This window comes from Tychonema sp. LEGE 07196 (assembly GCF_963890365.1).
GTDB lineage: Bacteria > Cyanobacteriota > Cyanobacteriia > Cyanobacteriales > Microcoleaceae > Microcoleus.
On record NZ_CAWPRX010000190.1, the window covers coordinates 1 to 45,845 of the forward strand.

Sequence of the window (45,845 nt, forward strand, 5' to 3'; positions counted from 1 at the left end):
GGTGGTTCTTCTGTGGGTGGGGAGATTTGGGGGAGCTCGTTAGCGCAGCCCTCGAAGAGGATCGCCCTTCCTTCCAATAGCTGCTGGCGTGCTGTTTGCAGGTTTTGGGCGATCGCCCAACCCTCGGACTGGAGGCGTTCTAAAGTCAAGTCTGGAAAATCGATCAAATCTCTCAGGGGTGCGGCGACTTTCCCAAAATCCGGCAATTGCAGCATTCCAGCCAAACCGGAGAGTTGATAATAAACCTGGTTGAGGGCGGTAACGCTTTTTGCTAAATCTGCCTCAGAAGCTTGGGAAAGTTCGGTTTCCAGGCGATTGAAGATTGGCGGCAATTCGTGTTCAAAAATCAGTTTTAGGGTTTCCGGGGCTGCCGATCGACTGGCGACGGGAACTGGTGGCGGTTCTGGCTTGCCGTACTTTGCCTCGAACTGGGCGTGAATTTGGGCGAGATCCTCCAAATTTGACCTTTGATCTGGAGTGCTGACATCTGAGTGATGAATGGATTCGACAGAAATCTTTTTGAGAGTATCCACCCCTTGCAGTAAAACACTTACAGTGGTCGCTTCCAGTGCCGACAAGTCCGTGCGATCGCGCAAAATGACAAAACAGTCCTCTAGGGTGTGAGCCGCCGCCGACACGTTTTGAAAGCCCAACATCGAACCCGCACCTTTAATCGAGTGAGCGGCCCGAAACATTTCTTTAACCGCCGCTTCTCGCTCTTTCAAATCCGAGGTTTCCATCGCCAGCAGGTGCGTCTCCATCGACTGGAGAAACTCGGTGGTTTCTGCGGTAAAAGCATCTATTAATTCGTTTAAATCATCGTCATTCATATTAAATTAGTCATTAGTTAGTAGTCATTAGTCATTAGTCATTAGTCATTAGTTATTAGTCACTTCTTAGATGATGTCCGGTTCATTTCAACCCGCCCCTCCCCACCGACAGAAATGCGATCCTCTTCTGCAAGCTTCGCTAACGCACTTTTTGCCTTGGGATGGGGCGGGTTTATGTAGATTATCGGTGGGAATTAAACATTATTCGTGAATCCGCCCTACAGGAATTATGCTATTTAATGGAATTTGAGACGACCAATGACTAATGACTAATGACTAATGACTAATGACTAATGACCAATGACTGATGACTAACTGCGGAAATTCGCCACCGACTTTTGCAATTTTGCAACAGAACCGGACAGATCGTCCAAAGAAGCTTTGACATCCGAACCCTTTTGTGCAGTTGTATTAGCAATCTCGTTGACTTGCTGCATACTGTTAGAAATTTCCTCAGCGGAAACAGTTTGCTTGGCAGATGCGCGAGTAATATTCTGCACCAAAGCATTCATTTCTCGACTAACTTCGATGATAGCATTGAGGTGAGTTTTAGCTTCGCTGGCTAGTTTTGTGCCTTCGACTACCTCCAGCGTTCCCGATTCCATTGCTTTCATCACGCGGCTGATTTCTTCTTGAATTGTACCGACAATTTCCGAGATTTCTTCAGTAGCGCCGGCCGATCGCTCTGCCAACTTCCGCACTTCTTCGGCGACAACCGCAAAGCCCAAACCTTGTTCGCCGGCTCTGGCTGCTTCAATCGTAGCATTGAGAGCTAACAAATTCGTTTGGGAAGCAAGTTGAGAAATCGAAGTAACAATTTTGCCGATTTGCTGCGAAGATTCGCCCAAACGCTTCATCATTTTTGAGGTTGAGGCGATCGTCAACCGGAGCTCGTTAATGCCTTCGACAGCGCGATCGACCGCCATACCGCCGACTTCAGCAGTGTGAGAAGACTGCTGGGCGACTGTTTCAGCCCGCACCGAAACATCTCGCACGTCGCGGATCGAATTCACAATCCGCTCAATTTCCCGCATGATGGCAGATATTTTTGTTGCTTGAACTTCCGCTTGTTGGGTGAGTTGGCTGGTATTGGTGATTGACTCGCCGGTGGCAGATGTTACCTGTTCGGCTAGATTTTGAATTCCTGTTACCACCTTCCGCAAAGAACCGATTAAGAAGTTGAAAGAATCCGCAACAGCACCTAAAACATCGTTGGTAACTTCCGCCCTGACTGTCAAGTCGCCTTGAGCCGCGCCTTTAATTTCTCCCAACAATTTGAGGACTTGTTGAGTCATAGAATCGGCTTCAGCTTTGCGTTCTGCTGCCAATTTTTCTAGCCGTTCTTCTGCCTCTTTGCGTTCGGTGATGTCAAAGCGGATGGCGATATATTTGACTATTGTGCCGCTGGTATCGAAGATGGGGGCGATCGTCGAATCTACCCAATAAAATGAGCCATTTTTAGACTGATTTTTGATTTCTCCTTTCCACACCAAGCCGCGCGAAATTGTCATCCACATTTCAGCAAAAAATGCTTTGGGATGGTAGCCGGAATTGATAATGCGGTGGTCGCGGTGCAGCAGTTCTCCCATGCTGTAACCGGAGATTTGAATGAATCTGTCGTTGACGTAGGTAATCATGCCTTTGATGTCAGTTTCGCTGACGATCGCAGCTTCGTCTAGGGCATTTTGCCGCGTTTTGAGTTCTTGCAGCAAGCGTTGCTGTGTCTCGGCAAACTGCTGCATCTGCTGCTGGGATGCTCTTTCCTGGGTGACGTTGCGGCAAACTACTACACCGCCTTTGATTGCTCCCGTTTCGTCTTTAAGCGGCCTGCCGCTAATTTTTATCCACAAACCCTCCGGCTGGGCTGCATGGCGGGTGAAAACATCTACGTCGTCTGATGATTCTCCTCGAATTGCGCGCGCTAAAGGTATGTCGGCGGCGGGATAGGGAGTGACTCCATCTGGCAAAAATAAGCCGTATTTTCCCGACCACTCATCGGGAATAGTATCGGTGGAACCCAAGCCAAAGATATTTTCGGCTGCGGGGTTGAATAAAACAAAATTGCCATTTTCGTCGGCAGCAATTACGCCGTCGCTAATGCTGTCAATTAACAGTTGCAAAAGATTGCTTTGACCTCTAAATTTGTCTTCAGAACTGGCTAATTGGGCTGTTGTTGCTTCCAGTTGGGCGATCGCCTGTTTGCTTTCGGTAATGTCGCGGGCGACTGCATACATGATCTTTTCTTCTAGTAGCGGTCGCGACTTCCACGACAGCCATTTGTAGGAACCGTCTTTGCAGCGATAGCGGTTTTCAAAAGCGATTACTTCGGCTCCGCTAGCTATTTTTGCCGTTTCTGCTAAGGTTTTTTCGCAGTCTTCGGGATGGACGAAATCGAGAAACAATTGGTCTTGCAGTTCCTCTACGGTGTAGCCGAGGGTTTTTGCCCAAGCAGGATTGAGGCGCTTGAATTTGCCTTCAAAATCGGCGATACACAGCAAGTCGAGGGAGAGGGTGAAAAACCGATCGCGCTCTGCTTCGGCTTTTTTGCGATCGGTAATTTCGATCGCCACACCGCCGACACCCATCGGTTTGCCGTCCTCTCCGGCCAAAGGAAAGTAAGAAGCCAGCCAATCTCGGATTACACTCGGTTGATTGACGGTTGTTCCCGATACCTCAATGTTTAAAAATGATTGGTTGTTTGTCAGAACGCTCTCCAAAATCGGCTGCAGAGTATCGACCATTTCGGGTATCACTTCACTGACGGTTTTGCCGAGGTGTTCGGCAACTGACGGGCCGGTGGTTTCCGCTAATTTCTCGTTGACTTGCACGAAGCGCAATTGGTCGTCAAAGATAAACATGGCGGCCGGGGCGGCTGTAAAGAATGCGTCAAAGCGGGATTGACGCAAAACTAATTCTCGTTCTAGAGCTTTGCGATCGCTAATGTCGCGAGCTTCTGGAATCAGCAGCACGACTTTGCCGCTGTCGTCTTTGATGGGTTTTAGGGAGAAGTCCACAGTCATCACAGCACCTCCAGCAACCAGCACGTCGGCTTCGTAGCGGACAAATTCGCCGGCGGCGGCTGTGACGACTGCAGCTTCGACTTTTTGCTTGGCTTCTGGGGAAATCTGCCACCACAGATTCTCGGCAAACTGCGTGCCCACGAAGTCTTCGCGCCCGAGTCCGGCGGCTGTCATGGCTGTTTGGTTGGCTTCTAAGACGGTGCCGTCGGGTTCTAGCAGCCCGACTAATTGGAACGATTGGTCGAAAATGGCTCGGAACAGTCTTTCGCGATCGCGCAGCATTTCTTCAGCGTGTTTGCGATCGCTAATGTCGCGGCTAACTGTGGCTAGGGCCACCGCCTCGCCTGTTTCTGGGTTTTTGACTGTAAACAGGGTGAAGTCAACGGGAATGTTTTCGCCTGTTTGAAAGTTTCTAAACAGGAATTCGCCTTGCCAAAAACCTTCTCGCACAGTGGCGGGCAATATCTCTTCTTTGAGAATTTTAGCGTTTTCTGGTGTGAAGAAGTCATACATATTTTTGCTTTTAACTTCGGCAATATTTTGCAATCCCGCTAGCTTAATTCCAGCGGCGTTAATATATGTTGGCTCTCCCTCCATTGTTGCTATGCCGATAAAATCAGAGCTGCTTTCGACAAGCGAAATCAATCTTTGATTTTCGACTTCAGCCAGCTTGCGCTCTGTAAAGTCGTTGTTAATTTCTAAAATTGCCTTGGGTTTTCCCTGTTCGTCCCGCTGTAACGTCCAGCGACTGAATACGGTAATTTTTGTGTTGTAATTGGTGGTGTGAATTAGTTCTCCTTCCCAATAATTATGCTGTTCTAGCTGTTCTAAAATTGATGCTAAAGGTTGGGTAAATATCGTATCGAACAGGGTGTGAGTAACTTGTCCTAAAGCTTCTTGCTTTTTCCAGCCGTAGATTTTTTCAGCGCCTTGGTTCCAGTAATCGATCGTACCGTCTAGCTCTCGAATAATCAAAGCATCGCTGGCGAGGTCGAGCATTTGCAAGTTCTGCTGCAAGGCTTGTTCCGCGCGCTTGCGGCTGGTGATGTTGCGGGCGATCGTTGACATAAATTCAACTTCTCCGCTCTCGGATTTGTGGACAATAATTACTTGAGAAACTGGTATTTCTTCGCCGTCTAAAGTCTGCCAAATTGTCTCGCCGCTCCACGTTCCATCCCGACTAGCTGCGGGGATGCCGACGTTTGTAACAGTATCGACACTTTTGGGCGATGTCAGGTCGGAAATTCTGATGTCGGCTAAATTTGCGTCCTTCCCAACTTTTAACATTTCTCTGGCGGCCTGGTTGAGATAGAGGGTGCGCTGCTGGCAGTCTACCACCCCTACCCAGTCTGTTGTGGCTTCTAGGATGGCTTTGAGCCGCAGTAGCTGCTGTTCGGATTCGCGGCTTTCTGTGATATCGCGGGCGAAGCCGAGCATTCCTATAGTATTGCCTTCTGCATCTTTGAGCGGCAATTTCTGGGTGTCGAATACGTGTATTTTGCCGTCGGCTAAGGTGGCGGAGTCGTTGGGGGCCGGCGCGGTTTTGTTGTCGGTGCGGAAGTTTTGGATTTGGTTTTGGGAGTCTGTTTGGGCGTGGGTGTTGCTGAAGATGCGATCGGCCGATATGCCAAGTTCTAAATCATCTTTGCCGATAATTTCTGCTGGGGTTTTGCCGAAGGCGGCGGCGAAACCTGCATTGACTAGGGCGTAGCGGCGGTCTTGATTTTTGACGAAGATGCAGTCTGGGGTGGCGTCAATTACTGTCCGCAGCAAACGTTGGGAATTTTCTACTTTTGCGAGTGTTTGCCGCATTTGTTCTTCCATTTCCACGCGCTTGGTGATTTCTCGAATCGCGCAAACGAGGACTTTGCTGCCGGAGGCATCTACAAAGGTAGATTTTTTGACGGAGAGAAACTGGGTATTTCCGGCTGGGCTTGTGATAGTTTCTTGGGTTTCAATGCTCGTATTTGCCAAAAAGACTAATTGATTTTTTTCTTCATATATATCTGCTTCTTCTTTCGGCAAAAAGTCGCGGTAAGCTTTGCCAATTAGTTCTTCTCGGCTGTGGCCGATGTATTGACAAAAGGCATCGTTTAATGTTAGCCATCTGTGCTGTTCGTCTTTGACGTAAATTGGGTCAGGGATGGTGTTAAGGATATTGTTTAAAAATTGTTCCGAAGCTTTTAATTGCTCTTGAACAGCGGTGCGATCGCGAATCTCTTGTTGCAATTGGGCGTTAGTTTGCGAAATTTGCTCGGTTCTTTCCTGGACTCGCTGCTCTAGTTCTGCAGTTAGCTGTTGCAAGGCCGCTTCTGTTTGTTTGCGTTTGGTAATTTCGCGGCCTTCTACAAGTATTTGATAGACTTGTCCAGTTTCATCTAACAGGGGTTTCAAGGATATATCCATTACTATCAACTGGTTATTGAAGCCGGTAATTTCGTATTCTTCCCGCACAAATTGGCCGGTAGAGACTTGTTGAATGTTGGTTTTTATTCGCTGCTGGTTGGTTGGGGATGCTGCCCACCAAGCTGTGTGCCAAAATTTCTGTCCCAGCACTTGTGATTCTGGGAAGTTGCCTAATTCTAGCGCTGTCCGATTTGCTTCGATCAAAGTACCGTCTGGCTCTAATAATCCGATGATTTGAAAAGCTTGGTCGAAGATGGCTTGAAATCGCTGATTAGTTTGGCTGAGGGCTTGTTCTGTTGCTTTTTTGGACTTGAGAATTTGGGTGGAACCTACTAAGAATTGGTAGCGGTTGGATAAACTCAAAAATGCGATCGCCGGAATGACAGTTATCCAATCGGAGATAGTTTGCACCACGGGGGAGTGCGGCAGTCCCAGGTATTCGGCTGCGTGGCCGCTGTGGCCCAAAGCGCAACTCAAAAATATGCCTGCTGTGACTGTGGCGAAGATGTCAAACCCAAATTGACGGTTTCGCCACAAACCTAAGCTGATCAGGAAGCCGATCGCAAAATAACACAAACAAATGATGCAATTGGCAATCCCAGTTAGCATCGATGGAGAGAAGTCAGGTAATGTAAAAGTGAATGTCGTGGCGATCGAGCTATAGAGAAGTTTCATGATAAAATTTATAGTGGGCAACTCAAATGTGGGCGATGGAACGATCAATTTTAGATTTTAGATTTTAGATTGACTCCATATTCTTCCTTCTTCCTGATGACGTTGGACGGAAAGATCGGGGGGAGGACAGCAAAACATGACTAATGACTAATGACTAATGACTTCTTCCTTCTTCCTTCTTCCTTCTTCCTTCTTCCGATGGACTTACATCCGTTACATCCGTTACATCCGTTACATCCCGTACATTGCTCGTTGCCGAACTTCCTTCTTCCTTCTACTTACCAACGATCGGAATGGGCGATGGCTTCGACATCGACTATCATGAGCAAGCGTCCGTCGGAATTGTACAAACCTTTCAAAAAAGGAGCTAAGTCAGGGCTGACATCTATCGCCGAGACAGTGCGATCGGGATTTAGAGATAAAACTCCTTCGACGCGGGAGACGGCCAATCCCATCCGCATCTTCGACAATCTCACGTCTCGCGGATCTGGCGCTTCCACCACTAAAATGCGGCTGCTTGGGTGGTGAGTGTCAACCGGTTCGAGACCTGCAAACCCTCCGAAGTCTGCGGTTGCTAAGATTTCGCCCCGCAAGTTGGTTAATCCCAGCAAAAACGGCAGGGTGTTGGGAACCGGGGAAATCGGTTGTTCGCTGAGAGAAAGCACTTCTCGCACAGCTTCTAATTCTATGGCGAACAGACTGCCTCCTTGACCGAAGATAAGAAATTGTTTTGTTCCACTTGTCTGATTCCCCGCTACGGTGGGAGCAGTTGCTTTCATTGTAGATTTTTTGTTTATAGTCTAGCTTACAAATTAGGATTTTGCTTTGCCAGGAAAGGGGAGCATCTCACGAGAGGGCAAAAACCGTCTTTGAGGAGTGCGATCGTCCAGATTCCTAGATTTATACCTATAGCGATCGCTCCGATCGCACTTTGTGTAATAGGGAGCATCTGGTGTTTGGCATTTATAGTACCAGTTTAATATCTCGCCAGTACAATACGCGATTTCTTGAGGTGCTCGCACGCTCAATAAAAAAAATGTTTTTTGCAAAACACCAGATGCTCCTGCGTAATACCCTGTCCGGTCAATTACCCAAATAAAAAAGGTTAATAATGCGGAATACAGTCCGCATTACGAACCAATCTGAACTCCGTTAATCGACCGGAAACTATATTAAATAAATCGCGGGTTTGACAATTAATCAACTTGCGATTATTAAAAGTAAAAATTTTAAGAAATTGTGAAACCCAGTTTTTTAAATAAAACGGGGTTTCTAGCTATAATGTTTTTTGTGAGAGCTATTGACTACTCTCAGCGCTGAAGCGACTGAGATTCCAAGAATCACTTCTTAGAGTTTCTGCTTCATAGCACCAGCCTTAACAGATTTACTCTGTTCGGGTCTTACAGTCGCTCCACAGACATTCACCGCAAGCCCTGCGGCAAGAATATTTTTCGCAGCATTCACATCTCTGTCGTGATGTGTACCGCACTTAGTACAATCCCACTCTCTGACATTTAAAGGCAACTTATCTACGATATAACCACAGTGTCCACACCGCTTCGAGCTAGGGAACCATCGGTCAATTTTGACGAGTGTTCGTCCATACCAATTGCACTTATACTCAAGTTGCCTGACGATTTCACCCCAACTAGCATCACTAATTGAGAGAGCAAGTTTTTGGTTTTTGACCAGATTCTTCACCGACAAATCCTCGACTGCAATCACTTGGTTTTCACGAACCAGTCTAGTTGTCAATTTGTGAAGAAAATCCTTACGAGCATCGCTAATTTCGGCATGAACTTTAGCGACTTTCAGCCTTGCTTTGTGGCGATTGTTAGATCCCTTTTTCTTCCTACTAAGTGCTTTTTGAGCTTGACGCAATTTACGCCGTTTTGCTTTAAAGGTTTTAGGATTAGCAATCTTCTCGCCATTACTCAAAGCCATCAGCGTCGTAATACCCAGATCCAAACCAATTTGATTAGGAGATTCAGGCAATGCAGCTATTTCAACATCTACCAACAAAGAAACAGTCCAACGTCCAGAGGGCGAGAGCTTCACCGTAATTGTTGATGGTTCTGAACCTTCAGGGAGTTGACGACTCCAACGGATATTTAAGGGTTGAGTACATTTTGCTAAAAATACCTTGCCATCTTTCCACTTGAAAGCTGACTTGGTAAATTCAGCATTACCTCCGTGATGCTTTTTCTTGAAGTTAGGGTATTTCGATCTTCCTGTAAAGAAATTAGTAAAAGCGGTTTGTAAATGCCTCAAGCCTTGTTGTAATGGGACACAGCTAACTTCATTGAGAAACTGCAAGTTTTCCTGCTTTTTCCAATTGGTTAGCATTGTTGAAGTTTCAGCGTATCCGACTCGCTCTTGTCGTTCATACCATGCTTCTGTCCTTGCAGCTAAAGCGCGGTTGTAAACTAATCTAGCGCAACCCATCGTTCTTCTCAGCAGTGTTTCTTGCTCAGAAGTTGGATAGAATCGGTACTTGAATGCTTTTTGTGTCATACTCACATTATAGCATTTATTCCGTGAATATAGTCAGCTAAAAAGATTAAGGGCAATAAATTGCCTCGCTCGTTTCCCTCTCAGGTCTGAAGACACACTCGTTTCCCACTTACCGTATTATTTTTATGAAGGCTATATATTGTGTTCAGGCCGAAAGCAGGCGCTGCACGATGTTGACGAGTTGCTGAGCTTCAAAGGGTTTGCTGACGTAAGCGTCTGCGCCTAAATCGGTTCCCCAAGCTTTATCAATGTCGGTATTTTTATGAGTACAAAATACTACTGGTAAATTGGCAGTTGCGCGATCGCCCCGCAATTCTCTGATCACTTCAAATCCGTTCATTCGCGGCATCACTACGTCTAAAACGACAAGATCCGGGGGTTTTTCTCGGATCAGGGCGATCGCTTCTTCGCCGTCGCTAGCCCGGATCGCGTCCATTCCGGCATCTTGAAGAATGCGGCAGATGATTTCGAGTTCGCTGGGAACATCGTCTACTACTAAAATTTTTGACATAATTCCATACTTCCTTGCTGTTGTTGACAGCCGACAATTCAGGATTGAGAAGCTGGCGCGATGAGTTTCGCCCCGCGAAAGCTATGGTTGTTTGGCTGCACCCCGCCACCGAACAAATTAATTCACTTCTAAATACAATATAGCCGATCGTACTGCCGCTGCGGGCAGAAAAAAGTTGAGTTAACGAACAATATACGAGATGCAAACGGATTTTGAGTAATTTGGCAATTGGGATTTGGGATTTGAAATTACCCACTATTAGTTACCAAATTTAAACTTCAATAATTACTTGCAAATTACCGCACTTTTTAGTAACCAGACAGGCTATTGATGAACCCGATCGCTCAAATTCCCAATCCAGCAAATTTGAGCGAATTCTTAAGTTGTACCGCGACAGTTTGTTAATCGATTTTGGTAGTAGAGACTCGATAATTCGCCGTTGGTTTTTGGGAAAATCGGGGACTAAATTTAACATCATTTGCAAGAGTTGAAAATACTGCCGATTGCCCAAACTTGGGGCTAACAAGCTACAGGATACTGCACGGGGCGATCTACATTAAAATTTTTTGCGCGATAGATATTTCCTGCGGTAGGTTTTGCTGGCAAGTTCTCTGAACTGATAACTTATTATCGCGTACAGTTAATTTAATAACATTTTAAATATTTAGTCCATAGTACCTAAGATGGAGATTTTCACATCAGCCGATCGCACTTTTTGCCTTTGATTTTGATATGACAGGGCTACTAAACCGCAAACCAGCTTAATTGACTTCTACCGAAAAAAAGAATCCTACGCAATCGAGGCATTTTTCCCAGTAGCATCTTCCCTTAATATCAAAAGTTGTGTAAAATACTGCAATACAAGGGCTGACGCGCTGGCGATCGCCAAAACCGGCTTTTTCAACTCGCTCGCACGCACTCCCCTGAAATTATTCTCAAAAAAATCTCGGTTGATGCGCCGCCAAATAAAAAATGCTAATTCAGTAATTTAATTGGGATAATTTTATAAATATGAGCGTTCAGTTTAGCGAGATTCAACTCCCTTCAATTCCCAGCCAGCAACAACCAGAAAAAATAAAAAACGCTGGCAATTTTGCCCATCAAAACAAGCCCAATGTACCCGAAGTGAAGGGGATATCGCGGCGAGGGATGACTGAAATTATAGCAGATATTCAGAACGAGCGAGGTGACAGCATTACTCCTCTGGAATGGACTTATTGTCTTTGGGCTAAAGCTGAATGGGACACCAAAAACCCCGATCGCGCCCCAGAAATATCCCAAGCTATTTGGCTGGTAGCTCAAAACAATGTCCGCCTGAAACAGCAGTTGCTGTGGCGATTGGCTCTGCACCACAGCCAGCAGTTAGAAAATCCTGTTTCCAGCAATGTTCCGGTGCTCGATCGCTCTTTGGTAGAGTGCTTTGCCGAATTTGCCAGCACGGCGGCGGGTATCGATGCTTTACCAGTACAAATTATTAAAATCCTGACTCGCGATAACTCTGATTACGAGCTAGCAAAGCTCTGTTGGCAATATCTAAAAACCCCAACCGAACTGTTAGCAAAAGCTCAGTTACCCGCCACAATCCCCGCAGCCGATCGCGCTCGAGTACATCTTGCGGGAATTTTTGCTAAAAATCAGGTTTCCGATTTGTCGGGCGTAGAATGGCTGCTGCGCTGCTTGAAGGAAATGCCACCAGCGCCGCAACTTGCAGCAGTTGAAGAGTTGTTAGTGAAAATTTCGAGCGATATTCTCAAAAATCAAAGACCGAAATTGGTTGAGTGGGTGCGAGATGAATATTATCCCAAATTGCAGTTAGTTTCGGCTCCCGCGCGAGAGTCGCTGATTCGATGGATTGGCGCACTAAATTACAGTTATTTCCAGAAAACAATTGATTTGGTGGCGCGGATGCTGCGGCTGTCTGATGCGGAAATTAAGCAGTTGGAGGAGCGCCGGGATTTTTGGGCAAATTATAGCGATCGCCTGAAGCGGGTGCGGTTGCTTTTGCCGCAGTCGTCTGCGAGCGCGATCGGCTACCAGTTGCAGTTTGATGTGGATATCTTACCGGAGGATGGCGCTCCTGCAACTGAAGTCTGCATTTTTGAATTGGAGGAGTATTGTGCGATCGAGTTTTTCCGGGGCACCGGGGCGGAACTTCGGTTAATTGGGCGCAGCAAAGAGAGCGATCGGCTGTTGTTTGTCAAAAAAGAACTTTCAATTAAGCGCCTCAGAAAATTAGGTGGCGAAGTGCACGATCGCGTTTTTATGTGGCAGAGTTCCTGTGAAAAATGGCTGAAACAGAAAAAGATTCTGCCCAACGATGGAACTAAATCTTTTCAGGGAATGTCGCAGTATTACGGCAAATACGATCCTACAAATGGCTTGAGAATGCCGGAACCTCAAGAACAAAAAGAGCGAGACATTTTGTTAAAAAAGTGGCAGAAGGAAATGCAAAGTTTGTAACGTAAAATTTACGCAAAGTAGTGCGTAGGTTGGGCCCGTCCAACAAACCCTCCGTTTAACTCTCGCCCAACATTTTCGCTACAATTTTCCTTGACCCAAGCCTATTGGGCTACAATCGAGATTGTAGGTTGGGCCCTGGCAGGAACCCTGCGTTTCCGAGCTTTGTTGGGCGGAGTGAAGCGGAGGGTTGACTTCGTTCAACCTGACAGAAGAGCACCATTCTCAACAAGCTCTTAAAAACCGGGTTTCTGAACCAGAGATATAGGTTGTGATGCAGTTTTTGCGGTCAGAAACCCGGTTTTTGCCACAGGTGCTCTTCTATCAGTTCAACCCAACCTACATAGATTTGTTGAGTTTTAGCCTTAACCCAACGCTATTAGGCTATAATCGAGGGTTAGAGAAAGGAACATCGAGAACACGAAAATATGGTTGCCACCCAAAGAAATCTCAACATTGCCGCCCTTGAAGCAGAATACAGTCAAAAAACACCGCGAGAAATCATCAAATTTGCCCTAGAAAATTTTGACAATATCTCAATTTCTTTCAGCGGTGCCGAGGACGTAGTTCTGATCGACATGGCCTCGAAAATTACCAAAAACTTCCGCGTTTTCACTTTAGACACGGGACGGTTGCACTCAGAAACCTATCAGTTTTTGGAGAAAGTCAGAGAACATTACGGCATTAAATTAGAAGTAATGTTTCCCGATGCAGCAGAAGTACAAGCCCTAGTAGATGAAAAGGGATTGTTTAGTTTTTATCAAGACGGTCACAAAGAATGCTGCGGCGTGCGAAAAGTCAAGCCGTTGCGCCGCAAATTAAATACTCTCGATGCTTGGATTACCGGCCAGCGCAAAGACCAAAGTCCCAGTACCCGCAACCATATTCCGGTTATTGAAGTGGACAGTGCATTCTCAACTCCAGACCATGAATTAATTAAATTCAACCCCTTAGCAAACTGGTCTTCGGCAGAAGTTTGGGATTATATTCGCGCTTTGGATGTGCCTTACAACAAGTTGCACGAACGCGGTTTTGTCAGCATTGGTTGCGAACCTTGTACGAGACCGGTATTGCCCAACCAACACGAACGCGAAGGCCGTTGGTGGTGGGAAGAATCGACAATGAAAGAGTGCGGTTTGCACGCTGGTAACGCACAAAAATAGTGCATAAAGTTGTATGGTGCGTCAGATAGAAAATTATTAGTTTTTTGTCAAAAGATTCAGCCCTGACGCACCCTACGGCTTCCTTCTTCCTGATGACGTTGTACGGAAAGCTCGGAGGCGACAGCAAAACATGACTGATGACTGATGACTAATGACTAATGACTACCCTTCGACTTCGCTCTTCGGGTAAAATGACTAATGACTAATGACTAATGACTAATGACTAATGACTAATGACTAATGACTAATGACTAATGACTTCTTCCTTCTTCCTTCTTCCTTCTTCCCTCTTCCTTTTTCCGACGGACTTACATCCGTTACATCCGTTACATCCGTTACATCCGTTACATCCGTGGAGCGAATCCGTTGCCGAACTTCCTTCTTCCTTCTAAAAATTTTTTAAGCCAGGTACTTATGCTCGCCTCAACTAGCGAATTGCTGAACACGGCCCGGAGAAACGCTTATGCGATCGGCGCTTTTAACGTGTACAATCTCGAAGGAGTAAAAGCCGTCATCGATGCCGCCGAAGCGCTGCAAAGTCCTGCGATGCTGCAACTTCATCCCAGCGCCCTCAAATACGGAAAATCGCCTTTAGTCGCGCTTTGCATGGAAGCCGCGCGCAAGTCTGTAGTGCCGATCGCAGTACACTTAGATCACAGTACCTCAGAAAAAGATATTCACCTCGCCCTAGCCGCCGGCATCAAGTCAATTATGGCTGACGGTTCTCCTTTGTCCTACGAACAAAACTTAATATTTACTCGCAAAATGACTGAATTATCCCACGCTAACGGTGCGGTAGTTGAAGCAGAAATCGGCAGAATTAGCGGTACGGAAGACGGTTTGACAATCGAAGAAAAAGCGGCTAAAATGACCGATCCAGTGGAAGCTGTAGAGTTTATTCAAGCAACTAAGGTGGATTTTCTGGCGGTAACTATTGGCAACGTTCACGGCAAATATTTCAGCGAACCGAAACTAGATTTTCCGCGTTTGGCAAAAATCCGCGCTTCTGTTTCGGTGCCGTTAGTGCTGCACGGCGCTAGCGGTTTGCCAGAATCAATGATCGATCAATCTATTAAATTAGGAGTATCTAAGTTTAATGTGAATACGGAAGTTCGCGATGCTTATATGGAGGTGTTGAAAACTAGCAGTTCTTTGTCAGATCCTGATTTGTTGGAGGTTATGCAAAAGGCGATCGATGCTATGCGATCGGTGATTTCTGGCAAACTACAACTTTTTGGTTCTGCGGGTAAGGCTTATTTGCATCAGTCACCTTACGCCGATGAGTTGACTGCAAATAATGTTAGCAATAAATAAGCTGAATTTAATCAAACTATTGTTAAATATCAATTCTTTTGTAGTGAAAATGTTGTTTTTTTATGGAAATCTCAAAAAAAACTGAATTATTCATCACTACGAGCCTGTGTAAAAAGTAGGAAATAAGTCCTTTTTAGGAGTTACAATAAGGTGTGAATTCCTGAATGCAAACTTGTAATAAGAAGGACTGAATGCCTCACTAGGAACCTGTTTACTCGGTGGGAAGGTGAGTCTTCTTTGGGAGTTATACCATTTCTCTAAAATCCTGCAATAGTCTCCGACCCCCCCTAGCCCCCCCGAGCTCGCGGGGGGGGACAAGAATACTGTTGCATGATTTTTTGAAATTGGTATTAGAAGCAGGATTGAAATCCTCACTACGAACTTGTGTTAGAAGCAGGAATTGAGTCTAATATTGACTGATAATTTTGAAAAAATACTAGATTTATGCTAAAATGACTTTAATAGTGGCAAGACAATCGCCAACACCTTTCAAACTTTTATTGGAAACTTTTTTACGTTCTTCCTTGAAGTTAATCTAAAACCTAAAATCGACTGACCCAAAATTCTGTACTATGCTCAACATTCCTCAACTGATTGCTCGAGAACTTGACATCAATCTCTCCCAAGTCAATAATGCTCTGGAACTTTTCGCCGAGGGCGCAACTATTCCGTTTATTGCCCGCTACCGCAAAGAACGTACCGATTCTCTCAACGAAATTCATTTGCGGGATATTTCCGATCGCTTTACTTATTTGACGGAAATTGAAGACCGCAAAAAGTCGATTTTGGAGACGATCGCCTCCCAGGGCAAACTGACGGAGGAATTGCAAGCTAAAATTGAATCGTGTCTGCAAAAAAACGAACTCGAAGACCTTTATTTGCCTTACAAACCGAAGCGGCGGACGCGGGCGACAATTGCCAGAGAAAAAGGTTTGGAACCGCTGGCAGAATTTATTAAGTCTCTGAACAAGCCGACTGCTCAACCTGCCGATATCGCAGCGGAAGCTAGCAAATATGTCTCGGAAGAAAAGGGCGTAAAAACTGCTGAAGATGCTCTTAAAGGTGCTGGAGATATTTTGGCGGAGGCGGTTTCTGAACAAGCTGAATACCGAGCTTATTTGCGAGATTTTTTGATGAAAACTGGGGTTTTTGTCTCGAAAATTAAAGATGATTTCCCGGAAGGAAGCACTAAATTTGAAATGTACCGCAATTACCAAGTTGCTGCGAGAAGTGTTCAGTCGCACAATATGTTAGCGCTGTTTCGCGGGGAAACGGAGGGGGTTTTAGATTTAGACTTGGCCTTTGATGAATCGGCGGTGATGGCTTATTTGGAATCTCAGGAAATTAGAACTAGGATAGCAGCAGTTAAGGAGTTTTATCGATCGACCTTAAAGGATGCTTTCAACCGACTGATGAAGACTTCCTTGATTACGGAAGTGCGATCGCACCACAAAGCCGCCGCTGATATCGAGTCGATCGCCACCTTTGAAACCAACCTCCGCGAGTTGCTGCTGTCTGCACCGGCGGGAATGAAGCCCACACTGGCGATCGATCCGGGATTTCGCACCGGTTGCAAAGTTTCCGCCCTCGACGAAACCGGGCAATTTTTGGAATATCAAGCAATTTTCCCGCACCAAGCCGCAGCTCAGCGACAGCAAGCAGGTAAAATTGTCAAGCATTTAATTGAAAAATATAAAATTGAATTAATCGCGATCGGCAACGGTACAGCTTCCCGCGAAACAGACGAGTTTGTGTCGGAAGTTTTGGCCGAAATGGACAGAAAACCGATTAAAGTCATGGTGAACGAATCCGGCGCATCGATTTATTCAGCAAGCGAAGTGGCGATCGCCGAATTTCCCGACCTCGACATCACAGTCAGGGGCGCAGTCAGCATCGGAAGGCGCTTGCAAGACCCCCTCGCCGAACTCGTGAAAATTGACCCGAAATCAATCGGAGTCGGTCAATACCAGCACGACGTTGACCAAAAACTGCTCAAAAAGAAACTCGACGAAACAGTCGAAAGCTGCGTCAACTATGTGGGAGTTGACTTAAACACCGCCTCCAAAGAACTGCTGACCTTTGTGTCAGGAATGACGGCAACAGTTGCTAAAAATATCGTCAATTACCGCAACGAAAACGGCGCGTTTAAAAATCGCCGCCAACTCTTGAAAGTTCCCAAACTCGGCCCAAAAGCTTTTGAACAAGCCGCCGGCTTTCTCCGCATTCGCGGCGGCGAAAACCCGCTGGACAATACAGCAGTTCATCCCGAAAGTTATGCTGTCGTGCAGGCGATCGCCAAGGATCTAGACTTGCCGCTGACTGAAACAACACAAATATCGGAAAAAATCAAGACTGTAAATATTAAAAAATATGTCACAGAGAAAGTCGGAGAACCGACACTCCGAGACATTATTTCCGAACTAGAAAAACCGGGAAGAGACCCGCGCGCCGAGTTTAAATATGCCACTTTCCAAGCTGGAATCAAAGAAATCTCCGATTTGCAAGTGGGGATGGAATTAGAAGGCATCATCACGAATGTAGCTAACTTTGGAGCCTTTGTTGATGTGGGAGTGCACCAAGATGGTTTGGTTCATATTTCTCAATTAGCCGATCGCTTTGTAGACGATCCGAAACAGATTGTGAAAGTCGGACAAGTTGTGAAAGTGCGGGTTTTGGAGGTGAATGAGAAGTTAAAGCGGGTGAGTTTGACGATGAAGCTGCAAGAAAAACCGCAACCGCAAAATGGCAATACCGCGAGGCTTCCGGCCCCGCGCCGACGTTAAAACTTTGGGGGAAAGCTGCTGAAAAAGGGCGATGGCGTCCCGCCCCGCAAGCTACGGTTATAATTATTTAATCCTCACCAACCTCCCAATTATATGACAGCGAATAAAAGCTGCACCTATGTCTCCCCCGAAGACTATTTAGAAACCGAGAAAGCCCGCCCCATCAAACATGAGTACAGGCAAGGGACAATCTATGCAATGGCAGGGAAAAGCAAACCTCATGTCATTATTATGGGGAACGTCTCTGTACTTTTGAAAAACCATCTTCGGGGAAGTGGTTGTATGCCTTACATGGCACATATGAAAGTTCGGATTGAGACAGCAGATTGTTATTATTATCCCGATGTAGCGGTGAGTTGTGATGAACGAGACAAAAATGCTGCTGAAGATTTCATTCGCTACCCGCGCTTAATTGTCGAAGTTTTATCGCCGACTACAGCGGCTTTTGATAGAGGTGAAAAATTTGCCGATTACCGCACTTCTGAAAGTTTGCAAGAGTATGTATTAATCAATCAAGAAAGAGTTAGTGTAGAGTGTTTTCGACGGAATGCAGAGGGTTTTTGGGTGCTTTATCCTTACACTCAAGGGCAAGAAATTGAGTTAAAGAGTGTTAATTTTAGCTGTGCGATCGAGGCTTTGTATGAAGATGCGATCGAGATTGGTTGATTTTACTTACTCCTGAATCACTGATATTGATATGATTGAACCGCGAAGACGCTAAGGAAGAGAAAAGAAGAAGAAGAAGCTGGTAATTGCTATTTTTTTTTGCTGGCTTTCCAAGTGCCGCCGTAGAAGTAAAAGGGATTATTTTTACTTACGGATTCCCAACATTTAAGACACAGAAAAAACCACTGCCCCGACTCGTCATACCGGGCGCGGTAGAGAGTCGAGGCAGATTGGAAACACCGATCGCAATATTTGATTCTAATTGCTCTGGTCATTGTTACTCAGTTTCAAACAATAGCGGATTCTTGAGGGCGGGCAAAAATCATGCGGCCAGCGCTAGTTTGCAGGGCGCTGGTGACTACGACTCTGGCTTCGGCACCGACGTAGCTGCTTCCTGCTTCTACGACTACCATTGTGCCGTCGTCCAAGTAACCGATTCCTTGAGAGGGTTCTTTGCCTTCTTTACGGATTTTTAGTTCGATTGTATCTCCCGGCAAATAAGTCGGGCGCACCGCATGAGTCAAATCGTTGATATTCAAAACCGGCAGTTTTTGGACGGTAGCTACTTTCGATAAGTTGTAATCGTTGGTGAGCAAAATGCCGTCGATATCCAAGGCAAATCGGACTAATTTTGCATCGACTGTGGCAATATCTTCGTAGTCAGCCGAGTGAATTTGAATCCGTTCTGGATATGTTTCTTTGATGCGGTTGAGTACATCTAAGCCGCGACGCCCGCGCACTCGCTTTTGATCGTTGGCGGAATCGGCTACGAGTTGCAGTTCTTGGAGCACGAATTGCGGAATAATAATTTGACCTTCGAGGAAACCTGTTTCTAGCAGGTTTTCAATCCGGCCGTCAATTATACAGCTTGTATCGACTACTTTGGCAGAGGCTGGCTTGAAAGTTCCTTCGGCTACCAACACCGTATCTAAGCTTTTGGGGTTGATCAAGCGCAGGAAAGCACGGCCGTGGGTTTCTGTCAAGCCGACCCCTGTGAAGCCGAACATGACGCTACCCAATACTGCGACTAGGGGCTTGATGAAGCCGAATTCGCGGGGAATTGGCAGCAGGAACAGCGGAGCCAGCATTAAGTTCGCTACTAGCAGTCCGATGATTAAGCCGATCGCCCGCGTCAGCAGCATCTCCACCGGCATATCCCGGACTCTTTTTTCTACGCGCCGATAGGTTGTTTGAGCCACTAATCCGAACACGAAGCCGATTAATGCTCCAAACGAGCCTAGTACGGAACTTAAACCTTGTATATTTGTAACTTGCTCCAGCAGGTTGTTCGGTAGCAGCTCGACTCCGTAATAGCCGATGCCTCCGCCTGCGATTATGAATGAGATTATTATGATTGCGTCTAGCATTAGTTCTAGGTTAATGAATTTGTTTACATTATATCTTTCCCGTGCTGATAGTTTTTTCCGACGTTGCGGTCGGATATCGCTATCTTGATTCATAAATTTTAATGAACTTATATTTCGCGCCTCTACCGTGAAGGGGATGCGCGATCGAGCAATAGCGAGATTTAGCGAGGTCTGCCGAGGGCATCTACCAGATACCAATACACGAATCTCTGGCTATTCGGCAATTTCTGCCGATCGCCACCGATAGGAGGTGCAACTAAAATAGCCTATGGAACCCAGACCTTTATTGCTGACCAACTGTCATAATATACATAATTATTCATGATGCTTTAATTAAAGCTTGAGATTTGAACTGGGAATTGTGGCTTGAGAGTAATGAACGCTACTACAGATTATTTAACATTTGAATTCAAAAAAAGCGGCCAAGCGGCAAATTCCGGCATTCCGAGTTCGGCTTACCTGCACGTACCTTTTTGTCGCCGCCGCTGTTACTACTGCGATTTTCCGGTTTTTGTAGTGGGCGATCGCAAAAATGGCGAAAATTCCGGCACAATCGTGCAATACGTTGCCGCACTGTGTGAAGAAATTCAAGCAACTCCAAATTTAGGCGCATCTCTGAAAACAGTTTTTTTTGGTGGCGGCACGCCTTCGCTGCTTTCTGTCAGTCAGTTGAGCCATATTTTAGAGACTCTAGACGGCAAATTTGGGATTGCTGCTGGGGCGGAAATTTCTATAGAAATAGACCCTGGTACTTTTAATTTAGAACAGTTGCGGGGATATGTAGCGGCGGGAGTAAATCGAGTTAGTTTGGGAGTGCAAGCTTTTCAGGATGAATTGCTGCAAGCTTGCGGACGATCGCACTCTGTGGCAGAAATTTTTGAAGCAGTAGAAATAGTGCGATCGGCCGGGATTGTCAATTTCAGTTTAGATTTAATTTCGGGACTGCCGCACCAAACTTTAGAACAGTGGGAAACTTCCCTCAAATCGGCGGTAGAAATTGGCCCGACTCACCTGTCGAGTTACGACTTAATTGTTGAGCCTGGAACGGCCTTCGGGCGCTACTTTGAAGCAGGCGCGCAGCCGCTACCGGCAGATGAAACCGCTGCTGAAATGTACCGTTTGGCGCGATCGATTTTGACTGGGGCTGGCTACGAACATTACGAAATTTCTAATTACGCTAAGCCCGGTTATCAGTGCCGCCACAACCGCGTTTATTGGGAAAATCGCCCTTATTACGGTTTGGGAATGGGGGCCGCGAGTTACGTGCAAGGGCGGAGGTTGACAAGACCTCGCAAAACTCAAGAATATTATCAGTGGGTGCGATCGATCTGTGCGATCGCTTCAGCAGCTACCCCAAAAATAGGGGAGGAAACCCCGCAGGATATTTACCCAGCACTCGATCAAAATGTTCAAGTTTCAGAAAATGACATTTTGTTAGAAACGCTGATGCTAGGCTTGCGTTTAGCAGAAGGAGTTAGCCTTTCGGCGCTGACTCAACAGTTTACGCAGCAAACAGTCGATCGAATTTGGGATTGTTTGCAACCCTACTGGCGGCTGCGATGGGTGGAAATCGTGACAGCCGATAGGGCTATTTCCTACGCGATAGATCCGCTTGAGGCAACTTTAGGCGAAGGCGCGAAACTGCCGCTTTCAGGGAATTTGAGGTTGAGCGATCCTGAAGGTTTTTTATTTTCCAATACAATTTTAGCCGATTTGTTCAGCCAGCTAGGCAAGGATAACTAACTGGCGTCTGAGGTGTACTTCCTCAGACAGTAACCGAGGGCGATCGAGCCAGGGCAGCAAATTTAAATTAGAGAAAAATTAATTGCTCCCTGGTTTGATTCCGTCAAAAAAGATATGTTTTCTATCGATCCCTAAACAAAACTTAAAATCGAACTAAGCCTTGAGATAGACGCAGCGAATGAAATCCCGCTGTCATACTTGAGATTGAAGATTTGAAAAAGATATCGATGGAAACTCTAACTCTCAAACGCAACAACCTTCACAGCGAATCCATTCTTGTAACTAGCGTTCCGCCTTGCACTTCTATTTCTAAATGCGCTTTTTGCTGTTACTACAAAGATCCAAAAGGAGCGGTTGGTCACTGTCAATTGTTGAATGCACCCGTGAGGGGAGGATGGAAATCTTGCACCTTAGCAATGTCGCCTTTTGCACCTTCTTGGGAACAGGTAGAAAAGAGCAATTTTTCCTGCAGAGGTATTTATTGATATACCCAAAGTATGTCTATTTTTTATTGTAATATGTTATATTAAGATCGGGATAGCAGCCGATGGATTACACAATTTCACAAACAAGTAAAACAAATGAATTTGACAATGAATGAGGTAATTTCCGAACAGAATACGCGCATTTTGTGTTGGTATCTTAACAATACTAGCCAAGTGCAAATTGCTCGAATTACAAATATTCCTAATTGGCATTTTGAGCGAACGGTGTTTCCGGGAGAACGTTTTTTGTTTGAAGCGGTACCGGAAGCTAAATTAGAAATTTGGACAGCCGCAGAGACTGGTGGTGTGGCGTGCGAACCAATTTTGTGCGATCGACTGCAAGTAGAAGAATTAAGCACCGCTGATTGAACCGGAACAAAAATGGTAGGGTGCGTCAGTTTTGACATCTTAATAATCGTGCCGAAAAAGTCTCATGCTGACGCACCCTTGATTTAATTCCGGGCGTGCGTCAGCATGAGATTGTTGGTTTGTCGCCAAAATAGTCGTAGCTGACGCATCCTACTTATCAGAAACCTGGTTTCTGGCGTGATTTATCGTTAAGCCCAAAACTCCTATAAACCGGGTTTTTTGCCCCACATCAGCCCTAAAACTCTCGGAAATATCGATCTAAGCTAAATTATAGAAAATCCACCGCTCTTCAATCTTAAAACCCGATGTCCCTCACCGAACAAATCCTCTCCCAAGTGCCGGGAAATGCCCTTGAAGGCCTCCAAAAGGTCGATCGACTCTGGAACAACCTCAAACAAAACACCGCACCAGCACCCCAAGCAGTCAAGCACAACCAACAACCCCTCGAAACCCTCGACTTCGACATAGTTATCGGCGGCGGAACCCTAGGAATACTCATCGGAACAGCCTTAGCCGTGCGGGGTTGGCGAGTAGCCCTACTCGAACGCGGCATCCTGCGAGGGCGCGAACAAGAATGGAACATTTCTCGCAAAGAATTAGACGCATTCTTAGAACTAAATTTGCTGACTGCTGCTGAAATAGACAAAGCAATAGCCACCGAATACAACCCAGCCCGCATCAGCTTTGCCAACACCCCCGACATTTGGGTGCGCGACGTACTAAACATCGGAATAGACCCAGTTTACCTCCTCGAAACCCTCAAACAAAAATTTCTCCAAGCCGGAGGCAAACTATTTGAAAACACACCATTTAAAACAGCAACAATTCACCCGAACGGAGTCGCGGTAGAATCGGCAATTACAGATTCACCGACAGCCGAAAATTTATTTAAAACCAGATTATTCTTAGACGCAATGGGACATTTTTCCCCCATTGTCCGCCAAGCCAGACAAGGCAAAAAACCCGACGCAGTATGTTTAGTAGTCGGTACTTGCGCCCAAGGATACCCCAAAAACGAAACCGGCGACATATTTGCATCCTTCACCCCAATGCAAAATCAGTGCCAATACTTTTGGGAAGCATTTCCAGCCAGAGACGGGCGGACTACTTACTTATTTACCTACATAGACGCTGACACAGAAAGATTCAGTTTAGAAACATTATTTGAAGAATATTTGGGCTTGCTGCCCCAATATCAAAACGTCAAACTCGAACAGTTAAAATTCCAAAGAGCACTCTACGGATTCTTTCCCTGCTATCGCCAAAGTCCTCTAAAAATGCCTTGGAATCGCATACTTCCAGTCGGAGACAGCAGCGGTAGCCAATCGCCCCTCAGCTTCGGCGGTTTCGGGGCAATGGTGCGCCACCTCAAACGCTTGACTCTCGGAATTGACGAAGCTTTGACAAGCGAAAGTTTAGACAAAAAATCCCTCGCACTTTTGCAACCGTACCAGCCGAATCTATCTGTTACCTGGTTGTTTCAGCGTTCGATGAGTGCTGCGATGAATCAGAAAATAGAGCCCAATCAAATCAATCAACTTTTGGCTGCTGTATTTCAGGTAATGGAAGAGTTGGGAGAACCGGTACTCAAACCGTTTCTGCAGGATATTGTGTTATTTCCGGCTTTGTCAAAAACCCTGTTTAAAACAGCAATTAGCCATCCTGGATTAGTGATGAAAATTATTCCGCAGGTGGGAATAGCTAATTTGCTTGATTGGATGGTTCATTATGTTAATTTAGGAATTTATACCGGATTGCAGCCATTGGGGAAAGCGGTAGAACCGCAGGTTAAAAATTTATCTGCTGAACAGCAATATTATTTTAACCGATTAGTTGAAGCGTGGCAATACGGCGCGGGAGGCGATTATTAATTATGGATAATTGGGTTTGTAGTGAGGACTTTAGTCTGTATCAAAATCAGAATAATAAAATCCTCATATCGTTTCTGGTTGCATCGGAATAATAAAATCGAGTCAACAGTCAACAGTCAACAGTCAACAGTCAACAGTCAACAGTCAACAGTCATATATGAGTGCAACCGGAATTGATATCACTACAAACTTATACAGGAGCTATAACTGCTAAAGCTTGGGGAATCACTCGGAATGTTGCAGGCGTGTGAGTGGTGATTTCACCGTCGGTATTAATCGAACGGCGTTTGCTAGTATTAATCTCAAATTCTTGAGCGTGCAAGGCGCGAACCTTCGGCCAAGTAGTATGATTTCCTTGCCTCATTGCCGGCAGCAAAGCAAGGATTTCCCACCAATGTTGTGTCTCTAAACTGTACAAGTCTAGTCGCTTGTCGTCGATGGTGGCATCTTCGGCAACTGTCATGCCGCCGCCGTAGTAGCGGCCGTTGCCTATGGCAATTTGAATTGTTTTTACATTAAAAGATTGGTTTTTTACCTTGATTTCTGCTCTGAATGGCCGCGATTTAAAAATTGTCTGCAAAGCAGCAAAAGCATAAGCTAAAATTCCCCAGCGCTGCTTCACATCTTTAGTCAGTCTCTGGGTAATTTCGACGCTCAATCCCAAACTCGCTACATTAAAAAAATGCTGTTGGTTAACCCAACCTATGTCTATAAGCCGAATTTTACCGCTGGCAATTACTTGAATAGCTGCGGATAAATCTGTAGGAATTCCGAGAGTGCGGGCTAAATCGTTAGCTGTTCCCATCGGTAAAATACCCAAGGGTAATTTAGTGTCCATCAAACCTTCGATGGCGCAGTTGAGTGTGCCATCGCCGCCACCGATGATGACTAATTCGACTTGATTTTGGTGGTTCCGAATTGTGTCGGAAATTTCGCTGGCGCTGTCGGTTGATTTTACTATTAATTCAAAACCAAGTGCTTCTAATTTGGCAGTGGCTTGAGATAATAGTTCTTTCCCTCTTCGGGAGTGCTGGTTTACTAAAAGGAGAGCTGTTTTCATTGGAAAATGGGCTAAGAGTTGGGTAAAAAAATTAATTGTGTCACGGTTCGCAGTGCGGAATGGAGTCCGCAATCCGGGAGCGGACTTGAGTCTGCCCTACGAGCCCAAGGAGGAAATGGCTTTATTTAATTGGGATTTATTAGCTGTATTTCTGCTTAACTGCTAATTGAGTTTTTTGTTTTAAGAATATGACAAATTGATGATTTAAATGGATTGATTTAATGTTTTAATTATATTTTACCATTGGTGAGGGATTGACATCAATCTAAAATAATTGATAATTGTAGCAACAGATTGCGGGAGACGATCGCGCTTCTGGGCTAGCTGTCATCTACCTTCTTGAAGCTAAATTAAATTTATGTCTCATATTTTGGAACAAGCGCAAGCCGCTGCCGATCGCCAAAACTGGCCTATTGTAGTCGAATGCTTGCAGCAAGTGACAGCCAACCGCAGCCAGCCACAGGAAAAAATATTTTTAGAACAAGCTGTAAGTTTAGCAATACAAGCCTTGGAATGGGGGGATTTTCAAGACCGCTGGGAAATTGCTAAGGTATTGCCAAATCTGGGAAATGGCGCGATCGCACCTTTAATTGCCGCGATCGAAGACGAAGACGCAGACACCGAACCCAGGTGGTTTGCCGCCCGCATTCTCGGAAAGTTCGAGCGCCCGGAAGTGATTGCAGCTTTAGTAAAATTAGTCAAAAATTCCGACGAAGAATTGAGCCAAATCGCGGCCCAAACCCTCGCCAATTTCGGCCCGACAGCTATAGAATCCCTAGCAACTCTATTGCAGCAGGAAGACTCGCGACAGTTTGCAACAGCAGCCCTCGCCCAAATTCGCCGCCCCGAAGCGATCGCCCCGCTGTTGAGTGTAGTCAAAGACTCTAGAATTGCGGTGCGGCTGGCTGCGATCGAGGCTTTGAGCAGTTTTCACGACTCCCGCATCCCGCCGGTACTGGTAGAAGCACTCAAAGATGTGGCGACATCAGTCCGAAAAGAAGCGGTGAGAGCTCTGGGAGTTCGCGCTTATTTAGATGCAGAATTAGATTTAGTTAATTTGCTCAAACCTTTGCTTTGGGACATCCGATTTGAAGTGTCCCAACAAGCGGCGATCGCGATCGGGCGGCTGAAAACCGATGCTGCAGCGTACAGTTTATTTGAATTCCTGCGAAACCCCGCAACTCCCCTGGAATTGCAAATCGAAACTGTGCGCGCCCTAGGCTGGAGCGAAACTGCTGTTGCTTTAGAATATTTGCAAACTGCGCTGATTGGGCGATCGGTTTTTAACGCACAACCGAGCGAATTCACAAATAGCGATCGAGTGCTAAATGCCAGCGATTCCTTGCAAATTCATAACATTAATCCTGCTGTTTGTCAAGAAATTGCCGCTGTTTTAGGGCGAGGGTCAAAGCCGGAGTTAAAAATAAAAGCTGCTGAAATTGCGATCGGTTTGCTAGAGGGGAATTATCCGGCGGTGCAGCCTGCCCAAATCAAACAATCTTTAGCTTTAGCGTTAGGACAATTAGGTGATATTAGAGCGCTAAACGCGCTGATTCAATTGTTAGGCGACGGCGATAATAGCGTCAGGCTGCACGGCGCTGCAGCACTCAAACGGCTTGGTGCGGCGGAGGTTCGGCAGCACTTAGAAAGTTTAGTTAAGCAAGACAATCTGGAACCGGGATTGAGAGAGGGAATTGCGATCGCCCTGCAAGAATGGTAGGAAAATAAGTCTTGTTGACTGTTGACTGTTGACTGTTGACTGTTGACTGTTATCTGTTATTTGTTAACCAATAGCTGTCAACAAATAACCAACAACTAACAACCAACAACTAACAACCAACAACTAACAACTAACAACCAACAACTAACAACTAACAACCAACAACCAACAACCAACAACCAACAACCAACAACCAACAACCAACAACTAACAACTAACAACCAACAACTAACAACTAACAACTAACAACTAACAACTGACTAAATTGGCAATCGCACCCCAAAAGTCGAGCCGAGTCCTTCCCCTGGACTTTCGACCCAGACAGTGCCGCCGTGGAGTTCCACCAGATGGCGGACGATCGCCAATCCCAGTCCCAGCCCGCCGTAATTGCGCGTAGAACTGCTGTCAGCTTGGCGGAAGCGATCGAACACAAACGGCAAAAACTCCTTGCTGATGCCAATTCCGGTATCGGTGACGGCGATCGTCACAGAGTGAACCGGAGACACAGAGAAAATGGCATCACCAGCCGATCGCGATTCCCCCTCATCCCAGACCCTGATTTCTATGCGACCTCCCCGCGGCGTAAACTTAATCGCATTCGAGAGCAAATTCCACACCACCTGCTGCAAACGAGCAGCATCGCCCCTCAAGGTACTCACTCCTTCGCCGTAATAACTCACCAATTCAACTCCGCGAGCTTCAGCATCAGGAATCAGGGCCTTGACGGCGGTTTCTACAGTCCCAACCAAATTCACCGGGGACAGCTTCAAACACACTTTACCGCTGACAATCCGGGAAACGTCCAGCAAATCCTCAATCATCTGAGTCTGCAACCGCCCGTTTCGCTCGATCGTCTCCAAAGCCACAGCCGTTTTTTCGGGACTCAACTTGCGCTGTCGCAGTATCTGAGACCAGCCCACCACCGCGTTGAGAGGAGTCCGCAACTCGTGGGAAAGTGTTGCCAAAAACTCGTCTTTAATCCGGTTGGTCTCGGAAGCTTCCCGGTAAAGCCGCGCATTGTCGATCGCCACCGCCGCATCCCGCGCCAAATCCGACAGCAAAACCAAATCGCCCTGTTCGCAGCGGCGGCCCGACTCTCCGCACAGCAGCGAAATCGCTCCCAGCGTCCGCCCGCGAGCCATCAGCGGCACGCAGATTGCCGATAGCGGGCTATGGGAACACAGCACCAACAGCAATTCCCTGTCCGGTACCACCGCTTCGAGCGCCCAATTCGGTATTTCGGGGTAAAGTTTCGCCTCCCCAGTCCGCAGCACCTTTGCCACTCCGTGCCTTCCCTGGGGGTCTACCGGCAAGCGCTGGTCGATTTGCCACAGCAGGGCGACTTTGTTCGGATCGGAGTGAGCAACTGCTTGCAAGCGGAGCGAGCCGTCGGGTTCGATTAAATGCACGCAGCACCAATCCCCCAACTCCGGCACTGCTAAATCTGCCAAACCTTGCAGCGCCTGCTGGTAATCTAAGGAAGCCGAGGACAGCAAAGCCAAGGCTCGGGCGCGGAAATCGGCTGTTTGGGTCCATCGGTGGCGATCGTCAATATCCGTACAAGTCCCGAACCACTTGAGGATTTTCCCCTGAGCGTCCCGCACTGGTGTTGCCCGACCCAGATGCCAGCGGTAAGCCCCGTCAGATGCCCGTTTAAAGCGGTATTCCACCTCATAAGTCTCCCCAGTCTGCACCGACTTATTCCAGCGTTCTAGGGTGTGTTCCACGTCATCTGGATGCAAAATTGGCTGCCACCCCCAGCCTTGAGTTTCCTCCAGCGTCATGCCGCTATATTCAAACCAGCCCTGGTTGCAATAATCGAGGGAACCGTCGGGTAAAGCAGTCCAAACTATTTGCGGGATGGCTTCAGCGAGGGCGCGGTACAACTGTTCGCTGGCTTCTGTTTGGCGGCGGGCTACTTGTTCCCGCGCCAAGGCGAGATTCCGCTGTTCTTCGGCTTGTTTGCGATCGCTGATGTCGCCGATCGCCCCGATCAATTTGTAGGGATTGCCTTGAGAGTCAAGCACTGCCATGCCGCGATCGATCCAGTGCAGCCAGCCGCCACCTTGGTTCTGAACGCGGTATTCCTCAAAAAATGGGGCAGCAGAACAGTCTGGCGCGCTCAAATATCGATCGAGCGCAGCCAGGACTCGATCTCGGTCTTCCGAATGCAAGATACTGTTCCAAGCTGCCCTCGTCCTCGGAAATTCGCCTTTTTCGTACTCCAAATGTGCGTCTATCTCACCGAACCACAGCACGATACCCGTATCGATATCCCATTCGTAAATCAAATCGCTAGCACTTTTTGCCGCAATCCGAAACCGTTCTTCAGACTGTCGCAGCACTTCCACAAAATTAAAGCGTTCCGTCACGTCCAAAACCAGAGACAGCACCGATATCAACTGTCCCGAATCGCTGTAAAAAGCCGAATTGTACCACTCGCAGTGGAGCAACGAACCGCCCTTATTATAATTGCTGTTGCGAACTACATTGCAGCGAGTCTGTGGGTTTTTTAAACTATCAATTGCCGATTGTACATCTTCAAAATCGCCATACCCAATAAAATTCCATTCGCTAAAATGCTTGCCTAAAACTTCTGTTTTCTTCCACCCAAAAATCTTTTCGGCAGCCGGCGACCACCCGCTGATGCGACAATTTTCATCCCACTCAATCACAGCTAGGGGTGTATTTTCAAAATGAGAAGTTAGTTTTTGCATCGCGTCGCCCAAAGATGCTTCTACTTGCTTGCGCTGAGTAATATCGCTAAAAGAAATAGCTATACCGTCGCCCAATTTAACCGTCACAATCCGAAACCAGCCGACAATGCCTTCGCTGTTGTAATAAATCTCGGTATCGAGGGGAGTTCCTGTTTCTACAACTTCGACGTAACGGTCGAACAAATTGCGCTCTTTATGACCGGGCAGCACTTCTAGCAATCGCTTTCCGATTAATTCTTCAGGAGTCATGTGCTGAATTTTTGCCGCTGCAGGATTGACGTATTCCCATGCAAAATCCACAATTTTAGATTCGTCGCGAAGGCTGCGGAACACGTTAAATCCATCTATAGATAATTCCTGAAAAACGCGGAAGCGTTCTTCACTTTCTTGTAGCTTGCTTACAGTATCGAGCAGGATTTGCTCGACTCGCTCGCGCTGCGCTATTTCTGCGAGCAATTGCTGGTTAATTTGCTGAAGTTCGTTTGGGGGGGAGGCGGCGGAATTTTTAATGGCCGTGACAGCAGGAGCTCGATCGAGCTTTTGAGTTTTCGGCGCTGTATTTGCCAAGAAAGAGGCCAAACCGTCCCACGCCAAGAATTGTTGAGAAAGCGATGGCATCAGTTCCGCCACAGCCCACAAAGAAATCACAGCCGTAATGGCGGCGAGGAAACTTGAGGGCCAGTAGCTGGGATGCACCAGCATCCAAACTTGCATCAGATGAGTTGTGCCCCGACAGAAAAACCAGGCTCCCAATAACAGAAACCCCCTGCTCAAAGGCAATTTGCGCTGCTTCCAGGCCAAGTATGTCAGAATCGCTGGAATTGAGTAATCAGCCAAGGAAATTAACAAATCGCTGACCGCGTGCAGTCCCATTAACTGCGGTGGCCACTCTTCTAATCCACCTTGGGAAATAAAATTTTGGTTAAATGACATAATCTTAAGAGATAATTGCAGGATTTCGGCTTTTGGGTGCGATCGATCTTACTTGCAGTTGTGTTGCTGACCTGCTAATTTCTAGTTATACACAAAAAACCACAAAATACAACAGTCAATTTAAGCCTGGGATCGAAGTCGAGCGCAGGTTTTTACCTGGCGGCAAGATTCGGACATTTATCAACTGGTCTAGGGAGATTCCGGTACTGTCGCTCCCCCTGAAACAGGAAATTAAATACTATTTTTAAATGCCAAAACTTATCTAAAAATCCCGTGTTTTAACGCAATTTATCGAGCAATTACAACCGCTAAATTTATTCAAGAAATTGAACTACAACTGGCAAAACTATTTAAACAAATCTGGCTTTAATCGGTTTTTTGATAAGTTGGCAAGTTCATAAATCTGTTTAACATCCAAAAAGCGACATTTACTCGGATGGATAAAATTTGCCCGAGCAAGTTGATTCGTAGAACTGACAGAAGAGCACCATTCGTGTGGAAGCTCTTAAAAACCGGGTTTCTGAACGAAAGATATAGGTTGTGATGCGGTTTTTGCCGTCATAAACCCGGTTTTTGCCACAGGTGCTCTTCTGTCAGTAGAACCAACCTTCTCCGCGTCTGGCTGCATCAAAACTGATCTGTACTGTATCAAGGTCTACTAAATTCTTCAACTAAATCGGTTAACGTTACTTACGATCGTTCGAGGAAAATGTCTGAAACCATCTAGAATTAAACATCCATGCGCTTAGAGCAGCTTCAAGCATTTCTTTCGGTTGCTGAAACCGGGAGCTTTCAGCAAGCGGCCCGGAAGTGCGGCGTCACTCAATCGACTATTAGCCGTCAAGTGCAGGGACTCGAAGCGGAAGTGGGTTTGTCGCTGTTTCACCGCGCGGGAAGCGCGAAGCTGACTGTGGGAGGGGAACGCCTGTTACCTCACGCTCGCAAAATCTGTCAGACTTGGCGAAATGCTGCGGTCGAATTGGGAGATTTGCTGGCGGGAAAGCAGCCGGAACTGTGCGTGGCTGCGATTCACTCGGTTTGCGCTGCTTATTTGCCGCCTGTGCTGCAAAGGTTTTGTCGCGATTATCCTGAAGTGCAGTTGCGGGTGACGGCGCTGGGGAGCGATCGAGCTCTGAAAGTTCTCAAAGACGGTTTGGTGGACATCGCGGTGGTGATGAACAACCGTTATTTTACTCAAGCCCCGGAAATGTTGGTTGAGGTACTCTACAATGAGCCGATCGAGGTATTGATGGCGGCAAATCATCCCCTGGCCGAGTACGATCGAGTACCTTGGCCGGAATTGATTTGTTACCCGCAAGTGGTGTTTAAGGACGGGTACGGAATGCAGCGGATGGTGCAAGAACAATTTGAACGCATCGGCGCTAAACTTCATGCTGTTTTGGAACTCAACACTCTCGATGCTTTTCGGGGTGTGGTGCGACAGGGAGAATTGATTGCTTTGCTACCGCATTCAGCTTTGATTGAGGCCCAGGGCGATCGCACTTTAGCAATTCGGCCCATCGTCGCCAAACAAAGCGCAAATCCCCAAGTTTCGACGATCCTCTTCGAGGGCTTAGCTAACGGTCAATCGGCGATCGATCCGGCTTGGACTCGCGAAGTGGTATTGGTGACAACTCACGATCGAATGCAAATTCCGCCGATCGCCCATTTCTGGAATCTAATACGCGAATTTGTGCCACCATTAGATGTCATCAAGCTCTGAAAATTAGGAAATTAATTCGCGAGTTATCAGGTTTTTTTGTTGAGTGTTGACTGTTGACTGTTGACTGTTGTCTCTTCTCTTTCTAATAACCAATAACCAATAACAAATAACAAATAACCAATAACCAATAACCAATAACCAACTACAATAATTATGAGTGACGAATTTAGAGAATTGCTGCGAAAGATTGGCAGCGGAATACACACAGGAGAAAACTTAACTCGCCAGGAAGCAGCAGCAGCCACGCGGATGATGCTGCTGCAAGAAGCCACACCAGCTCAAATCGGAGCTTTTATGATTTCCCACCGCATCAAACGGCCCACCGGCGAAGAATTAGCCGGAATGCTAGATGCCTATGAAGAATTGGGGCCCATGCTTGCCCCCCCAAACCGAGAAAAAGGGTTTGCAGTTTCTAGCGTCGCCGTGTTTGGTGTAGCTTACGACGGGCGATCGCGCACCGCTCCAATTAGCCCCATAACCGCCCTAATTTTAGCCGCCTCTGGCGTGCCAAGCGTCATGCACGGGGGCGATGTCATGCCAACCAAAGAAGGCATTCCCCTGATTGAAATTTGGCGCGGTTTGGGAGTAGACTGGACAAAACTTAGTTTAGAAAAAGTCCAGCAAGTTTTTGACAGTACCGGTTTGGGTTTTGTCTACCTTCCCAAGCATTTTCCTCAAGCAGCCGCTTTAGTGCCCTACCGCCGCGAAATCGGCAAACGGCCGCCTTTTTCGACAATGGAGTTGATGTGGTGTCCCTGCGCCGGCGACGTTAACGTCATCTCTGGCTACGTGCACCCGCCGACAGAAGGTATGTTTCAAAAAGCCTTTGAATTGCGGGGAATCAAAAATTATACCACAGTCAAAGGATTGGAGGGAAGCTGCGACTTGCCGCGCGATCGTACTGCAATTATCGGCATTGCTAGGCCGGATACTGAGTTTGAGCGAGTGCTTTTGGCCCACGGAGATTACGGTTTCAGCAACACAAATCCCGCCTTTGAATCAGAGGAAGACTTACTCAAACAAATCCAGGAAGTGTTGCTAGGCAAACCCTCAGAATTGATGCAGTCAGCCATCTGGAATGGCGGCTTTTATCTGTGGCGCAGCGGGGTTTGTTTAGATATAAACTCGGGTTTGATTGAAGCAGAAACTTTATTGAGCAGCGGTCAAGTCATGCAAAAACTTGAGGAAGTTAGCAAAGCAATTTGTGCTTTAATTTGAGAATGAATCATGAGGTTTTGTGCTAATGACTGTTGACAGTTAACAGTTAACAGTTAACTACTGACTACTGACTACGGACTAATGACCAACCATCAAATTGCTGTAATTGTACTCGCAGGCGGTCAAAGTTCGCGCATGGGGACGGATAAAGCTTTGCTGGAAATTGAGGGTAAAAGCCTGTTGCAGCGGGCGTTAGAGGTTGCAGCATCCGTAACGCCACAAGTGTATGTTTTGACTGCTTGGCCCGATCGCTATCGATCGACCTTAACCGAACAATCCCAATTTCTGCTAGAGTACAATCCGGGCTCCGGGCCCTTAGTTGCATTGACTCAGGGATTGACAGAAATTCCCGCCGACTGGATTTTACTATTAGCTTGCGATTTGCCCTTATTAGAACCCCAAATTATTCAAAATTGGGCGAGTCAGCTAACAGCTATTCCCCAATCAACCCTAGCAATTGTCCCTTATCAAAACTCGCGCTGGGAACCTTTGTGCGGATTCTACCGCCAACAATCTCTCGCCAGTTTGCAAAGTTTTATTGAAAAAGGGGGACGTTCCTTTCAAAAATGGTTAAATCAAATCCAAGCAATCCCTCTACCTGTAGGGGAACGAGAAGCAATAATGTTATCGAATTGCAACACATTAGAAGAGTTTGAGCAATTAAAAGATAAAATGAGTAACGGTTGACTGTTGGCTGTTGGCTGTTGGCTGTTGGCTGTTGACTGTTAACTGTTGACTGTTAACTGTTGACTGTTAACTGTTAACTGTTAACTGTTGACTGTTGGTTCTAATGACTAATGACTACTGACTAATGACTACTGACTACTGACTACTGCCAACTGCCAACTACCAACTGCCAACTGCCAACTGTCAACTGACTATTGACTAATTAAATGATTAACGAATACTGGTTACTCGATCGCAATATAACATTTCTCAATCACGGCTCCTTTGGGGCTTGTCCGATTCCCGTACTCGAAGCGCAAATTAGTTTCAGAGAACAACTCGAAAGAGAACCTTTGCGCTTTTTAATGCGGGAATTTGAACCGCTGTTAGATAATGCCAGAAATCAGTTAGCCGCATTTATCGGCGCGGGTGAAGAAGATTTAGCCTTTGTGCCGAATGCTACAACGGGAATAAATGCTGTTTTGCGATCGCTCACTTTTGCTCCGGGCGACGAATTGCTAACCACAAATCAGGAATACAACGCCTGCCGCAACACACTTGATTTTATAGCAGAGCGCACAGGTGCTAAAGTAATAGTAGCAGAAATCCCCTTTCCCATTGATTCGCCCGAACAAATTGTTGAAGCAATAATTAAGTGCGTTTCACCCCAAACAAAATTAGCATTGTTAGACCACATTGTCAGCCAAACAGGCTTAATATTTCCCATCAAACAGTTAGTTGGCGAGTTGGAAAATCGCGGCGTAGACGTATTGGTAGACGGAGCACACGCGCCGGGAATGGTAGCGCTCAATTTAGCAGAAATTGGCGCAACTTACTACACCGGAAACTGCCACAAATGGCTGTGCGCGCCGAAAGGTGCTGCCTTTTTGTACGTGCGGCGCGACAAGCAAAATACCATTCGACCAACTACTATCAGTCACGGCGCTAACTCGCCGCGCACTGATAAATCGCGCTTTCAATTAGAATTTGACTGGATGGGAACCGTCGATCCGAGTCCCTATTTGTGCGTACCCGTAGCTATTGATTTTATGGGTTCTTTGTTGAAGGGTGGCTGGCCAGAATTGATGGCAAAAAATCATACTTTAGCCTTAGCCGGAAGAAAAATATTGGCGGATAAATTAGATTTGCCACTACCTTGTCCCGATGAAATGGTAGGTTCAATGGCAGTTGTACGGCTGGCTGATGAAAAATCTGATGCGGTTGCAAAAGGAGGAATTGCACCTTTGCAAGAGGCGCTGTGGCAGATTTTTAAAATTGAAGTTCCCGTGATTCCTTGGCCCGATTCTAGCAAGCGGTTGGTAAGGATTTCCGCTCAGTTTTACAATACTTTGGCGCAGTATGAGTATTTGGCTAAGGCGCTGGTTGAGTTGACAAGTGATGGGTTAACCGCAGATTTCAAGCGTACAGAAACTGATGAAACCAGATAATTTAATCGCTTTTTAAAAGGGATGAGAATGGGATATCCTGGCGATACAAACTGTTAAGCCAAGCGTATTGGAATATAATATAGCAAAACTTGCATTTCCCCAGCCCAAACAGACGAAATGAAAAAAGGAGAATTCAATGTCAAATGCGATGATGGTAATTTATCCCTATCGCGAACAGTACACCTGGGTTTTTGACGACGAGCGAGTCGGACTTGTCCGACAACCGTTTGTTCAGGGCGTACCCGAAAGGATTGAAGCACTCGTCGCAGACATTCCCAATGTCAATGGAGGTTTCCCACTCTTATTTTCACCCAATCCATTTCCCGGATATTAAGCATAAATGCTGTGGTTGAAAGAAGAATAGGGCGGTAACTAATATCGCCCGGAAGCAAAAAATCTCGAAGGCTGGCTTTGTCCGGCTTTGTTCAAATACTTTATAGAAGCACCGGCCAAGCTTTACTGTCAAGCTGAAAAACTACAATAATTAACAGCAAGTCTATGAAAAACTTGTCAATATTTAAACGCAATTTTGTTAAACCAGTCGATCGCGAAACTCGAAAAAAGCCTAAAATAGTCCTGTATGTATTTTGGACACTTTTGCTGATTTTCACGGCCGCCATCTCCGCAGGAATCGGAGCAATGACCGCCCTTTTCGCCCCCGTGGAACCGCAATTTATTAGTAGAGTCCTAGACGCTGCGGGCTTTAACTACAAATCATCCAACTCTTCTGGATACCGCCTGTCGCGGCCTGTTAATATCTTGATTATGGGCATTGACCGCGTACCAGAAACCGCTGCAAATTCCCCTAAAATTTTTGAAGGTCGCAGCGATACAATACTCGTATTTCACCTCGATCCTAGAGATAAATCTATTAGTTTGATTTCAGTTCCGCGAGATACTAAAGTCCAAATTCCCGGAATTCGTTTTAGCAAAATTAACGAAGCTAATGCTAGAGGAGGAGCGGCTTTGGCGACGCGATTGGTTAGCACAATCTTGAACAATGTGACAATAGAAAGATACGTGCGAGTCAGCAACGGTGCGTTTCGGGAATTAGTCGATTTGTTAGGAGGAATTGAGGTATTTGTACCTCGGGCGATGTCCTATACAGATACGACCCAAAAGTTAAAAATAAACTTAGCACAGGGATGGCAAATTCTCAACGGAGAACAAGCAGAACAATTTGCTCGATTTCGCAACGACGGTTTAGGAGATATCGGCCGCATTCAGCGACAACAATCTTTAATTCAAGCTATTCTCAACAGCCTCAAAAGTCCTTCTGTATTGGTGCGTTTGCCGGAAATTGTACGATTGATGCAAAAATATGTGGATACAAATCTAAATTTTGAGGAAATTTTGACGCTGACAAATTTTGGTTTGCAATTGGAGCGAGATAATTTTAAGATGGTGATGTTACCCGGACGTTCTAGCTCAGGACAAGGGGATTTGAGGAGTTATTGGATTTTAGATGCTGCTGGGCGCGATCGCATTATGACACAATATTTCCAGCAAGTCGTGCCAGATTTTGCCCAAGGGCAATTTCCCAATTCCAGCGAGTCAGTTTCCCCCACTAACCTTAAAATCTCCGTCCAAAACGCTTCTAGCAAACCGACAGCCGCCAAAAGCGTCGCTGAATTTCTCCGAAAAAATGGTTTTTCTAATGTATCTGTAGTCAAAGATTGGCCCGACAAGCAGCGTCAAAGTCAAATTATTGTCCAGAAAGGAGATTTAGCCGCAGCAAATCAAATGCAAAAAGTGCTAGGCGACGGTAAAATAGAAGCATCTTCTACTGGTGAAATAGATTCTGATTTGACACTTCGCGTCGGCGAAGATTGGGTAAAGCGATTTTAATTAGTCAGTAGTCAGTTGGCAGTAGTCAGTAGTCAGTAGTCAGTAGTCAGTAGTCATTAGCCATTAGTTAACAGTTAACAGTCAACAGCTAACAGCTAACAGTCAACAGTTAACAGTTAACAGCTAACAGCTAACCGCTAACAGTCAACTGTTAACAGCTAACAGTTAACAGTCAGCAGTCAACAATTCCTAATTCCGATCATTATGAAAAGTGTATCCCGAATTTTCCTGAGCCTGATTTTAAGTTTAGTGTTGGCTTTTGGATGGGTGCTGCTGAGTGCTACTCCTGCATTGGCGCTGCCTAAACTTAATATTAATTACACAAATATTGATTTGTCCGATCGCGATTTTTCCAATTCGGACTTAGCGGGCGGAACATTCGTCGCTTCTGAAATGCGGAGAACCAACTTTCAAGGTGCTGATTTAAGCAATGCGATTTTGACTAAAGGAGTTTTACTAAATGCCAACTTGTCAGGTGCTAATCTCTCCGGTTCTTTAGCAGATAGAGTTACATTTGACGGCGCGAATTTGACGAATACTAATTTCACCGAAGCAATTATGACACGAACTCGGTTTTTTGATGCTGCAATTTCTGGCGCTGATTTTACTGACGCGATTATCGATGCTTATCAAGTGAATATCCTGTGCGAAACGGCAGATGGTATCAATCCTGTGACGGGAGTTTCTACGCGAGAAAGTTTGGGATGTCCGTAGAAAGTTACGATTGTAGGAATTATGCGTTGGGGCGAGAAACCGGGTTTCTACGAGTTTTTTGGTTGAGTGACGAGAAATCTAGAAAGAAACCCGGTTTCTGAATATCGCGTTGGGGCGAGAAACCGGGTTTCTACGAATTTTTTGGTTGAGTGACGAGAAATCTAGAAAGAAACCCGGTTTCTGAATACCTCGTCGGGGCTAACTGTTGCTTCTATCGATTGCTACAGATACCTGTATTCGCAGCAGTAACTACCAAGTCTGAATTCAACAGCAAATCTAAATCAGTGTCGGGATTAACAGCATACAAATCGACTTTATCTTTACCCAAAAATACCCCGATTAAAGTCCCGATTCCCGCACCGCCTAACACCTCTTCAGTTGCGATCGCCCGATCGCCCGTAACTCCCGCAATCGCCGCCGCCGCTGCTGCACCCAACGCCGTATTCTTAATCAAATTCCCAACATTCACGCCCTTAGTCACAGTTTCTTTGCGAGTAATCACTTGCGAAGTAGCATTCAGAGGTACTCTGTTACCGTTGATGATACTTAACTCTTGGGCCACAAACTGAACGCCTGCAGTAGTCGATCGCAATTCGCCACTAATTTTAGACCCTTCGGGTATCAAAACTTTGCCATTATTCCCTGCGATATCCGAAGCCACAGTCAGCGTAATCGGAGACTTGTCATTGGGGCCTAGCAAAATCTTGCCTTTGGGATACTCGATGGGAATAGTCACCCCGCTAGGAATTTTCACAGCAACACTCTGGCCAATATCAGCCTTAGCAATGTAAGGAGAATTAATTGCTCTTGCTTGATTGGTACTGACTAACGCTTGATAGATAAAAGCAGCTACTTCAGCCCGCGTCGCTGACTGGTTTGGCTTGAGAGATTTAGGATTGGGATAGCTGACAACCAATTCTTTTTCAGTAGCAGCAGCAACACTTTTGACAGCATAACTTTGGATCTGATCCGCATCATTGTAGTAGCTGAGAACATCTTGAAAATTGCAGGTAGGCTCATAGCCAAGTCCGTTATTTAAAGCGACTACAACTTGCACGCGAGGAATTTGCTGCATTGGCCTGAAAACATTACCGGGATAGCCAGACATCCATCCCATTTCGTATGCTTCGGCGATCGCCCCGCTGGCCCAAAAACTGGAAGGGACATCGGCAAACCTAGCAGCATTGCGGGTTTTTGCCTTTTTCACAGAACGGATCATTGCCGCAAATTCAGCCCGCGTTACGGGTGCATCCGGGCGGAAAGTGCGATCGGGAAAACCTTTGATAATGCCCCTTTCTGACAAATCTTGAATAAAGTCTTTTGCCCAATAGTTATTACTAACATCCGAAAAAGCTGTCTGAGCAAAAGCAGGCGCGGGTGCTAGCAGCGGCGCTGCAGTTCCAGCAACGGTTCCCAATGTTAATAAAACAGATGTACCGATTTTAATGCGATGTAATACAGACATTTTTGATTCTCCAATTTACACAAGTTTTTTATTGAGGACAAGTAAGCTTTTGATAGGCTGATTGATTGTCGCCTAACTTGCTTTTTCCCTCGGCTATGTAATCATTATTGAATATTTTGATTTTCAATGCGGGGAAGATACGGTCTTTAAAAATAAATATTTTGAAACTCATTTCGGATTTTAAAAATCCTTAAACTCCTTAAAATCGTGATGTTACTTATCTCCCTTATCTACCTTGTGTTTGCAATTAACAGGATTTACGGACAAAGCCGCTTGATATGCGATCGCGATCGCTCGTCATTAACTAAAAGTGAGTATAATAAACTCGATCGAGAAATACCTGTTTGTTGCCTATGAGTAGCCTGACCTTTGCCTCTGCCCATCAGCTAGCGCGAATGATTCGCGATCGCGAAGTCTCTGCCGTCGAAGTTCTCGACGCTTACCTTAGTCAAATCGCAAAGCACAACTCGCAATTAAACGCCATTTGTACGCTGGATGAAGACAATGCCCGTACTAGAGCAAGACTTGCCGATGAAGCCCTAGCCAGAGGAGAAAACTGGGGTGCTTTACATGGGGTTCCCATCACGATTAAAGACATTTTTGAAACAGCCGGACTCCGCACTACAGCAGGCTATATTCCCCTCAAAGATTATGTACCCCAACAGGATGCAACTGCTGTTGCGAGATTGCGGGCAGCAGGTGCTGTAATTATGGGAAAAACCAATATGGCGGAATTGGCTGCCAATTATCAAAGCACCAATTCTCTGTTTCCACGGGTGAATAATCCTTGGCATTTTGACTATACTCCTGGTGGCAGTTCTGGAGGTAGTGCCGCGGCTGTCGCTGCCGGACTTTCACCGTTAGATTTGGGCAACGATTTCGGGGGTTCAGTGCGTCAACCGGCTCATTTTTGCGGTGTTTATGGCTTAAAGCCGACGGATCGCCGTATTTCTACAGCAGGACAGATTCCTGAAGTGCCGGGAATGCCACTGTCTATTCGCCAAATGATGACAGTGGGATGTTTTGCGCGATCGATCGAAGATATCCAACTTTGTTTTTCGTTAATTGCAGGCGCTGATATTCGTCGTCCAGATGTGCCGCCGATTCCGCTCGATCGACCCTCTGGCAAGCCTTTGCAGCATCTCAAGATCGCTTGGAGCGCTGAATGGGCCGAAGTTCCCGTTGCTTCTGAAATTCGAGCAGCTATGACTGCGATGGCTCAAACACTCTCTGAGGCAGGTGTCCAAACCGAACGCTGGCTTCCCAAAGACTTTGACCTTTCCAAAATATTGAATCTCTACGGACTGCTCTCCATGTACCTCACTATCTACGCTCAACCGCAGGATAGATATAACCTGCGTCGTAGTTTAGAGTTAATCTTCCGCACCGCAACCCAAGGCGATAAAAAACTCCGAAAATTGGGAGATTTCAGCAGATTCCTACCTGAGATATTGAATCCAAGTTTGAAAGGATATTTCGAGGCACTCACACAGCGCGATCGCTTCACTGCCCATATAGATGAGGCATTAGAACCGTGGGATGTATGGCTTTGTCCTGTTGCTGCAACCGCTGCGTTTACTCATTGTCCTGCTTGGAGTGCCGTTGATGTTGATGGCAAATCCTATCCTCATGCAGTAGCAAACGGTACTTATGCGATACCTTTTAATCTGAGCGGACATCCTGCGGTAGTAATTCCCATTGGACAAACGGAGAATGGTTTACCGATTGGAATGCAAATTGTTGGTAAGCGGTGGTGTGAAATGGAGTTGTTGGCGATCGCAAGTGCGATTGACAAAGTGGTTGGTAGTTTGCAACACCCACCTGGTTACTGAGCCTTTTATCAAATTTACTTGATGGTCAAGAATACAATCAGTTGTAGGGTGCGTCAGGTTTTATGTTCTCAATCATCGCGGACAGTATGACTCTGACGCACCGTTTTTTGCGTGGTGCGTCAGTTGTGAGATTGTTAGTTTGTAACGAAAATATTGCTAGCTGACGCACCCTACTTGATTGTTTAATGACCTATCGCGAGTAGCGGTTCCCAACTTGTCACATCTTCAAATAAATATTGATAACCCGCTGCATTGGGATGGAGACCGTCCGCAGTCAGACAAGAACGCCACCAAATATTACCGCGATCGATCCATTTATCAAAAACATCTAAATAGGGAATTCCCCGCAACTGACAAGCTAATTTCGTTGCTTCTTTATAGCGATACTGGTCTGCATGATTGTAGTACAAACAATCTTGAAAAGGCATTTTGCTTTCATCCACCGGCACCATCCCCACAAATATCACCGGACAAAGTTGTTGGGACAAATTTAACAAATTATCCAAAACAGTTTTAAAATGTTCAAATTCCGTATAACTGCGCCCGGTAGGCGACTGCACTCTCGCCGTATCGTTGAGGCCTACGGAAAGAATAATCGCATCGGGCACGCGGTTTCTGAGCTCGCCTCGGTGGCGAAACTCGTTTTCGAGCCGCTGGGCGACTTGATAGGTGCGATCGCCCCGAACCCCCAAATTGTATAAAACGTGTCCTGCACTCTCCGGTAACATCCACTGGCGCCGCAATCTTTCTACCCAACCACCGCCTACGCCGTCGCCAAAACCATAGATTAAACTGTCGCCGAAAGCAACCAATTTGAGGGGACGAGAATTTACCCGATGCAAGTGACCAAAGGAATAGCCTGTTGCTGCCTGCATAACCGATACTAAGTTAGTAATTTATGAATGAATCTTGACATATTGACACTCCTCGACCGTCAGGCGCGAGGATTCTTGGCTCAATCAGTCGATTTGCTCGTTGATTCTACCACCAACGAGTAGAGATCTGTCTGTCCCCAAGCGTTAATTTCGGCGTGCCCCGCCGTATTTAAAATAATTCCTGCCGACCTCAATCCTTTGGTCAAGATGTTTCTTGCAGCATTATGATCGCGATCTAAAACCGTACCGCAACCACAAATATGGGTGCGAGTTGACAGCGCTTTCTTAACGATATTGCCACAATTTGAACACATTTGAGAAGTGTACTGAGGAGCAACAGCAGTTACTGTCTTGCCATACACTTTACCAAAATATTCCAAATAATGATCGAGTCTGTGACCATGCTGCATCACTAATTGATTTAGCAAGCTTATGCTTTTTTACCATGTTCTTAACCTAAAGGTCTTCATCGGCTACAAAATCGCTAGATTTTACCGCGTACAACGCCGTCTTAATGGCGAAGTCTTTACGCTGCCTAGTGACTTTCAGGTGCTTTATTCCTAACTTGTTAATCGCTTTCTTCCGATTTTTAGAACCTTTCTTTTTTCTATAAATTTGCTTCTGTAATCTTTTTAAAGCTTTTTCGCTTTTGCGAAAATATCGAGGATTGGCGACTGTCTCCCCCTCACTATCAGTATAAAAGTGGTTCAATCCCACATCTATTCCAATAACTTTACCTGTTGGGACCGTTGTCTCTTTTCGCTCCACATTGACACAAAATTGCGCGTAGTAGCCGTCAGCACGACGTACAACTCTGATTCGCTTAATCTCGTCGGGCGCCGAGAAATGCAAATCCCGATTGCCGATTAACTTGAATTTTCCCGCTGCAAAACCGTCTTTAAATGTTAGCCATCTTTTGTCGGCAGAAAGTAGCCATCCTGATGTCTTGTATTCTACCGACCGAGTATGCTTTTTGAACTGCGGGTAGCCCTTTTTTCCTGGTTTCTTGGCTTTGCAATTAGCAAAAAAACGTTGAATAGCAAAAATGGCGCGTTCAGCGGAAGCTTGACGCGCCATTGAGTTTAGTTTACCTGCCCATTCAAACTCTTTCGCTATGATGGCGCATTGTTTGTATAGGTCAACTAGCTTAACTCGGGAATTGTCTATCCAATATCTAAGAGTTTTGTTTCGGACAAATTGAGCTGTTCTGATCGTGTCGTCAATGATCCGATATTGCTCCGCTTTGCCTTTTAACTTAAACTCTAGTACAATCATAAAATGATGATATCACCTCATATTTGTATTTTGTCGATACTTCGCAGATCTTTACACGGAATAAAATCCGTCTTACAAGGACAGGGCTTTAAACCCAATTTTTTGCTAAACTAGAATGTAACATTAGATAAACTAGGTAATTTCGATGATTAAGCGTCCAACCTTCGATTCAACTCAGCTAACCCGTCGGGCAGAAGAGTTGATCGGTGCTGCATCCAACCGCTATCGGATTACGGTGCAGGTGGCGAACCGCGCCAAACGCCGCCGCTATGAAGATTTTGACAATGACGACACTCAAATGATGAAACCTGTAATGCGGGCGATATTTGAGATGTCGGATGAAATGACTCAGCCGGAAATTATCGGAGATATCTAGACTTGGCAAGTTTTGAGTTTTGAGTGGTGAATTGCCAGCAATTTTTGTTCGCTCAAAACTCAAAACTTTTTCAAACTAAATTGGCCCGCTAGGGTGAAAAATCCGTCTATTTTAGGTACGCAAGGGTTCTAGAAATATATACACAAGCGAGGGGGACGATCGCACTCCTAAGAAACTATTTTTCTCAAATCGAAATTCTTCCAACGGGGTTGATTTTCGGAAATCATAAAATTAGAAAGTAGGAGATATGTTGGCAGGTAAGTTGAGGAAATTATTCTATTTTTGAAATTGTCAAAACCGTGAAGAAGAAATTAAAGCTGGGCTTGAGTTTTCTGTTTGTTACTTTGATTGTGGCGATTTTCACGCTTTTGAGTTGGGTATTGGAATCGGGCGAACTGAGTATGTCGGCTTTGGAACCTATGCTGCGGCAGAGTTCTGAGTCTGCGCCGGCGGTGCGGGTTGCTCAACAATCGGGGCCGCTGCAGGTGAGGGCGCAAGATGCGTGGAAGTTTGTGTATGAAAAGTTGCCGGATTTGCCGATCGAGAATAACTACATTTCTCAGGAAACTGGAAAAGTAGATCCAAATAATACTTTAGTCGGCCGCTTGATTCGATATCACGTCTTTGTTAAAGGAAGACCGCCAAATTACCGCTTAGATTGGAAGTTGAGTTTAGCTGACTATCTGGGGGCGACTCCCGATTATTTGGTGGAAGACGTGTATCCGGGAAAGGATGTTTTGCGAAAAAATCCGATGGAAGGCGATCGCGCTGCTATTCAAAGTTTAAATCGAACTCAGCGGGATGCTTTGGTTCAAGCTTTGGTTGATGTTTTTACGCAGAGTTCTCGATCGCGGACACCGGCGGCGCGGGAAACACCACAAGGGCGATCGACTTCGCCGGAAATCATGCAGCCGCAGCCGGGAGATGCGAAATTGCTTACACCTTAGTATTTTATTGCCGATCGAATCTAGCTTAAACATCGCCTTTATTTCTTAGTCCGCGCACCAAGCGGACTTTGTTTGACTCGCTTTGCGGTTTCAACCGCCGAACAATGTCTAAAACCAAAAATCTAAAATCCTTCAATGGTGGAACGTGTAATCAAGACTGGTGTTGGCTGGCGTTTGGGATGGAACCCCGAAGCGCAGGAGTTTCAGGGTTTGGTGGCTGGGGAGGGTTGGGCGATCGAACTCACGGAGGCTGAGTTAAACGATTTTTGCCGATTGTTGGGACAGTTAGCCGACACCATGAGTCAAATGGCCTCTGAGTTAATGGATGAGGAAAAAATCGCCATTGAAGCCGAAACAGATTTGTTGTGGCTGGAGGTAGAAGGCTATCCAGAAGCTTACAGCGTGCAGTTGATTTTGAATGCTGGCCGCAGGTGCGAGGGTTTTTGGCCGGCGGCTGCGGTGCCGGGTTTGGTGCAGGCTGCAAAAGTTTTAAAAGTTTTTTGACTTTTTCTGAGATTTCATGCTATGGTGTTAAAGCTGTCGGGGCGTAGCGCAGCTTGGTAGCGCACTACTTTGGGGTAGTAGGGGTCGTGGGTTCAAATCCCGCCGCTCCGATTGTAATGAAACCTTCTCTTTGAGGAGGTTTTGTTGTTTTTAGCTAAAAAGACGGAATCCCGCGCGCGATACCTCTATTCGGGTTGGTGTGGCGATCGATCCGCCGGGTCATTCGATTTTAGATTTTAGATTTTAGATTTTGGATTGATTCCACCGATCGATCCGGGGGCTTGTAAGCTGTTGTGCATTTAAATTGTATATTTCGACGATCCATCAAAAATCTTCTCCCCCTCTCCCCC

Annotated in this window: 32 protein-coding genes, 1 tRNA gene and 1 pseudogene; 21 read left to right on the top strand and 13 right to left on the bottom strand. The window is 46.1% G+C overall.

All coding sequences use genetic code 11. The features are described 5' to 3' along the window. The 7 genes from AACV78_RS22550 to AACV78_RS22580 all read right to left on the bottom strand — a co-directional run. The coding region (locus AACV78_RS22550; RefSeq protein WP_194074339.1) for an Hpt domain-containing protein at positions 1-830 on the bottom strand (830 nt) is incomplete at its 3' end. A 311-nt stretch (positions 831-1,141) separates the two neighbouring features. Beyond that, a complete protein-coding gene (locus AACV78_RS22555) occupies positions 1,142-6,931 on the bottom strand; it encodes a methyl-accepting chemotaxis protein (RefSeq protein ID WP_228042406.1) in 5,790 nt (1,929 codons plus the stop codon). A gap of 278 nt (positions 6,932-7,209) precedes the next feature. Continuing rightward, on the bottom strand, positions 7,210-7,710 hold the full coding sequence (locus tag AACV78_RS22560) for a chemotaxis protein CheW (RefSeq protein WP_194009635.1): 501 nt from the start codon (positions 7,708-7,710) through the stop codon (positions 7,210-7,212). A gap of 26 nt (positions 7,711-7,736) precedes the next feature. Continuing rightward, positions 7,737-7,880 carry a hypothetical protein gene (locus AACV78_RS22565; RefSeq protein WP_194009636.1) on the bottom strand — a complete coding sequence of 48 codons (144 nt, stop codon included), beginning with the start codon at positions 7,878-7,880 and terminating at the stop codon, positions 7,737-7,739. A gap of 398 nt (positions 7,881-8,278) precedes the next feature. Next, positions 8,279-9,445 (bottom strand): RNA-guided endonuclease InsQ/TnpB family protein, encoded by a 1,167-nt coding sequence (locus tag AACV78_RS22570; protein WP_194009637.1) that lies wholly within the window; start codon positions 9,443-9,445, stop codon positions 8,279-8,281. A 145-nt stretch (positions 9,446-9,590) separates the two neighbouring features. Further along, entirely contained in the window at positions 9,591-9,956 is a 366-nt protein-coding gene (locus AACV78_RS22575; protein WP_194009638.1) for a response regulator transcription factor, read from the bottom strand. 271 nt (positions 9,957-10,227) lie between these two features. Further along, a complete protein-coding gene (locus AACV78_RS22580) occupies positions 10,228-10,434 on the bottom strand; it encodes a hypothetical protein (RefSeq protein ID WP_194009639.1) in 207 nt (68 codons plus the stop codon). A gap of 533 nt (positions 10,435-10,967) precedes the next feature. Between AACV78_RS22580 and AACV78_RS22585 the strand changes: the two genes are divergently transcribed. From AACV78_RS22585 to AACV78_RS22605, 5 genes are all read left to right on the top strand, one after another. Continuing rightward, positions 10,968-12,416, top strand: coding sequence for an EH signature domain-containing protein (locus tag AACV78_RS22585; protein WP_194009640.1), 1,449 nt, complete (start codon positions 10,968-10,970; stop codon positions 12,414-12,416). A 425-nt stretch (positions 12,417-12,841) separates the two neighbouring features. Further along, the gene (locus tag AACV78_RS22590) at positions 12,842-13,576 is read left to right on the top strand and encodes a phosphoadenylyl-sulfate reductase (protein ID WP_194009641.1); all 735 of its coding nucleotides are present in this window, start codon (positions 12,842-12,844) and stop codon (positions 13,574-13,576) included. Between the two features lie 414 nt (positions 13,577-13,990). Next, positions 13,991-14,890: a class II fructose-bisphosphate aldolase gene (locus tag AACV78_RS22595; RefSeq protein ID WP_194009642.1), complete on the top strand. Its 900-nt coding sequence runs from the start codon at positions 13,991-13,993 to the stop codon at positions 14,888-14,890. Between the two features lie 572 nt (positions 14,891-15,462). Continuing rightward, on the top strand, positions 15,463-17,673 hold the full coding sequence (locus tag AACV78_RS22600) for a Tex family protein (RefSeq protein ID WP_194009643.1): 2,211 nt from the start codon (positions 15,463-15,465) through the stop codon (positions 17,671-17,673). A gap of 93 nt (positions 17,674-17,766) precedes the next feature. Continuing rightward, positions 17,767-18,339, top strand: a complete 573-nt coding sequence (locus AACV78_RS22605) for a Uma2 family endonuclease (protein WP_194009644.1) — start codon at positions 17,767-17,769, stop codon at positions 18,337-18,339. A 287-nt stretch (positions 18,340-18,626) separates the two neighbouring features. Here the strand turns inward: AACV78_RS22605 and AACV78_RS22610 are convergent, their stop codons facing one another. Next, entirely contained in the window at positions 18,627-19,706 is a 1,080-nt protein-coding gene (locus tag AACV78_RS22610; protein ID WP_194009645.1) for a PIN/TRAM domain-containing protein, read from the bottom strand. 375 nt (positions 19,707-20,081) lie between these two features. Here AACV78_RS22610 and hemW point away from each other — a divergent pair, with 375 nt between their 5' ends. From hemW to AACV78_RS22625, 3 genes are all read left to right on the top strand, one after another. Continuing rightward, positions 20,082-21,449 (top strand): radical SAM family heme chaperone HemW, encoded by a 1,368-nt coding sequence (gene hemW, locus AACV78_RS22615; protein ID WP_194009646.1) that lies wholly within the window; start codon positions 20,082-20,084, stop codon positions 21,447-21,449. Positions 21,450-22,030: 581 nt separating this feature from the next. Beyond that, positions 22,031-22,303 (top strand): DUF1830 domain-containing protein, encoded by a 273-nt coding sequence (locus AACV78_RS22620; RefSeq protein WP_194009647.1) that lies wholly within the window; start codon positions 22,031-22,033, stop codon positions 22,301-22,303. 305 nt (positions 22,304-22,608) lie between these two features. Continuing rightward, positions 22,609-24,174, top strand: coding sequence for an FAD-binding oxidoreductase (locus AACV78_RS22625; protein ID WP_194009648.1), 1,566 nt, complete (start codon positions 22,609-22,611; stop codon positions 24,172-24,174). A 190-nt stretch (positions 24,175-24,364) separates the two neighbouring features. Here AACV78_RS22625 and AACV78_RS22630 read toward each other — a convergent pair whose 3' ends face one another. Next, positions 24,365-25,234 (bottom strand): lipid kinase, encoded by an 870-nt coding sequence (locus AACV78_RS22630; protein ID WP_194009649.1) that lies wholly within the window; start codon positions 25,232-25,234, stop codon positions 24,365-24,367. Between the two features lie 358 nt (positions 25,235-25,592). On the opposite strand from AACV78_RS22630, the gene AACV78_RS22635 reads away from it, so the two are divergent. Continuing rightward, complete coding sequence (locus AACV78_RS22635) at positions 25,593-26,954, top strand: HEAT repeat domain-containing protein (RefSeq protein ID WP_194009650.1); 1,362 nt, start codon at positions 25,593-25,595, stop codon at positions 26,952-26,954. A gap of 260 nt (positions 26,955-27,214) precedes the next feature. Here the strand turns inward: AACV78_RS22635 and AACV78_RS22640 are convergent, their stop codons facing one another. Then, the gene (locus AACV78_RS22640) at positions 27,215-30,604 is read right to left on the bottom strand and encodes a sensor histidine kinase (RefSeq protein ID WP_304941015.1); all 3,390 of its coding nucleotides are present in this window, start codon (positions 30,602-30,604) and stop codon (positions 27,215-27,217) included. A gap of 739 nt (positions 30,605-31,343) precedes the next feature. On the opposite strand from AACV78_RS22640, the gene AACV78_RS22645 reads away from it, so the two are divergent. The 7 genes from AACV78_RS22645 (at position 31,344) to AACV78_RS22675 (ending at position 38,221) form a co-directional block, all read left to right on the top strand. Continuing rightward, positions 31,344-32,327 (top strand): LysR family transcriptional regulator, encoded by a 984-nt coding sequence (locus AACV78_RS22645; RefSeq protein WP_194009651.1) that lies wholly within the window; start codon positions 31,344-31,346, stop codon positions 32,325-32,327. Between the two features lie 153 nt (positions 32,328-32,480). Beyond that, positions 32,481-33,545, top strand: coding sequence for an anthranilate phosphoribosyltransferase family protein (locus tag AACV78_RS22650; RefSeq protein WP_194009652.1), 1,065 nt, complete (start codon positions 32,481-32,483; stop codon positions 33,543-33,545). Positions 33,546-33,626: 81 nt separating this feature from the next. Continuing rightward, positions 33,627-34,232, top strand: coding sequence for a molybdenum cofactor guanylyltransferase (locus AACV78_RS22655; protein ID WP_194009653.1), 606 nt, complete (start codon positions 33,627-33,629; stop codon positions 34,230-34,232). Positions 34,233-34,438: 206 nt separating this feature from the next. Beyond that, positions 34,439-35,659, top strand: coding sequence for an aminotransferase class V-fold PLP-dependent enzyme (locus AACV78_RS22660; protein ID WP_194009654.1), 1,221 nt, complete (start codon positions 34,439-34,441; stop codon positions 35,657-35,659). 136 nt (positions 35,660-35,795) lie between these two features. After that, positions 35,796-35,993, top strand: a complete 198-nt coding sequence (locus tag AACV78_RS22665) for a hypothetical protein (RefSeq protein ID WP_228042407.1) — start codon at positions 35,796-35,798, stop codon at positions 35,991-35,993. Positions 35,994-36,157: 164 nt separating this feature from the next. After that, complete coding sequence (locus AACV78_RS22670) at positions 36,158-37,507, top strand: LCP family protein (RefSeq protein ID WP_194009655.1); 1,350 nt, start codon at positions 36,158-36,160, stop codon at positions 37,505-37,507. Between the two features lie 204 nt (positions 37,508-37,711). Then, positions 37,712-38,221, top strand: coding sequence for a pentapeptide repeat-containing protein (locus AACV78_RS22675; RefSeq protein WP_194009656.1), 510 nt, complete (start codon positions 37,712-37,714; stop codon positions 38,219-38,221). A 211-nt stretch (positions 38,222-38,432) separates the two neighbouring features. Here AACV78_RS22675 and AACV78_RS22680 read toward each other — a convergent pair whose 3' ends face one another. Further along, a complete protein-coding gene (locus tag AACV78_RS22680; RefSeq protein WP_194009657.1) occupies positions 38,433-39,686 on the bottom strand; it encodes an S-layer homology domain-containing protein in 1,254 nt (417 codons plus the stop codon). A gap of 353 nt (positions 39,687-40,039) precedes the next feature. Between AACV78_RS22680 and AACV78_RS22685 the strand changes: the two genes are divergently transcribed. Continuing rightward, positions 40,040-41,518, top strand: coding sequence for an amidase (locus AACV78_RS22685; protein WP_194009658.1), 1,479 nt, complete (start codon positions 40,040-40,042; stop codon positions 41,516-41,518). A gap of 182 nt (positions 41,519-41,700) precedes the next feature. On the opposite strand, the gene AACV78_RS22690 is transcribed toward AACV78_RS22685, so the two are convergent. Then, entirely contained in the window at positions 41,701-42,393 is a 693-nt protein-coding gene (locus AACV78_RS22690; RefSeq protein ID WP_194009659.1) for a GDSL-type esterase/lipase family protein, read from the bottom strand. A gap of 80 nt (positions 42,394-42,473) precedes the next feature. Then, positions 42,474-43,668 (bottom strand): annotated as a pseudogene (locus AACV78_RS22700) (RNA-guided endonuclease InsQ/TnpB family protein). Positions 43,669-43,813: 145 nt separating this feature from the next. Between AACV78_RS22700 and AACV78_RS22705 the strand changes: the two are divergent. The 4 genes from AACV78_RS22705 to AACV78_RS22720 all read left to right on the top strand — a co-directional run bounded on the left by AACV78_RS22705 (position 43,814) and on the right by AACV78_RS22720 (position 45,606). Further along, positions 43,814-44,044 carry a DNA-directed RNA polymerase subunit omega gene (locus AACV78_RS22705; protein WP_194009660.1) on the top strand — a complete coding sequence of 77 codons (231 nt, stop codon included), beginning with the start codon at positions 43,814-43,816 and terminating at the stop codon, positions 44,042-44,044. Between the two features lie 299 nt (positions 44,045-44,343). Then, positions 44,344-44,991: a hypothetical protein gene (locus AACV78_RS22710; protein WP_194009661.1), complete on the top strand. Its 648-nt coding sequence runs from the start codon at positions 44,344-44,346 to the stop codon at positions 44,989-44,991. Between the two features lie 135 nt (positions 44,992-45,126). After that, positions 45,127-45,495, top strand: a complete 369-nt coding sequence (locus AACV78_RS22715) for a DUF1818 family protein (protein ID WP_194009662.1) — start codon at positions 45,127-45,129, stop codon at positions 45,493-45,495. 37 nt (positions 45,496-45,532) lie between these two features. Then, positions 45,533-45,606: transfer RNA gene (locus AACV78_RS22720), tRNA-Pro, on the top strand. Positions 45,607-45,845 lie beyond the last annotated feature (239 nt).

Coding starts and splice junctions, on each gene's coding strand:
- AACV78_RS22555 (WP_228042406.1), bottom strand. CDS start 6,931: ATGAAACTTCTCTATAGCTCGATCGCCACGACATTCACTTTTACATTA.
- AACV78_RS22560 (WP_194009635.1), bottom strand. CDS start 7,710: ATGAAAGCAACTGCTCCCACCGTAGCGGGGAATCAGACAAGTGGAACA.
- AACV78_RS22565 (WP_194009636.1), bottom strand. CDS start 7,880: ATGCTCCCTATTACACAAAGTGCGATCGGAGCGATCGCTATAGGTATA.
- AACV78_RS22570 (WP_194009637.1), bottom strand. CDS start 9,445: ATGACACAAAAAGCATTCAAGTACCGATTCTATCCAACTTCTGAGCAA.
- AACV78_RS22575 (WP_194009638.1), bottom strand. CDS start 9,956: ATGTCAAAAATTTTAGTAGTAGACGATGTTCCCAGCGAACTCGAAATC.
- AACV78_RS22580 (WP_194009639.1), bottom strand. CDS start 10,434: ATGATGTTAAATTTAGTCCCCGATTTTCCCAAAAACCAACGGCGAATT.
- AACV78_RS22585 (WP_194009640.1), top strand. CDS start 10,968: ATGAGCGTTCAGTTTAGCGAGATTCAACTCCCTTCAATTCCCAGCCAG.
- AACV78_RS22590 (WP_194009641.1), top strand. CDS start 12,842: ATGGTTGCCACCCAAAGAAATCTCAACATTGCCGCCCTTGAAGCAGAA.
- AACV78_RS22595 (WP_194009642.1), top strand. CDS start 13,991: ATGCTCGCCTCAACTAGCGAATTGCTGAACACGGCCCGGAGAAACGCT.
- AACV78_RS22600 (WP_194009643.1), top strand. CDS start 15,463: ATGCTCAACATTCCTCAACTGATTGCTCGAGAACTTGACATCAATCTC.
- AACV78_RS22605 (WP_194009644.1), top strand. CDS start 17,767: ATGACAGCGAATAAAAGCTGCACCTATGTCTCCCCCGAAGACTATTTA.
- AACV78_RS22610 (WP_194009645.1), bottom strand. CDS start 19,706: ATGCTAGACGCAATCATAATAATCTCATTCATAATCGCAGGCGGAGGC.
- hemW (WP_194009646.1), top strand. CDS start 20,082: ATGAACGCTACTACAGATTATTTAACATTTGAATTCAAAAAAAGCGGC.
- AACV78_RS22620 (WP_194009647.1), top strand. CDS start 22,031: ATGAATTTGACAATGAATGAGGTAATTTCCGAACAGAATACGCGCATT.
- AACV78_RS22625 (WP_194009648.1), top strand. CDS start 22,609: ATGTCCCTCACCGAACAAATCCTCTCCCAAGTGCCGGGAAATGCCCTT.
- AACV78_RS22630 (WP_194009649.1), bottom strand. CDS start 25,234: ATGAAAACAGCTCTCCTTTTAGTAAACCAGCACTCCCGAAGAGGGAAA.
- AACV78_RS22635 (WP_194009650.1), top strand. CDS start 25,593: ATGTCTCATATTTTGGAACAAGCGCAAGCCGCTGCCGATCGCCAAAAC.
- AACV78_RS22640 (WP_304941015.1), bottom strand. CDS start 30,604: ATGTCATTTAACCAAAATTTTATTTCCCAAGGTGGATTAGAAGAGTGG.
- AACV78_RS22645 (WP_194009651.1), top strand. CDS start 31,344: ATGCGCTTAGAGCAGCTTCAAGCATTTCTTTCGGTTGCTGAAACCGGG.
- AACV78_RS22650 (WP_194009652.1), top strand. CDS start 32,481: ATGAGTGACGAATTTAGAGAATTGCTGCGAAAGATTGGCAGCGGAATA.
- AACV78_RS22655 (WP_194009653.1), top strand. CDS start 33,627: ATGACCAACCATCAAATTGCTGTAATTGTACTCGCAGGCGGTCAAAGT.
- AACV78_RS22660 (WP_194009654.1), top strand. CDS start 34,439: ATGATTAACGAATACTGGTTACTCGATCGCAATATAACATTTCTCAAT.
- AACV78_RS22665 (WP_228042407.1), top strand. CDS start 35,796: ATGTCAAATGCGATGATGGTAATTTATCCCTATCGCGAACAGTACACC.
- AACV78_RS22670 (WP_194009655.1), top strand. CDS start 36,158: ATGAAAAACTTGTCAATATTTAAACGCAATTTTGTTAAACCAGTCGAT.
- AACV78_RS22675 (WP_194009656.1), top strand. CDS start 37,712: ATGAAAAGTGTATCCCGAATTTTCCTGAGCCTGATTTTAAGTTTAGTG.
- AACV78_RS22680 (WP_194009657.1), bottom strand. CDS start 39,686: ATGTCTGTATTACATCGCATTAAAATCGGTACATCTGTTTTATTAACA.
- AACV78_RS22685 (WP_194009658.1), top strand. CDS start 40,040: ATGAGTAGCCTGACCTTTGCCTCTGCCCATCAGCTAGCGCGAATGATT.
- AACV78_RS22690 (WP_194009659.1), bottom strand. CDS start 42,393: ATGCAGGCAGCAACAGGCTATTCCTTTGGTCACTTGCATCGGGTAAAT.
- AACV78_RS22705 (WP_194009660.1), top strand. CDS start 43,814: ATGATTAAGCGTCCAACCTTCGATTCAACTCAGCTAACCCGTCGGGCA.
- AACV78_RS22715 (WP_194009662.1), top strand. CDS start 45,127: ATGGTGGAACGTGTAATCAAGACTGGTGTTGGCTGGCGTTTGGGATGG.